General features: G+C 68.5%; 47 protein-coding genes and 3 tRNA genes (1 of these 50 running past the window's edge). 27 read left to right on the top strand and 23 right to left on the bottom strand.

Annotation, left to right across the window (positions count from 1 at the left end):
• A protein-coding gene (gene hrpB, locus VEB62_RS16400) for an ATP-dependent helicase HrpB (RefSeq protein WP_324802211.1) crosses the window boundary here: on the bottom strand, positions 1-2,229 show its 5' portion. The gene continues 195 nt to the left of window position 1, outside the view; 2,229 of the gene's 2,424 nt are visible here — the first part of the coding sequence; the start codon lies at positions 2,227-2,229; its stop codon lies off the left edge, out of view.
• 197 nt (positions 2,230-2,426) lie between these two features.
• Here hrpB and VEB62_RS16395 point away from each other — a divergent pair, with 197 nt between their 5' ends.
• The 3 genes from VEB62_RS16395 (at position 2,427) to VEB62_RS16385 (ending at position 5,756) form a co-directional block, all read left to right on the top strand.
• Entirely contained in the window at positions 2,427-4,121 is a 1,695-nt protein-coding gene (locus VEB62_RS16395) for an amino acid permease (protein ID WP_324802208.1), read from the top strand.
• Positions 4,122-4,301: 180 nt separating this feature from the next.
• On the top strand, positions 4,302-5,615 hold the full coding sequence (locus tag VEB62_RS16390; RefSeq protein WP_324802206.1) for an SPFH domain-containing protein: 1,314 nt from the start codon (positions 4,302-4,304) through the stop codon (positions 5,613-5,615).
• Between the two features lie 56 nt (positions 5,616-5,671).
• Positions 5,672-5,756, top strand: a tRNA-Leu gene (locus VEB62_RS16385).
• Positions 5,757-5,765: 9 nt separating this feature from the next.
• Here the strand turns inward: VEB62_RS16385 and VEB62_RS16380 are convergent.
• The gene (locus VEB62_RS16380; RefSeq protein WP_324802203.1) at positions 5,766-6,791 is read right to left on the bottom strand and encodes a hypothetical protein; all 1,026 of its coding nucleotides are present in this window, start codon (positions 6,789-6,791) and stop codon (positions 5,766-5,768) included.
• Between the two features lie 105 nt (positions 6,792-6,896).
• On the opposite strand from VEB62_RS16380, the gene VEB62_RS16375 reads away from it, so the two are divergent.
• Both VEB62_RS16375 and VEB62_RS16370 read left to right on the top strand, forming a co-directional pair.
• On the top strand, positions 6,897-7,973 hold the full coding sequence (locus VEB62_RS16375; protein ID WP_324802200.1) for a PA0069 family radical SAM protein: 1,077 nt from the start codon (positions 6,897-6,899) through the stop codon (positions 7,971-7,973).
• A gap of 69 nt (positions 7,974-8,042) precedes the next feature.
• Complete coding sequence (locus tag VEB62_RS16370) at positions 8,043-8,900, top strand: alpha/beta hydrolase family protein (RefSeq protein WP_324802197.1); 858 nt, start codon at positions 8,043-8,045, stop codon at positions 8,898-8,900.
• On the opposite strand, the gene VEB62_RS16365 is transcribed toward VEB62_RS16370, so the two are convergent.
• On the bottom strand, positions 8,897-10,141 hold the full coding sequence (locus VEB62_RS16365; protein WP_324802194.1) for a class I SAM-dependent RNA methyltransferase: 1,245 nt from the start codon (positions 10,139-10,141) through the stop codon (positions 8,897-8,899). The two genes, VEB62_RS16370 and VEB62_RS16365, sit on opposite strands and share 4 nt — an antisense overlap.
• Positions 10,142-10,299: 158 nt before the next feature.
• On the opposite strand from VEB62_RS16365, the gene VEB62_RS16360 reads away from it, so the two are divergent.
• On the top strand, positions 10,300-10,947 hold the full coding sequence (locus tag VEB62_RS16360; protein ID WP_324802191.1) for a glycine zipper 2TM domain-containing protein: 648 nt from the start codon (positions 10,300-10,302) through the stop codon (positions 10,945-10,947).
• Between the two features lie 139 nt (positions 10,948-11,086).
• On the opposite strand, the gene VEB62_RS16355 is transcribed toward VEB62_RS16360, so the two are convergent.
• From VEB62_RS16355 to VEB62_RS16335, 5 genes are all read right to left on the bottom strand, one after another.
• On the bottom strand, positions 11,087-11,824 hold the full coding sequence (locus tag VEB62_RS16355; RefSeq protein WP_324802188.1) for a TlyA family RNA methyltransferase: 738 nt from the start codon (positions 11,822-11,824) through the stop codon (positions 11,087-11,089).
• Positions 11,821-14,553 carry a valine--tRNA ligase gene (locus tag VEB62_RS16350; RefSeq protein ID WP_324802184.1) on the bottom strand — a complete coding sequence of 911 codons (2,733 nt, stop codon included), beginning with the start codon at positions 14,551-14,553 and terminating at the stop codon, positions 11,821-11,823. The genes VEB62_RS16355 and VEB62_RS16350 overlap by 4 nt, the downstream gene beginning before the upstream one ends.
• A gap of 87 nt (positions 14,554-14,640) precedes the next feature.
• Positions 14,641-15,279, bottom strand: coding sequence for a DUF2497 domain-containing protein (locus VEB62_RS16345; RefSeq protein WP_324802182.1), 639 nt, complete (start codon positions 15,277-15,279; stop codon positions 14,641-14,643).
• A 174-nt stretch (positions 15,280-15,453) separates the two neighbouring features.
• Entirely contained in the window at positions 15,454-16,938 is a 1,485-nt protein-coding gene (locus VEB62_RS16340) for a TolC family outer membrane protein (protein WP_324802180.1), read from the bottom strand.
• 124 nt (positions 16,939-17,062) lie between these two features.
• Positions 17,063-17,692, bottom strand: coding sequence for a protein-L-isoaspartate O-methyltransferase family protein (locus VEB62_RS16335; protein WP_324802178.1), 630 nt, complete (start codon positions 17,690-17,692; stop codon positions 17,063-17,065).
• Positions 17,693-17,843: 151 nt separating this feature from the next.
• Between VEB62_RS16335 and VEB62_RS16330 the strand changes: the two genes are divergently transcribed.
• Positions 17,844-17,917, top strand: a tRNA-Cys gene (locus tag VEB62_RS16330).
• Positions 17,918-18,146: 229 nt separating this feature from the next.
• Here VEB62_RS16330 and VEB62_RS16325 read toward each other — a convergent pair.
• A complete protein-coding gene (locus tag VEB62_RS16325; protein WP_324802175.1) occupies positions 18,147-18,944 on the bottom strand; it encodes a TrmH family RNA methyltransferase in 798 nt (265 codons plus the stop codon).
• 68 nt (positions 18,945-19,012) lie between these two features.
• Here VEB62_RS16325 and VEB62_RS16320 point away from each other — a divergent pair.
• A tRNA-Asn gene (locus VEB62_RS16320) sits at positions 19,013-19,087 on the top strand.
• 138 nt (positions 19,088-19,225) lie between these two features.
• On the opposite strand, the gene VEB62_RS16315 is transcribed toward VEB62_RS16320, so the two are convergent.
• The gene (locus VEB62_RS16315) at positions 19,226-19,975 is read right to left on the bottom strand and encodes a hypothetical protein (RefSeq protein WP_324802172.1); all 750 of its coding nucleotides are present in this window, start codon (positions 19,973-19,975) and stop codon (positions 19,226-19,228) included.
• Between the two features lie 82 nt (positions 19,976-20,057).
• On the opposite strand from VEB62_RS16315, the gene VEB62_RS16310 reads away from it, so the two are divergent.
• The 3 genes from VEB62_RS16310 (at position 20,058) to VEB62_RS16300 (ending at position 21,846) form a co-directional block, all read left to right on the top strand.
• Positions 20,058-20,660 carry an LOG family protein gene (locus VEB62_RS16310; RefSeq protein WP_324802169.1) on the top strand — a complete coding sequence of 201 codons (603 nt, stop codon included), beginning with the start codon at positions 20,058-20,060 and terminating at the stop codon, positions 20,658-20,660.
• A gap of 124 nt (positions 20,661-20,784) precedes the next feature.
• Positions 20,785-21,075: a DUF8200 family protein gene (locus VEB62_RS16305; protein WP_324802168.1), complete on the top strand. Its 291-nt coding sequence runs from the start codon at positions 20,785-20,787 to the stop codon at positions 21,073-21,075.
• A gap of 330 nt (positions 21,076-21,405) precedes the next feature.
• Positions 21,406-21,846, top strand: coding sequence for a hypothetical protein (locus VEB62_RS16300; RefSeq protein WP_324802166.1), 441 nt, complete (start codon positions 21,406-21,408; stop codon positions 21,844-21,846).
• A 101-nt stretch (positions 21,847-21,947) separates the two neighbouring features.
• Here the strand turns inward: VEB62_RS16300 and gltX are convergent, their stop codons facing one another.
• From gltX to VEB62_RS16285, 3 genes are all read right to left on the bottom strand, one after another.
• Positions 21,948-23,297: a glutamate--tRNA ligase gene (gene gltX / locus VEB62_RS16295; RefSeq protein WP_324802163.1), complete on the bottom strand. Its 1,350-nt coding sequence runs from the start codon at positions 23,295-23,297 to the stop codon at positions 21,948-21,950.
• Positions 23,298-23,367: 70 nt separating this feature from the next.
• Positions 23,368-23,796, bottom strand: a complete 429-nt coding sequence (dksA, locus tag VEB62_RS16290) for an RNA polymerase-binding protein DksA (protein WP_324802160.1) — start codon at positions 23,794-23,796, stop codon at positions 23,368-23,370.
• Between the two features lie 182 nt (positions 23,797-23,978).
• Entirely contained in the window at positions 23,979-24,404 is a 426-nt protein-coding gene (locus VEB62_RS16285; RefSeq protein ID WP_324802158.1) for a flagellar assembly protein FliX, read from the bottom strand.
• Between the two features lie 183 nt (positions 24,405-24,587).
• Between VEB62_RS16285 and VEB62_RS16280 the strand changes: the two genes are divergently transcribed.
• Genes VEB62_RS16280 through VEB62_RS16270 form a run of 3 tightly spaced genes read left to right on the top strand, consistent with a single transcriptional unit; the run spans position 24,588 to position 26,433 of the window.
• Entirely contained in the window at positions 24,588-25,694 is a 1,107-nt protein-coding gene (locus VEB62_RS16280; protein ID WP_324802155.1) for a flagellar basal body P-ring protein FlgI, read from the top strand.
• Between the two features lie 2 nt (positions 25,695-25,696).
• Entirely contained in the window at positions 25,697-25,993 is a 297-nt protein-coding gene (locus VEB62_RS16275; RefSeq protein WP_324802152.1) for a rod-binding protein, read from the top strand.
• Positions 25,990-26,433 (top strand): flagellar basal-body protein FlbY, encoded by a 444-nt coding sequence (locus VEB62_RS16270; RefSeq protein ID WP_324802149.1) that lies wholly within the window; start codon positions 25,990-25,992, stop codon positions 26,431-26,433. The genes VEB62_RS16275 and VEB62_RS16270 overlap by 4 nt, the downstream gene beginning before the upstream one ends.
• Here VEB62_RS16270 and VEB62_RS16265 read toward each other — a convergent pair.
• Positions 26,417-28,042, bottom strand: coding sequence for an ABC-F family ATP-binding cassette domain-containing protein (locus tag VEB62_RS16265; RefSeq protein WP_324802146.1), 1,626 nt, complete (start codon positions 28,040-28,042; stop codon positions 26,417-26,419). The two genes, VEB62_RS16270 and VEB62_RS16265, sit on opposite strands and share 17 nt — an antisense overlap.
• A 235-nt stretch (positions 28,043-28,277) precedes the next feature.
• Here VEB62_RS16265 and VEB62_RS16260 point away from each other — a divergent pair, with 235 nt between their 5' ends.
• Complete coding sequence (locus VEB62_RS16260) at positions 28,278-28,766, top strand: group III truncated hemoglobin (protein WP_324802143.1); 489 nt, start codon at positions 28,278-28,280, stop codon at positions 28,764-28,766.
• Positions 28,767-28,938: 172 nt separating this feature from the next.
• Positions 28,939-31,914, top strand: a complete 2,976-nt coding sequence (gene uvrA / locus VEB62_RS16255) for an excinuclease ABC subunit UvrA (RefSeq protein ID WP_324802140.1) — start codon at positions 28,939-28,941, stop codon at positions 31,912-31,914.
• Between the two features lie 34 nt (positions 31,915-31,948).
• Here the strand turns inward: uvrA and VEB62_RS16250 are convergent, their stop codons facing one another.
• Positions 31,949-32,896, bottom strand: a complete 948-nt coding sequence (locus VEB62_RS16250) for a hypothetical protein (protein WP_324802138.1) — start codon at positions 32,894-32,896, stop codon at positions 31,949-31,951.
• 66 nt (positions 32,897-32,962) lie between these two features.
• On the opposite strand from VEB62_RS16250, the gene trmFO reads away from it, so the two are divergent.
• Genes trmFO through VEB62_RS16235 form a run of 3 tightly spaced genes read left to right on the top strand, consistent with a single transcriptional unit; the run spans position 32,963 to position 35,699 of the window.
• Positions 32,963-34,363: a methylenetetrahydrofolate--tRNA-(uracil(54)-C(5))-methyltransferase (FADH(2)-oxidizing) TrmFO gene (gene trmFO / locus VEB62_RS16245; RefSeq protein WP_324802135.1), complete on the top strand. Its 1,401-nt coding sequence runs from the start codon at positions 32,963-32,965 to the stop codon at positions 34,361-34,363.
• Positions 34,360-34,830, top strand: a complete 471-nt coding sequence (locus tag VEB62_RS16240; RefSeq protein WP_324802132.1) for a GNAT family N-acetyltransferase — start codon at positions 34,360-34,362, stop codon at positions 34,828-34,830. Before trmFO ends, VEB62_RS16240 begins: the two co-directional genes overlap by 4 nt.
• Complete coding sequence (locus tag VEB62_RS16235) at positions 34,827-35,699, top strand: oxygenase MpaB family protein (RefSeq protein WP_324802130.1); 873 nt, start codon at positions 34,827-34,829, stop codon at positions 35,697-35,699. The genes VEB62_RS16240 and VEB62_RS16235 overlap by 4 nt, the downstream gene beginning before the upstream one ends.
• Here the strand turns inward: VEB62_RS16235 and VEB62_RS16230 are convergent.
• From VEB62_RS16230 to VEB62_RS16220, 3 genes are all read right to left on the bottom strand, one after another.
• Entirely contained in the window at positions 35,696-36,904 is a 1,209-nt protein-coding gene (locus VEB62_RS16230) for an acyl-CoA dehydrogenase family protein (protein ID WP_324802127.1), read from the bottom strand. The two genes, VEB62_RS16235 and VEB62_RS16230, sit on opposite strands and share 4 nt — an antisense overlap.
• Before the next feature lie 77 nt (positions 36,905-36,981).
• A complete protein-coding gene (locus VEB62_RS16225; protein WP_324802124.1) occupies positions 36,982-37,287 on the bottom strand; it encodes an SCP2 sterol-binding domain-containing protein in 306 nt (101 codons plus the stop codon).
• Between the two features lie 97 nt (positions 37,288-37,384).
• Positions 37,385-37,984: a hypothetical protein gene (locus tag VEB62_RS16220; RefSeq protein WP_324802121.1), complete on the bottom strand. Its 600-nt coding sequence runs from the start codon at positions 37,982-37,984 to the stop codon at positions 37,385-37,387.
• A 284-nt stretch (positions 37,985-38,268) separates the two neighbouring features.
• Here VEB62_RS16220 and VEB62_RS16215 point away from each other — a divergent pair, with 284 nt between their 5' ends.
• The 3 genes from VEB62_RS16215 (at position 38,269) to VEB62_RS16205 (ending at position 42,709) form a co-directional block, all read left to right on the top strand.
• Positions 38,269-40,371, top strand: coding sequence for a TonB-dependent receptor (locus tag VEB62_RS16215; RefSeq protein WP_324802118.1), 2,103 nt, complete (start codon positions 38,269-38,271; stop codon positions 40,369-40,371).
• 7 nt (positions 40,372-40,378) lie between these two features.
• Positions 40,379-41,446 (top strand): PepSY-associated TM helix domain-containing protein, encoded by a 1,068-nt coding sequence (locus tag VEB62_RS16210; protein ID WP_324802115.1) that lies wholly within the window; start codon positions 40,379-40,381, stop codon positions 41,444-41,446.
• A gap of 84 nt (positions 41,447-41,530) precedes the next feature.
• Positions 41,531-42,709, top strand: a complete 1,179-nt coding sequence (locus VEB62_RS16205; RefSeq protein WP_324802112.1) for a hypothetical protein — start codon at positions 41,531-41,533, stop codon at positions 42,707-42,709.
• A 42-nt stretch (positions 42,710-42,751) separates the two neighbouring features.
• Here VEB62_RS16205 and VEB62_RS16200 read toward each other — a convergent pair whose 3' ends face one another.
• From VEB62_RS16200 to VEB62_RS16190, 3 genes are all read right to left on the bottom strand, one after another.
• Entirely contained in the window at positions 42,752-44,005 is a 1,254-nt protein-coding gene (locus tag VEB62_RS16200) for an HWE histidine kinase domain-containing protein (protein WP_324802109.1), read from the bottom strand.
• A gap of 234 nt (positions 44,006-44,239) precedes the next feature.
• Entirely contained in the window at positions 44,240-45,634 is a 1,395-nt protein-coding gene (locus tag VEB62_RS16195) for a sensor histidine kinase (protein ID WP_324802106.1), read from the bottom strand.
• Positions 45,631-46,350: a response regulator gene (locus VEB62_RS16190; RefSeq protein WP_324802103.1), complete on the bottom strand. Its 720-nt coding sequence runs from the start codon at positions 46,348-46,350 to the stop codon at positions 45,631-45,633. Before VEB62_RS16190 ends, VEB62_RS16195 begins: the two co-directional genes overlap by 4 nt.
• A 285-nt stretch (positions 46,351-46,635) precedes the next feature.
• Here VEB62_RS16190 and VEB62_RS16185 point away from each other — a divergent pair, with 285 nt between their 5' ends.
• From VEB62_RS16185 to VEB62_RS16175, 3 genes are all read left to right on the top strand, one after another.
• A complete protein-coding gene (locus tag VEB62_RS16185; protein ID WP_324802100.1) occupies positions 46,636-47,379 on the top strand; it encodes a response regulator transcription factor in 744 nt (247 codons plus the stop codon).
• A 262-nt stretch (positions 47,380-47,641) separates the two neighbouring features.
• Positions 47,642-50,932, top strand: coding sequence for an autotransporter outer membrane beta-barrel domain-containing protein (locus tag VEB62_RS16180; protein WP_324802097.1), 3,291 nt, complete (start codon positions 47,642-47,644; stop codon positions 50,930-50,932).
• A 55-nt stretch (positions 50,933-50,987) separates the two neighbouring features.
• Positions 50,988-51,950 carry a hypothetical protein gene (locus VEB62_RS16175; protein WP_324802094.1) on the top strand — a complete coding sequence of 321 codons (963 nt, stop codon included), beginning with the start codon at positions 50,988-50,990 and terminating at the stop codon, positions 51,948-51,950.
• A gap of 110 nt (positions 51,951-52,060) precedes the next feature.
• On the opposite strand, the gene VEB62_RS16170 is transcribed toward VEB62_RS16175, so the two are convergent.
• Both VEB62_RS16170 and VEB62_RS16165 read right to left on the bottom strand, forming a co-directional pair.
• Positions 52,061-54,466, bottom strand: coding sequence for a beta-L-arabinofuranosidase domain-containing protein (locus tag VEB62_RS16170; RefSeq protein WP_324802091.1), 2,406 nt, complete (start codon positions 54,464-54,466; stop codon positions 52,061-52,063).
• The gene (locus tag VEB62_RS16165) at positions 54,463-55,563 is read right to left on the bottom strand and encodes a glycoside hydrolase family 62 protein (RefSeq protein WP_324802087.1); all 1,101 of its coding nucleotides are present in this window, start codon (positions 55,561-55,563) and stop codon (positions 54,463-54,465) included. The genes VEB62_RS16170 and VEB62_RS16165 overlap by 4 nt, the downstream gene beginning before the upstream one ends.
• A 112-nt stretch (positions 55,564-55,675) precedes the next feature.
• On the opposite strand from VEB62_RS16165, the gene araD1 reads away from it, so the two are divergent.
• Both araD1 and VEB62_RS16155 read left to right on the top strand, forming a co-directional pair.
• A complete protein-coding gene (gene araD1, locus VEB62_RS16160) occupies positions 55,676-56,668 on the top strand; it encodes an AraD1 family protein (RefSeq protein ID WP_324802083.1) in 993 nt (330 codons plus the stop codon).
• A 178-nt stretch (positions 56,669-56,846) separates the two neighbouring features.
• Positions 56,847-57,266: FadR/GntR family transcriptional regulator (locus tag VEB62_RS16155; RefSeq protein ID WP_324802081.1), on the top strand; the 420-nt coding region annotated here is incomplete at its 3' end.

The following is a 57,266-nucleotide window of genomic DNA, read 5'->3' as shown; positions in this document are numbered from 1 at the left end:
GCCGCCGCCCACGGTCGGGTGGGCGGTGACGCCGAACAGCTCCTGCACCCGGATGTCGACGCGCGGCCCGCCCGCCGCGGCGTAGTCGATCGCCGCGGAGCCGAGCGGCGTGTCGAGACGCGCCGGGGCCAGTTCGTCGAGGGCGCGCTGGCGGTCCCAGGGAATCAGCGCGCGCAGGCCCTGCTCCAGAGCGCCGTCGGGGATCGCCCCAATCGACTGGACGCCGTCCAGCAGCGGCCACAGCCAGGTCTCGCGCTGGCCCGCCAGTCCCGCGTCCGACACGTCGGGCCAGCCGTCGTCGAGCGTGTGCAGGAAGGTCAGCCGGGCGCGCAGGGCCGCGGCGCGGTCGCCCCAACGCAGCGCCTTCAGACCGTCGCGCTCGACCTCGGCCTTGAGGGCTGCGGTGATCTGGCCCCGGTCGGGCGTTCCGGCGATCTTCTCGTCGACCACGATCGCGCCGATGCGGCGGAGGCGGCGCAGGACCATGCGGCCAGAGGGCTCGCGGGTCAGTCGGTCCTCGGTCTCGATCCGGCCTTCGAGCGCGGCGGGATCGAGCGGCGCGGCGAGGCGGATGCGATCGCGGGCGTCCCCTCCCCCGAGTTCCGCCACGGCCAGCCACGGCTCGCGGGCCAGCGGCTCCGTCGGATCAAGGAAGGCGCCGCGCCCGGAGGCCAGCAACATCTCGCCCGGCTTGCCGCGGGCCCTGGCCACGCGTTCGGGGAAAGCTTCAGCCAGCAGGGCGCCGGGGTCGGCGTCGCCGCCCTGCCCGCCGCCGGCGCTTCTCGCCCAGCGGTCGGCCAGCTTCAGGGCGTCACGGGCGCGCTGCGACCGATCGCGCTCAAGCCCGCGCAGCCGCTCGCGCAGGTCGGGGTCGTTCCCGCCGAGACCCGGCTCGCCCAGCACCGCCGCAATACGCGCGCCAAGGGCGGCGTCGCCCGCGTCGCTGGCCACCGCGACCATGTGGGCCAGACGGGGCGGCAGCGGGATGCGGGTCAGCCGGCGGCCGTGATCGGTCAGACCGCCCGCCTCGTCGAGCGCATCGAGCCGGCCCAGCACCTTGCGCGCCTCGGCGAAGGCCCCGGCCGGGGGCTGGTCCAGCAGGGCGAGACCGTCCGTCGTCCGGGCGCCCCATCGCGCGAGATCGAGGGCGAAGGCGGTCAGGTCGGCCTCGAGGATTTCCGGCCGCTGGTGCGGGACGAGGCCTCGCGTCTGTTCCTCGTCCCAAAGCCGGTAGCAAACGCCCGGTTCCGTCCGCCCGGCCCGGCCGCGCCGCTGTTCGGCCGAGGAGCGGCTGACGCGGACGGTGGCCAGCCGCGTCAGACCGCTGGAGGGTTCGAACCGGGGCACCCGCGACAGGCCGCCGTCGATGACCACCCGCACGCCCTCGATGGTCAGGCTGGTCTCGGCCACCGAGGTGGCCAACACCACCTTGCGGCGGCCGGGCGCCGGCGGTTCGATGGCGCGGTCCTGCACCGCCTTGTCCAGCGCGCCGTACAGCGGGACTACGTCGACGGCCGGGTCGCGCAGCCGCTCCGTCAGCCGCTGGGCCGTGCGATGGATCTCGCCCTGCCCCGGCAGGAAGGCCAGAACCGAGCCGGTTTCCTCGCCCAGCGCCAGCATGACGGCCCGGGCCATGGCGTCCTCGAATCGTTCGACGGGGTTGCGGCCGAGGTGGCGGGTCGCGACCGGGAACATCCGGCCCTCGGCCTCGATCACGGGTGCGTCGTGCAGAAGCTTCGAGACCCCGGCGATGTCCAGCGTCGCCGACATGACCAGCAGCCGCAGGTCTTCGCGGAGCAAGGCCTGGCTTTCCCGGGCCAGGGCGAGACCGAGGTCGGCGTCGAGACTGCGCTCGTGGAATTCGTCGAACAGCACCGCGCCGACGCCGTCGAGGCCGGGGTCGTCGAGAATCATCCGGGTGAAGACGCCTTCTGTGATCACCTCGATCCGCGTCTTCGGCCCGATGCGGCTTTGCAGGCGGGTGCGGTAGCCGACCGTCTCGCCGGTTGTCTCGCCCAGAGTCGAGGCCATCCGCTCGGCCGCAGCCCGCGCGGCCAGCCGCCGCGGCTCGAGCACCAGAATCTTCCCGCCGGAGAGCCATGCCTGGTTCAGCAGCGCCATCGGCACGACCGTGGTCTTCCCCGCCCCCGGCGGCGCCGCGAGCACGACCGCGTTCGCCGCGGCCAACGCGGCTTTCAGCGGTTCGAGGACGGCGTGGATAGGCAGCATCGTGCGGCTCAGGTAGCGCGAAGCGCGATGGCCGCGCCGGAAAACCTGCGGTCTACCCGCAACTGTCCCGGTCACGAAAGCGCCGTCGACTGTTCATGAACCGGAAACCGCGTTGCCAGCGGGGACAAGCGCCGCTAGCGTCCGCGCCATTGAAGGCGGTCCGGGGAGGACTCGCCGTATTCAGGGGGCGAGACTCTATGTCCGCAGAAGGCCTCAGGCCCAGGGGGAACCGACTGTTCCTCAAGAAATCCGTAGCCCAGATCCAGAAGGAAGCGGCCAAGAGCGAGCTGAAGCGCTCGCTTGGCCCCATCAATCTGATGAGCCTGGGCATCGGCGCCATCATCGGCGCCGGCATCTTCGTGCTGACTGGCCAGGTGGCCGCCGACTACGCGGGGCCGGGCATCATGCTCAGCTTCATCGTCGCCGGCATTGCCTGCGGCCTGGCGGGCCTGTGCTACGCCGAGCTCGCCTCGACCATGCCGGTGTCCGGCTCGGCCTATACCTATGCCTATGGCACCCTGGGCGAAGTCTTCGCCTGGATCATGGGCTGGCTGCTGGTGCTGGAATACGGCATCGCCGCCTCGACCGTCGCGGTCGGCTGGGCCGGCTATGTGCTCGAGATCGCCAAGGACTTCACCTTCTCCGCCAACCTGTTCCCGGCCATCACCTATGCCGGCCAGGAAGGCGCCCAGTGGGCCACCCCGCTGATCGAGGCGGTGCGCGGCGACACCGGCACGACGCTGCAGCTGACGGGGACGTTCAACCTCGTCGCGGCCATCGGCATCGCCGCCGTCTGCTCGCTGCTGGTGCTGGGCGTCAGCGAATCCGCCAACGTCAACAATGTCATCGTGATCATCAAGATCGTGGTGCTGCTGACCTTCATCGGCGTCGGCATCGCCTATGTGAACCCGGACAACTGGGTGCCCTTCATTCCCGAGGCGGATCCGAACGAACCGGGCCGCTACGGCCTGGCCGGCGTGTTCCGCGGCGCGGCGATCATCTTCTTCGCCTACGTCGGCTTCGAGGCGGTCTCGACCGCCGCGGCCGAGGCCAAGAACCCCTCCAAGGACGTGCCAATCGGCATCCTCGGCGCGCTGTTCATCTGTACACTGATCTACATGGCCGTCGCGGCCGTGATGACCGGCGTCGTGCCCTTCGCCGAACTGTCCAGCCCCGCGCCGGTGGCCGTCGCCATCGACCGCATGGACCTGGCCTGGGCCGATATCGCCCTGCCCTTCGCGGTCGGCGGCGAGCTGAACCTGATCAACTTCATGATCAAGATCGGCGCCATCACCGGCCTGAGCTCGGTGATGCTGGTGCTGTGCTACGGCCAGACGCGCATTTTCTACACCATGGCCCGCGACGGCCTGCTGCCGAAGGTGTTCGCCAACATCCACCCGAAGTTCCGCACCCCCTGGCTCGGCACCATCCTGCTGGGCGCGGTGATCGCGGTCGCCGCCGCCTTCCTGCCGATCAGCCTGCTGGGTCAGCTGGTGTCGTTCGGCACGGCGCTGGCCTTCTCGATCGTCTGCCTGTCGGTCATCTATCTGCGGATCAAGCATCCGGAGCTGGAGCGGCCGTTCCGGGTGCCTGGCGGCATCTTCACCGCCGTGCTCGGCATCCTCGCCTGTCTGTTCCTCGCCTGGCAGAATTTCTCGCCGATGATCGAGCAGGCCTTCCCGACGCCGGAGCAACTGGCCAACGGGGTCGTGCCCGATCCGCTGACGCTGCAACTGCTGGGCGGCTACGCCCTGATCGGCGCCGTGGTCTACGCGGCCTACGGCTTCTGGCACTCGAAGCTGGCCAAAGGCATCGACATCACCGAGGACACCAAACTGTCCAGCCCGGCCGCGGCCCTGGGCGGCGACGTCGACAACATCAAGGAGGACTGATCTCCGGATCAGCCTCAAGGCCGATAAGAAGAAAGGCCCGGGAGTGATCCCGGGCTTTTTTGTCGGACGCGACGTGGAGATGCGTTCACCGAACGTCGAAATGCCATTGACTCTCGCTAACGTTGTTATCTAACTCGCGCACATCAGGGGGCGAGAATGAACAACTCAAGCAGGATTCTGGTGGCGCTGCTGGCGTCGGCGGCGTTGGCGGGGTGCGGAACATTACGAGGCGCGGGGAACGCGCTGAACGAGGATCCGCGTCAGGCCTACCGGAACCCGTTCTTCGATATTGCAAAGGCTACAGAGGCCAACACCCTGGCGCTCGGCTACGCCTTGGCGCTGGAAGGCGCACCGCGATGCACGCTCTCGCGTGACCCAAAGGGTACGATAGTCGGAACTCCAAAATGCGAGAGTATTCACGACCTTGGTCTGCCGGATCATGCGCTGGCAATTTACATGGACCGGAGCATCGCCCTCGTCGATGCGCATTGTGACGCCTACCTCGACTCCCTGGCGACCTTGGGCGATAGCAGTCGCTGGACACGCACCCAGTTCAATACCGTCACGAATTCGCTCGGCGTCCTGATGGCGCTGGCGGGAGAACCCGCGGAGAATCTGGGCTACCTGAACGCCGTGTCGGGCTTCTTCAATTCCTCGGCCGACAATCTCGAGAGCTTTGTCCTGGTCAGCCCGACACCCGGCAAGCTCACACCGCTCGTAAGAACGGCGCGCGAGCAGAAGCTGTCTACATTGCCAGCGACAAGACAGGCGGATAACCGCCTGATGTGGTCGTCTCATTCACGCTGGCTTCAGGAGTATGCGAGCCTGTGCACCCCACGCGGCATCCGTGGCCTCCTGGACGTGGCCATCGACAATACGGCTACCGGAGACAGTCCGCTCGAACTCGCCGACGCCGCCCGCAGGTTGGGGCCAGGACTGCGAGACGTGCTGTCCTCCATGGCCAGGAATCCTGATCTTCGAAACGGCTGGCCGAGCATGACCTCCGCTTCCGAAGTCGGCGCGCTCGCGTGGCTTATCCGGTCGGGGGCGGACCTGACCGAAGCGCAGGAGAAGTACATCAAGGACCGGATCAGCGAGAATCTCGTCACGGTGGTGACTGACGCCATGGCGGCGCCGGAGACGCGGGATCGCCTGCAAGGGCTGCTCGGCGGAGCCAACACGAGCGCCTATGACGAACTCATCCGGGGCGCACAGGTCACCGAGGCGGCGCAGAACGCAACTGAGCGCGCCGATACGGCTGAACGGGATGCCAAGGCCGCAGAAGATCGCGCGGCCAGATCGGAACAGGACGCGGAAAAGGCGCGAGTGGAAGCGGCTCAAAGACAAGCGATAGCTGAGCAGCTTCAGCGAGCCCTTGCCCAGGCAAACGAGAACATCGCCAGACTGGAGAGGGAAGTCGCCGAACGCGCCCGGGCGGCCCCGCCGGCCCCGGAGCCGGAACCGGAACCGGAACCGGAACCTGATCCCGGATGAGCACGGGGCGCGGGTTGCCCAAACCCGGAACGCGCCCTATGCCAGCCTCGACCTATGCGGATGTGGCGGAACTGGTAGACGCACTGGATTTAGGTTCCAGCGCCGCAAGGCGTGGAGGTTCGAGTCCTCTCATCCGCACCAGGGCCAGCGTCAGTCCAGCGTGACGCCCAGGCGCGCAGCCTCGGCGTTGTAGAGGGCGGTGGCGCGGTCCCACTGAACCTCGTTGGCGCGGCCGATCTCCTCAAGCAGCAGGATCAGGGATGCGGCGCCGCGGCACGAGCCGACTGAGTCGCCGGCGTCGCGCATGTCGGCGATCTGCATCGTCGTCTCCAGCAGCGGGGTCAGCCGGCCCATCTGTTCCTCAAGTCCCTGCATGATCACCTCGTCCTCAAGGAAGGACATGAGGAAGGCGTCGCGGTCCTGCTCGGTCCAGACGCCGCGGTCGATCAGCTCCTGCCCGTACCATTGCGTCAGGTGCTCGAAATACTCCTGCGAGGCGCGCATGGCGTTGGCGACATCGGCCCCGCCGCCCGCCTCGAAGGAATCATACCGGGCCTCAGCGCGGACCGGGTCGTCGCACTCGGCCGCGTCGACGCGGGCGGGCGCCGGCAGGTCGGGCCTCACCGGACGGTCGACGCGGGTGCGTCCGAAAGCCTCGTCGAAGGCCAGCTGACGCAGGGATTGGTCAGCGCAGCTGGCGATCACCGACACGCCGAGCTGCGACAGTTCCAGCTGGACCTTCGACTCCGGGTCCGAGACGGGTTCGGTGTAGAGGATGGTCTCGGCCTCCTCGTCCCAGGTGCGGCTGGCGAACAGGCCGGACTCCTCCACCGCGGCGTCGAGTTGATCGAGCAGCAGGGTCGCCCCGGCGCGACGCTCCTCGGCCGTGCCGGCGTCGTCGGGGTGATACCCCCACAGGTCGACGCCGAAGAGAGTCTTCGACCGCTGGGTCGCCAGCACCTCGGCGCTGCCGAACGGCCCCAACCCGGCCTCGAGCTGGCGCATCCGTCCGCCGTCGTAACGCTGGCCGATATCGAAGCCGAACGCGGAGGTCGGCGTGCAGCTCTTCGCGATCAGGGCGATGGTGGCCGGAGACGTGTCCGGAACCTGTGCAAGGGCTGGAGCCGGTCCCGCGGCGAGGGTCAGGGCGAGCCCCGTCGTCAGCAGCGTCTTCATGTGGTCATTCTCCCCCCTGCCGCCAGAGTTGCCCGCCCCCGGGCCGGCTGACAATACTCCAGATTTGTTCTTGCTTTGTTCTTCCCGTTCCGGCATCGTGCACTCATGGCTGAAGCGGCGAAGGGACGGGGGGCGCGGTCGAATGCGACCGGGCGGTTCGAACCGGAAACCGTCGAGGCCTTCGACGACGGCTGGACGGCGGACGATGTCGAGGCGGCGCCCCTGCGCACCACCCTGACGCCCGAGCACGCCCGGACGATCATCGCGAGGAACACCAGTCCGGACATCGGTTTCGACCGGTCCATCAACCCCTACAAGGGCTGTGAACATGGCTGCATCTACTGCTACGCCCGTCCGTCCCATGCCTGGATGGGCTTATCCCCGGGCCTGGATTTCGAGAGCCGGCTGTTCTTCAAGCCCGAGGCCGCGGGTCTGCTGGAGCAGGAGCTCTGCAGGCCCCGCTACGTCTGCAAGCGCATCCACATAGGCGGCAACACCGACCCTTATCAGCCGGTCGAGCGCGAGCTGAAGTCGACCCGGTCGATCCTCGAGGTGCTGCAGCGGTTCCGCCATCCGTTCAGCATCATCACCAAGTCGGTACTGATCGCCCGCGACGCCGACATCCTCGGGGCCATGGGCCGCGACGGGCTGGCCTCGGCCTTCGTGTCGATCACCACCCTGGACCGGGGGCTGGCCCGGGCCATGGAGCCGCGCGCATCGACGCCGGCGAAGCGGCTGGAGGCGATCAGCCGTCTGGCCGAGGCGGGCTGTCCGGTCGGCGTCGGCTTCGCGCCGGTGATTCCCGGCCTCAACGACCACGAGCTGGAGGCCGTGCTGGAGGCGTCGGCCAGGGCCGGCGCGACCTCGGCCATGTATGTGACCCTGCGCCTGCCGCTCGAGATCAAGGATCTGTTCCGCGAGTGGCTGGCCGACGCCCGGCCGGACCGCGCCGCCCGGGTCATGTCGCTGATTCGCCAGACCCGGGGCGGGCGCGACTACGACCCCGACTGGAACCAGCGGATGAAGGGAACCGGCCCGGTCGCCGAACTGATCGCCACGCGGTTCCGGGCGGGGGTCAAACGCTACGGGCTGGATGGGCCGCGTCACGTGCTGGACGAAAGCCGGTTCCGGGTTCCGCCGGACATGAAGAAGCAGATGGATTTGTTCGGCGACGCGGCCTGATCGGCGGATTCCGGGCTGGACAGGCGAACATCCGCCAGTCGAAATATCCAGGTGATCCGGAGGGGAAGGATGATCGGACGAGTCTTCAGACTGGCGGCGATGACCATGGCGGTCGGCGTGGCGGGGTGCGTGTCGGTCGACGTGCCGGAGGGGGCCTTCTTCTGGCCGGACGCGCGTCTGGCCCACGAGAACATCGTCCTTGAACCCGATCCTGCGCCGCCCGGGTCGGAAAACCTGCCGCTGACCTATGCCCACGGCGTTATCGGGGCCACGCGCGTCCGGTCCAGCGGCCCGGGCCGGCCGCTCATCCTGTACTGCGGCGGCAACATGTTCCGGCGGGAGGCGGCGGGCGGTTCGGCGGCGCGCAAACTGGCGTCCTTCGGCGACGTGCTGATGTTCGACTATCCGGGCTATGGCGACACGGAGGGTCCGACGGATTTCAGCAGCTTCCGCGCCGTCGGCGAGGCCGTGGTCAACGCCGCCCGGACGCAGGCCGACGCCGAGGGGCGGCCGTTGATCGCCTGGGGGCATTCGCTCGGCGGCGTCGTTTGCGCCGAGGCGGCCCGCCACGCCCGGGCCGACGTCCTGGTGCTGGAGACCACGACCCCCGGCGCCAAAGCCACGGTGGACCAGCAGGCCGGCCTGATGCGCCCGTTCGTCCGCGTCAACATGGCGCCGGCGCTGGCGGCCGTTGACCTGCCGGCCTCGCTGGACGGTTACGCCGGCCGGATCGTGGTGCTGGAAGCCGGCCGCGACGAGACCCTGCCGCCGGTTCTGAGCCAGAGGCTGACGCGGGAACTGCGGCATCGCGGCCATGTCGTCGAACGTCTGGTCTTTCCCGAGGCCGGCCACAACACCGTCGGGCGGCAGCCGGACTTCAACGAGCGGGTTTCAGCCGCCCTCGCAGCGGCCTTGGCCGGACGCTAGCGCCGGAATATCCCCACCAGTTCGACGTGGGCCGACCAGAGGAACTGGTCCACCGGCGTCACCGTCTCCAGCCGGAACCCTGCGTCGATCAGCACCCGGGCGTCGCGGGCGAAGGTCACCGGATTGCACGAGACGCCGACCACGGTGTGGGCCTTCGCGCCGCCGAGCTGGGCGGTCTGGTCGCGCGCGCCGGCGCGGGGCGGGTCGATGACGATCGCGTCGCAACCGCGTAGATCGTAGGGGGCCAGCGGCCGGCGGAACAGATCGCGCGCCTCGGCCGTGATCGGTTTCAGGCCCCGCGCCGTGCCCATTCCGGCCTTGAGCGCGGCGATGCCGGCGGCCGAGGCGTCGGCGGCCAGCACAGGCGCCACGGTCGCCAGGGGGAAGGTGAAGGTGCCCGCGCCGCAGAACAGATCGGCGATCTTCTTCGCGCCGCGCACCGCCTCGACCGCGCGCGAGACCATGGCCGCCTCAGCCTCGGGGACGGCCTGCAGGAAGCCGCCGGCCGGCAGGGGCACAGTGGCCGGTCCGAAGGCGACCTGCGGCTGGCGCGACATCACCAGGGTGTCGCCGGCGAGGCTGAGGCGCGCCAGGTCCGCCGCGCCGGCCGCCTCTATGGCGCGCATCTGGGCGTCGCGGGACAGGCCGCCGCTGCGCCGTTCGACACCGGTGACGTCGACGTCGAGCCCGGCCAGGGTCCAGGTGACGTGCAGGGTCGGGGCGGACTTCGGATGCTCGAGGAAGGCCTCGGCCACCCGGGTCAGCGCCGGAAGGGCCGCGACCAGTCTGGGGTCGGAGACCGGGCAGACGCGAACCTCGACCAGTCGCCAGCTCTTGCGGGCCTTGAAGCCGAGGACGACGCGCCCGTCCGGCGCCCGCCGCGCGTGCAGGGCGAGGCGGCGGCGCGTGCCCGGCGGCACGGCCACCGTGGCCTCGACCTCCGTCTCGATCCGTTCGCGGGCCAGCGCCAGCCGGACCTGTTCGCGCTTCCACGCGAGATAGGGGCCGCCGGCCCAGTGCTGCAGGGAACAGCCGCCGCAATCGCCGTAGTGCGGCGACACGGGCTCGATCCGGTCGGGGCTGGCGACGAGCAGTTCGATGGACTCGGCCCGCCCGTCGCGCACCTCGGCCCGTACGGTTTCCCCCGGCAGAGTCAGGGGCGCGAACACGGGGCCGGCGGGCGTCTCGGCGATGCCGTCACCCTGCCCGCCCACGCGCGCGATGGTCAGCGTTTCCGTCATCGCGCGCTTCTAGAGGTTCCGCGCCCGCCGCGAAACATGAACGAAGATGAACGGCGCGCTCAAAGGCCGTTCAGCTTCGTGGCGCTAACTATGACGGCAACAGACCGGAGCGCCATTCGTTTGGCCTCCGTCCTCCAACCGAAGCCAGGATCGATCTGATGTTCGCCCGTCTGACCGCCACCACCGCCGCCGTCGCCGTCGCCGCCGGCATGCTGGCGGCCGCCGCCCCGGCCTCCGCCCAGACCTACGCGGGCGCCCAGGCCTACGGATCTGCATCCTACGGCCAGCCGTACGGCTATGACGACCGCTATGGCTATGACCGCCGCGACGACTACTGCCGCAGGGGCCGCAGCGACCGCGGCGCGGCCGGCGCCGTGATCGGCGCCACCGTCGGCGCCGTGGCCGGTTCGCAGTTGGCGGCCCGCGGCCGCCGTACTGAAGGCAGCGTGCTCGGCGGGGTGCTGGGCGCCATGGTCGGCGCCGGCGTTGGAAGCAGCTCGGGCCGCGATTGCGATCGCCACTACAGCTCGGACTACCGTTACGACAACGACCGTTATGGCGGCGACCGCTACGGCTATCAGTCATACGGCCGCGACGACGACCGGTACCGCTACGACGACCGCTACGCCAGTGACGACCGCTACCGGTACGACCAGCCCGGCTACGACTACGACCGCAGCTACGGCGGCTACCAGTCGGGCTACGGCGCCGACCAGTACGGCTGCCGCACGGTCGAGACGACCACCCGCACCCGCGATGGCCGCCTGATCACCCGTTACGAGCAGTCCTGCCCGGACCGCTACTGACCGAATCGCGTCGCCGATTATTTTTCAGCCCCCCTGTCGATCGGCGATGTGACGGAGGCCCCCGGTGGAGAAATCCGCCGGGGGCCTTTCCTTTTTGGGCGCTGACGCTCGCCGCGCGGCGGCTCGCTGCCTGAGCGCGTCAAGGAGCCCGCTTCGCCCAGAGCAGGAATTCGAGGTTGCCATCGGCGCCGGTGATCGGGCTCTGCGTGGTCGCCTGCACCGGCCACCCCTTCCCTTCGAGCCAGAGGCTGACCGAGGCGACGGCGGCCCGATGCGCCGCCGGGTCCTTGACCACCCCCTTGCGATTGCCGCCCCCGGGGCGGTCCGCCTCGAACTGGGGCTTCACCAGGGTGACCAGATCGGCGCCGGGCGCGGCCAGCGAAAGCGCGGCCGGCAGCACCTTGGCCAGGCCAATGAAGCTGGCGTCGCACACGATCAGCTCTGGCGGCTCGGGGATCAGCGCCGGGGTCAGGTCGCGGGCGTCGGTGTGCTCGAGGTTGATCACCCGGGGATGGGCGGCGACGCGGGAGTGCAACTGACCCGAACCGACGTCCACCGCATAGACCCGCGCCGCACCGCGCTCGAGGCAGACCTCGGTGAAGCCGCCGGTCGAGGCGCCGACGTCGAGCACCGTCCGGCCCTCCACGGCCACCGGCCACACCGACAAGGCGTGCTCCAGCTTCAGGGCGCCGCGCCCAACCCAGCGGTGGGCGTCGGCGTATTCGAGGACGGCGTCCTCGGCCACCGGCTGCGAGGGCGCCTTGGCCGGCGCGCCGTCGACGGTGACCCCGCCGGCTTCGATCGCCGCCTTCGCCCTGGCCCGGCTCTCCGCCAAGCCGCGCGCGACCAGCAGCTGATCGAGCCGGGTTTTCGTCACCCCACCGCGTCCAGACGCGCCAGGGCGGCCTGAAGCCGGGCCTTGCCGGCCTCGGCCTCGGCCAGTTTCTCGCGCTGTTCGTCGACGACCTCGGGCGCGGCGCGGGCGACGAAGTTGGGATTGCCCAGCTTCCTGTTGACGTGCGCGGCGTCGTCCTCGAAGGCCGCGATCTCCTTCTCGAGGCGCGCGCGCTCCGCCGCCAGATCGATGATCCCGGCCAGCGACAGAGCGCCCGTCGCTCCGCCTGAAACGAAGGTCACGGCGCCGGTCGGCGCGGCCTCGGCCGACCCGACGTCGGACACGCGGGCCAGGGTGAGGATCAGATCACGGTGACCGGCGATGCGGTCCGCCGTGGCCGCGTCCGGCGCCACGAAGGCGAGCGGCGGCTTGGCGGACGGCGGCACGTTCATCTCGGCGCGCAGGGCCCGGATCTCGGTGACCAGTTCGACCAGCCAGCCGATCTCGGCCTCGGCGGCGGGATCGATGAAGGCGTCCGGCAGCTCAGGCCAGGCGGCGCCGATCAGGGTGGCCTCGGCCCGGGGCGCGCCCTCGGCGGCCAGTTGATCCCACAGCTCCTCGGTGATGAAGGGCATCACCGGGTGCATCAGCTTCAGGGTCTGATCGAGTGTCCAGGCGGTCATGGCGCGGGTCTCGGCCTTGGCCGCCGCGTCGGCGCCGGTGAACACCGGCTTGGCCAGCTCCAGATACCAGTCGCAGAACACGTTCCAGACGAAGCGGTAGAGGGCCGAGGCGGCGTCGTCGAAGCGACCGCCCTCGATGGCCGCGGACACCTGACGCTCGGCTTTCGTGAGCTCGCCGCGGATCCAGCGGTTGATGGTCTGCTTGACCGCGGCCGGATCGAAGCCGGCGACGCGGCGCGCCTCGTTCATCTGCGAGAAGCGCGCGGCGTTCCACAGCTTGGTGCCGAAGTTCCGATACCCTTCAATGCGTTGGCGCGAGAGTTTGATGTCGCGCGTGCCCGAGAGGATGGCCATGGTGAAGCGCAGCGGGTCGGCGCCGAGCTCGTCGATGATAGTCAGGGGATCGATGACGTTCCCCTTCGACTTGCTCATCTTCTGGCCCTTCTCGTCGCGGACCAGGCCGTTGATGATGACCCGCCGGAACGGAACCTCATCCATGAAGTGAAGTCCCATCATCATCATCCGGGCGACCCAGAAGAAGATGATGTCCGCCGCCGTCACCAGATCGCTGGTCGGATAGAAGCGTTCGAGGTCTTCGGTCTTCTCGGGCCAGCCCATGGTTGAGAACGGCCACAGAGCCGAGGAGAACCAGGTGTCGAGGACATCCTCGTCCTGGGCCAGCGGGGTCTCGGCGCCGTAATGGTGGCGCGCGGCGGCCCGGGCGTCGTCCTCGTTCTCCTCGACGAAGATGGTCCCGTCAGGCCCGTACCAGGCCGGGATGCGGTGGCCCCACCAGAGCTGGCGCGAGATGCACCACGGCTCGATGTTGCGCAGCCATTCGAAATAGATCTTCTCGTAGCTCTTCGGCTCAAAGGTGGTGTCCCCCAGCTCCACCGCCTTGATGGCCGGCTGGGCGAGTGTGTGGGCGTCGACGTACCACTGGTCCGTCAGCCACGGCTCGATGACCACGCCGGAGCGGTCGCCGTGCGGGATGACGTGGCGGGTCTTCTCGATCTCCTTGAGCCAGCCCTCCTCCTCCGCCCGGGCGACGATGGCCTTGCGGGCGGCGAAGCGGTCCACGCCCTCGTATTCGGCAGGGACGTCCGGCGTGTCGGCGGCTGTGATGCGGCCGAAGGCGTCCATGACGTTCAGCGCCGCCAGCCCGGCCCGCTTGCCGACCTGGAAGTCGTTGAAGTCGTGCGCCGGTGTGATCTTGACCGCGCCCGAGCCCTTGGTCGGGTCGGCGTAGTCGTCGGCGACGACCGGGATGCGGCGGCCGACGATGGGCAGGGTCACGAACTTGCCGACCAGCCCCGCATAGCGCGCGTCGTCCGGATGCACGGCCACGCCGGTGTCGCCGAGCATGGTTTCAGGCCGCGTCGTGGCCACCACGATGTAGTCGCGGGTTTCGTATTCCGTCGGCTGCCCGTCGCCGTCGTATGCGACCGGGTGTTCGTAGGTGACGCCGTCGGCCAGCGGATAGGCGAAATGCCAGTAGAAGCCGTCCATCTCGCGCTGCTCGACCTCGAGGTCGGAGATGGCGGTCTGGAACTGCGGATCCCAGTTGACCAGCCGCTCGTCGCGGTAGATCAGACCGTCCCTGTGCAGCTGGACGAAGACCTTGCGGACGGCGGCGTTCAGGCCCTCGTCGAGGGTGAAGCGCTCGCGGCTCCAGTCACAGGAGGCGCCAAGCCGGCGCAGCTGCTGGACGATCGTCCCGCCGCTCTCGGCCTTCCATTCCCAGACCTTGCCGACGAAGGCCTCGCGGCCCATCTCGCGCCGGCTCATGTTGCCGGCGGCGGCGAGCTGGCGCTCGACCACCATCTGGGTGGCGATGCCGGCGTGGTCGGTGCCGGGCAGCCACAGCACCGCCTTGCCCCTCATGCGGTGATATCGGGCCAGGATGTCCTGCAAGGTGTTGTTCAGCGCGTGGCCGATGTGCAGCGAGCCGGTGACGTTGGGCGGCGGGATGACGATCGAATAGGCCTCGGCGGCGCCATCGGTCTTCGGAGCGAACACGCCGCTCTCTTCCCACATCGCATAGAGACGCGGTTCGGCGGCTTTCGGGTCGAAGGTCTTGTCGAGCATGAGGTGGTCTTACACGAATGAGAAAGGGCGGCTCCGACTGGGGAGCCGCCCCGGAATGATCTAGCCTTGATCAGGTCGCAGGTGAAGCTAGCCGGCGTTACGGGCGATGCGTTCGACTTCCTTGCGTACCTGGGCCTCGACGATGCCCGGCAGATTGGCGTCGAGCCATTCCTTCAGCATCGGCCGCAGCAGCGCGCGGGCCAGTTCATCGAGCGTGGGGCCGGACGGGATGGAGGTTTCCATGGGTTCGGGCTTCTTCAGGGATGAGGCCAATCCGGCGAAGGCGGACGCGGCGCTGGCCGCGGCGCTGTCGCCGACGAGGGTGTCATAGCCGCTGGGCGCGGCATGGCTGGTCGTGTCCGACGGATGCTCCGGCTCGGGCGCGAAGAGCGATTCGCTGACCGCCTCGACCGGGAACGGGTCCAGATCGGGTTCAGCGGGCGAGATGTCGAGATCGCCGACCCGCTCGGCGGCCGGCGCCTCATAGGTGTCGGTCAGTTCCAGCACGTCCTCTTCGGACGCGGCGGGTTCCTGCATCGAAGGCGTCTCATCCATGAGCGCGGGTGACGCTTCGGCTTCGATGTACGGCTCGGGCTCGGGTTCAGGCGGCGGCGGCGCGGCGGCGGCCGTGGCCGTTTCGGCGGGCGCGTCGTCTTCGGAGATGATCCGGCGGATCGACGCCAGGATTTCCTCCATCGTCGGTTCCTGGGCGGTCTGGTCGGTCATGTCGAAACCCCGGGGCGCGGCGAACGCAAGTCAAAAATGGATGGCGGCGCGCGGGGACCGCGGCCCCTACCCGCCTGGCTGTCGTCGCATCTCAGCCCGCTGGAATCAACGGGCGTTTTTCGCGTCACAGGTTAAGCCGTCGCGCCGGAGTCGCCCGCCGGGCGATCCCGCCCGTCAGTCCCGCGGCGCGGTCTGGACGATCTCGGACTTCAGCTGCTGGTCGATCGGCGCGTCGGCGGCGTCATTGGCCGGCATGATCGGCGGCGCCACGATCCGGTCGACGGCTTCGATCAGGCCGTCCCACGGCAGGGCCCCGCGGTTGCGCACGCGGTCATAGTTGTCGGCCGGGTCATAGACGGTCAGCGTCGGGTCGAGATCGGCGCCCTCCAGCCGGCCCATGGCCGCCAGAAGATTGGCCTGGGCGACGTATTCGTTGCGGCGCGCGCTGGCCAGGGTGATCTCGGCGTTGCGCAGCTCCAGCTCCTGGTTCAGCACGTCAAGCGTGGTGCGCAGGCCCACCTGGGCTTCCTGCCGCACGCCCTCCGCGGCCACCGTGGCGGCGCGCACCGCCTCGGTTCCGGCCTCGAGGGCCGCCCTCGCCGACAACGCCTGGGCATAGGCGGAGCTGACGGATTGCAGGGTGCTGCGGCGCTCGCCCTCGACGTTGATCTGGGCGACGTTGGCGCGTTCCAGCGCCTGGGCGACGCGGGAGCCGTTGAGCCCACCGGTGAACAACGGCATCGATATCGTGGCGCCGGCGACCAGGCGGGTGTTGTCGGCGATATCCTCGAACTGGCCGATGTCGTTGGCCGACCCTCCATAGGAGGCTGTCAGCCGCGCCGAGGGCAGGTACTCGGCCTTGGCCGCGGCGACGCTGGCCTCGGCGGAATGCAGGCTGTAGCCGGCCGCGCGAATGCCGGGATTGTCGACCAGGGCCACGTCGAGCGCGGCGTCGAAGTCGGTCGGCACGCCCGGCAGCACCGGCATCGGGGCCAGGTCGCCCGGCGACTGGCCGACCACGGCGGCGTAAAAGGCCCGCGACACCGACAGCTGGGCCTGGGCGTTGGCCAGATCGGCCTCGGACTGGGCCAGGCGCGCCTCGGACTGGGCGACGTCGGTGCGGGTGATCTCTCCCACCTCGAACCGGGCGGACGCTTCCTCCAGCTGGCGCTGCAGCACGCCGAGGTTGGCCTGGCGAATGCGGAGAATCTCGGCGTCGCGGATCACATCAGCATAGGCCTGGATCACGGACGCCAGCACCGTCTGCTCGATATCGCGCAGGTTTTCGCGCCCGGCGAGGATGTCGGCCTCGGCGGCGGTGATGCCGTGGCCGATGCGGCCGCCGCTCCACAGCGTCTGCGACAGGCCGATGCTGGCCGAGGCGCTGTCGCTGTCGGGATCAGTGAAGGGGGCGTCGCTGTAGTCACGGACGTAGTTGCCGCTGACGGTGACATCCAGTTGGGGGCGGAGACCGGCCCGGGCCTGGACGATCGACTCGTCCAGCGCCCGCTGGTTGGCGCGCTGGGCCAGCAGCGACGGATTGGTCCGGTAGGCCAGGGCGATCGCTTCCTGCAGCGTTTCGGCCCAGACGGGCGCACCCATGCCGGCAGCGACGGCGATGAGGGCGACCGAGGCGAGCGCGCGCGAACGTTTCAGCATGATGGTTCCTGCCTGGCGCGGAGGGATGCGCGCCCCTTTGTATCCCATAGGCGTGATGCGGGACGGTTTTCTCCCGCGCCAGTTAAGATTTTTTCACGCGGCCCCAAAGGCGCCAGCGCCCTGGCTACAGGGCGAAGGCGGGCGCCGGCGCAAGCTCCGCAAGCACGGGCGGGGCCGCGTCGAACAGTTCACGCCGCGACAGACCGGACGCGCCTTTCACATACAGAACGGCCTTTCCGCCGGGACCTGCGCGTTCGACCACAGCCAGACGTCCGCCGACCTTGAGCGCGGCCAGCCACGCCTCCGGGCGAACCGGCACGGCCGCCTCGGATACGATGACGTCGTAACCGTCGCCGGCCGCCTGGGTGAAGGGCGCTACAACGCCGTCGACACCGGCCTCGGCCAGGGCGGGAGCCACGATCCCGAGCACTTCGGAATCGGCTTCCTGCGCCGTCACCTTCAGCGCCATCTGCGCGAGGACGGCGGCGGCGTAGGGCGCGGCGATGGCCAGGGCCGTTTCGCCGGCGCGGGGCTCCAGCGCCATCAGCAGCTTGGACAGGTCCCGGGGCAGCATCAGTCTGCGACCGTTGGCGATCTCGGGCTCGATCTCGGCATAGGCGGCGAAGGTGCGTTCGGCGGGAAGGAAACGCTCGCGCGGGACCGCGAGCAGCGCGGCCTGCAGGTCACGGTCCGTGACGTCGTTCACCCGGACCTGACTGTCCACCATGACCTTGCGCGCGGCGGCGAAATCCATCTGTCGTTCGTCCCGAAAAGGCAAAGCGCGGTAACGCGCCGGAAATCTCGCGCGCTTATAGGTCTGTGCGTTGCGGGCGACAATCCGATCTGATAGCGAACGCCCCTCGCGATGGTGAGGTCGTCCCCGGGGTTACTCAGGGGCGGTCCAGGGCCTGATGGCGGAGTGGTTACGCAGAGGACTGCAAATCCTTGCACCCGAGTTCGATTCTCGGTCAGGCCTCCATCGCGATTTTCGGACAATCAGACGGGCGCAGTCATCCAGCCGATGGCCGTGGCCGCGCTCACGGTCGCGGCGACGATCGTGACGGCGACGGCGACACGCGCGTTGCGGTTCACGAAGAACAGAATGCTGCCGAACATAACCAGCTCCAGGACCCCGACACAGCGCCATAACCAGCGGCGCTCATCAAGGCATACGAGGAGCTAATCGCGGATTGGTGAACACTTCTCGCCTATCGCGTGAAATGATGCAGGGCGATGGCCCCCGCAGTCGCCACATTGAGGGAATCGAAGCCGCCGGACATCGGAATGCCGACCGTCTCGCAGCGGTCGATCAGCTGAGTCGGCAGACCCGGCCCTTCCGCCCCGAGCAGGATGGCCGTCCGCCCGCCCCGCGGCGCGAGGTGCAGCGGAGAGGGCGAAGCGGGGGTCATGGCCAGGACGCGGAAACCCGCCGCCTTCAGACCGTCGATCGTCTCGCCCGCATCGAGCCCCGCCACCATCGGCGTGCGCAGGACGGCGCCGACCGAGACCCGGATGGCCTTGCGGTAGAAGGGATCGCAGCACAGATCGTCGAGCAGCACCGCACCGGCCCCGAAGGCGGCGGCGGTGCGGAATATGCCGCCCATGTTGTCGTGATTGCCGATCCCGCAGGCCAGCACCACGACGACGTCTTCGGGCAGTCCGGCCAGCACCCCGGCCAGCGGACGCCGCGTGGGCTTCTCGCCCAGGGCCAGGATGCCCCGGTGAAGATGAAAGCCGGCGACGCCGTCCAGCACCGGTTGCGGGGCCGAATACACCGGCGTCTCCGGCGGCAGGGCCGCGAGCGCGTCCGACAGCGCCGTGAGCCGCTTTTCGGCGATCAGGACCGCGACCGGACGGCACAGCGACGCCGGCGAGGCGAGCACCCGCAGCACCACCTCGCCCTCGGCCACGAACAGGCCCTGACGGCCAGTCAGGTCCCGTTCGCGGATATCGCGGAAGGCGGCGACGCGGGCGTCCGTCGGATCGTCGATGGGGATTACGGCCAATCGGATATTTCCCGTTGCGTGAGGCTGACTCGCGCTGCTATAGCGCCCGCCTTCCCGAGAGGAAGTGTTCCGCGGTAGCTCAGTGGTAGAGCAGCCGACTGTTAATCGGCTGGTCGTAGGTTCGAATCCTACCCGCGGAGCCACTCTCCCGATCCCCACGATCGACAAGAAAAAAGCCCGACGCGAGCGCCGGGCTGAAGTGGTTCGGTGATGGTGGGTGTCCTCGAACAAGGAAGACGCCCCCTCGTTCAGCTGAATTGGTAAACGGAACGTAAACCATCTCAGGGGCCCGCCGGGTCGGGCAGCCAGGTCGACTGGCGAGCGCCGCCCGGCCCCGTCCAGCCGATGCGCCACCCCGATCCGGTTTGTTCAACCGTGAGCTCCCGCGACGGCGCAGCCTCGCCCGGCCAGATGAAATCGCGCCCCGTGACCCGGACCTGGTCCGGACCGCCGTGGGGGGCCAGCATGACGCTCCAGCGGCCTTGGGCGTCGGGCGCGACCTGCACGGTTTCGCCGCCGCTCAGCACCTCGATCCGGGCCGTGCCCGGGCCGGCGCGGCCGGAGGCCAGCCGCATGCGACCGTCGCTGTCGATCGCCCCGAGCGCCGGGGCGGCGTCCAGCCGGCGGGTCGGACCGCCCGGGCGAAGCACGACGATCGGCCCCTGCCCGGCCGCCAGGATCAACAGGCGGTCCGGCGACGGCGCGGTGTCCTGGCCGACCTGGGTTTCCGGCCGGAGCAAGAGGTGTTCGGCCGGCGCGGCCACGCGAATCTCGAAGCGGCCCTGCGGGTCGGCCGACGCCGCGAAGGCCGCGCCCTCGTCGCTGCGCAGCACCACCCGCGCTTGCGGCTCAGCGACGCCGGACACCACAAGAGCGGAGCCGGCCCGCTCCACGCGTTCGATGACGGGAGGGCGGGTCCAGTCCCCCGCCGCCTCGGCGCCGGCCTTGTCCTGTGCGGGCGGCGCCGGAGAACAGGCCGCCGCGCCGCCCGCGAGCACGGCCGCGACCATGGACAATATCGCCCGTTTCATACTGCCTCTCCGCCCGTTAGGAGTGTCGACCCAGATAGCGCGGCGGGACGCCGGCTGTCTTTCACTGTCTTCACGAGGCTCCATGTCGTCGCCCGCCACCATTCAGCCGTTCGACGGCAAGTCGGTCTGTCTGTTCTGCGGTTCGTCCGAGACCGTCCATCCGAACTATCTGGCGGCGGCGCGGGCGTTCGGCGAGCAGACGGCCAGGGCGGGCTGGCGGCTGGTCTACGGCGGCGGGGGCGTGGGCCTGATGGGAGCATCCGCGCGCGCGGCGCACGCCGCCGGCGGGCGGGTGCTGGGGGTGATGCCGGGCTTCCTGCGCAGCCGCGAGCGGCTGTTCGACGAGGTCGAAACCCTCGTGGTGCCGTCGATGCACGAGCGCAAGACCATCATGTACGACCAGTCGGACGCCTTCGTGGTCGCGCCCGGCGGCGTCGGCACGCTGGAAGAAGCGATCGAAATCCTCTCCTGGAAGCGGCTGGATCTGCATGCCAAGCCGGTCATCTTTCTGAATATCAACGGCTTCTGGGACGCGCTGCTGGCGGTCATGGACCACAGCATCGAGGAGGGCATGACGCCAGCCTCCTTCAAGCAGGCGTGGGTCGTCTGCAACACGGTGGAGGCGGCGATCGAGGTCCTTGGCGCCTCTGACGAAATGCCTCACTTGCAACATGATCAGCGATAAGTAATCACTGGTCAGTCAGTGTTCGTGCGTCTCTTTTGAAAACGCATCTTGACAGTTGCGTATGAAAACGGACACTGGCGTCGCCGGGCGGATCCACGCCCCTGCCATCTTCGGAGACCTTCCCATGCGTGCTCTGCTTATCGCCGCGGCCATGCTCGTCGCCGCCCCGGCCGTCGCCCAGGCCCCCGTCTCGAGCGCCGTGCTCGCCGACGCGTCGAAGGCTCCCGCCGCCCGCACCATCATCGACGGCGCCGCCTGGCGCTGCGAAGGCGCGACCTGCACCGCCAACGGCGGCGCCAACCAGCCCGCCCCGCGCGCCTGCCGCCGGGTCGTGGCCCGCTTCGGCCCCGTGACCGCCTTCAGCTACAAGGGCGTCGATCTGACCTCCGAGCAACTGGCCGCCTGCAACGCCTGATCGGGGCGCGGTCGCTGACGCCAAAAGGGCCGCCTCCGTCCGGGAGCGGCCTTTTTGATGTCCGGCAAGGTCCGGCCCAGCGCCGCGGCGCGTCGGGCATCGTCGCGATTCCGCGCGAGTCGGAGACGTCACTCCGTCCTCCATCCGCCCCAATGTCCTAGACCCGCCGGATGCGGCGGTTCCACCGCTGGGCGTGACACCGCCTCACGGCGACCACGGCCTCCGCCAGCGCCGCCTGACGAACCGGATTCGCTGAACCGGATTCGCTCTCGTGTTTCCCGGACGCTTCGCGTAGCCTTGTTCTCTCATCTGGAGCGGAGGGCGGCTGTCATGAAGTACGGGATCATTGCTGGAGCGGTGGTGTTGGCGGGTGTCGCCGGCTGGGCGGCCGCGCAGACCAGCGGGAGGCCGCAGCCGGCCCCAGCGCCCCGGGTCGCGATCGATCAGGTGGCGGTGCTCGCGGCGCGTGTCCAGGAACTGCAGACCCGGGTGCAGACGCTGGAAAACGCCAACGAGATTCAGGGCGGCACGATCCTTGAGCTCATGCTTTTTCGCAACACGACCAACGGCGCGATCGCGGCGATGACCCAGAAGCAGGCCGAGGCCAAGCAGCGCTTCGACACCCACACCCACGGCTATGAGTATCCGAACCTCGTGTGGAACAATAGCAGCTTTGTCACCGAGTCACATGTCAGCGGCGACGAGAAGGACCTCGCGAGCTACATTTCGGTGTGGGTCCCGCGTCAGGAGACGACAAGCGCGCCGAAATAGGCTGCGGTCGGACGCGGGGACAAAGGGGCCCTGCGGCCAACGAGCGAGCCCTGATCCACGAGCCGCCCCTCCCGCGATCGGGAGGGGCGGACAAGGACGTCTCAGGCGGTCTCGCCCCGCAGCCGCCTCTCGATCCGCTCACGACCGATCATGGGCACCAGCGTAGCCATGTCCGGACCGCGCTCCTGGCCGGTCAGGATGTGGCGCAGCGGCATGAACAGGGCCTTGCCCCTGGCGCCCGTGGCCTCCTTGACGGCGTTGGTCCAGACCGACCACGCGTCGGGGCCGATCTCGGCTGGCAGCACGGCGAGGGCGGCGGCGGCGAAGGCGGGGTCCTCGATCATCGGCGTGACCGGACCGCTGATCATCCGTTCCAGATCAACTACATCCGCAAACTTCTGAAGGTTCGGACGCAGGGCGTTCCAGACACCCTCGCCCATGTCCGAGCCCAGCGCCGCCAGCCTCGACTGGGCCGTCGCATAGTCCATAGTGTGCAGGGCCTGGGCGTTCAGCCGGTCGAGATCGGCGGTGTCGTAGCGGGCCGGCGAGCGGCCCATCTTCGAGAACGAGAAGGTCGCGCCCAGGGCCTCGATGGAGGGGGCGACCTCGAGCGGATCGGAGGTGCCGATGCGGCCGAGGTGGCTGGTGATGGCGATCGGCTCATAGCCGTGGTCGCGCATCTCGGCGATCGACAGGGAGCCCAGACGCTTGGACAGGGCGTGGCCGTCGGCGCCGACCAGCAGAGGCATGTGGGCGAAGGCCGGAACCGGTCCGCCGAGTGCTTCGAAGATCTCGATCTGGGCGCCGGTGTTGGTGACGTGGTCCTCGCCGCGGATCACATGGGTGATGGCCATGTCGATGTCGTCGACCACCGACGGCAGGGTGTAGAGGAACAGGCCGTCCTCACGCACGAGGACCGGGTCCGACATCGAGGCCGTGTCGACCTCGGCGCGGCCGCGCGACAGGTCCTCCCAGGCGACGCGCTTGCCGTCGAGCTTGAAGCGCCAGTGCGGGCGGCGGCCCTCGGCCTCGTAGGCCGCCTTCTCGGCATCGGTCAGATCCAGCGCGGCGCGGTCGTAGATCGGCGGCAGACCGCGCGACAGCTGCACCTTGCGCCGCCGGTCGAGCTCCTCCGAGGTTTCGTAGCAGGCGTAGAGCCGGCCCGAGGCCTTCAGGCGGGCGGCGGCCTCCTCGTACCGGTCGAACCGCTTCGACTGGTTGTAGCGCTCGTCCCAGACCAGACCGAGCCAGGTCAGGTCGTCCTCGATGCCCTGTTCGAACTCGGCCGTGGATCGGGCAAGGTCGGTGTCGTCAATGCGCAGGACGAAGGCGCCGCCCTGCCCCCCGATCCGCGCGTTCCGTGCGAACATCCAGTTCACCAGCGCGGTGCGCACATTGCCTACGTGCAGCTTACCCGTCGGCGACGGGGCGAAACGAACCTTGACGGACATGGGGTGACCTTGAAACGCGAGGCGCGGTAGGTCGCCCTACCGGGCGGTCAAGTCAAGGCGCGGCGGCGGCTCAGTCGTCGCGGTGGACCCGCTCGCGGCGCTCGTGCCGCTCCTGGGCCTCGACCGAGAGGGTCGCGGTCGGGCGGGCTTCCAGCCGGCCGAGGCTGATCGGCTCGCCGGTCTCCTCGCAGTAGCCGTAGGAGCCGTCCTCGATACGGCGCAGCGCCTCGTCGATCTTGGAGATCAGCTTGCGCTGGCGGTCCCGGGTCCGCAACTCCAGCGCGCGGTCGGATTCCGATGACGCCCGGTCGACGAGATCCGGATGATTTTCCGTCTCCGCCTTCAGGTTGACCACCGTGCCCTTGGACTCGCGAAGGATTTCGTCCTTCCAGGCCAGGAGTTTGGCCTTGAAGTAGGCCAGCTGCCGTTCATTCATGAACGGCTCGTCCTCGGACGGCCGATAGTCGTTCGGCTCGATCACAGACGCCAATGCGTTCATCGCACTCACGCTTTCAACAGCGCCCCCCTGTGGCGCAGTGCATGCCTATAGGGACGCCGGAGAGTCGCGGCAACAACGCTCGCGCGAGCGTGACCAGCGATTGCCCCGGTCGACGACCGAGCGTGACATTTCTTCATCACTCCGTGCTCGCCGCGCCCGCTTTCGCGAAAGATTTCGCCGATTTATGCTGCATTGCGGCGAAGATCAGCCTTGGCCAGCTCAACCGCGGCCCTGAGGTCGATCTGGGCGAGCAGGCTGTTCAGGGCCGGATCGGCGTCGATCGGACGCTCCTCGCGCAGGCCGCGGCCGAGGCGCTCCAGCGTCCCCTCCCCGGCTTCCCCCGCCAGCAAGGCCAGCTTCAGTTCGTCCAGCCGGTCCAGCAGGCCGCCGCCGCGACGCAGGGCGCGACGCCGACGCTCGGTGGCGTCCTCGACTCCCTGCAGGGCCATAAGGGCCGAGACGCCCGCCACGCCCGACACCGAGGCGGCGGCCGCCGGGGCGCCGGCGGGCGCCCCGGCCCCCGGCGAGGGGACAGAGAAGCCCCCCGATGCTTTCGCGGGGCGGGCTCCCTGGGAGGTAGACGGACCGGATGGGCCGGTGACCTTCATGGATTGCGACTCCAGGACATGCCGGACCATCGTCGGCGCAGCGTGACCGTTTGGTTAACGGCCCGGCAGTTTCTGCCGCATCGATCCAGCCGGGTCGGCGGTCTTGGATTGAATTCACTGAACTTTCTGGTTGGCACGGCGCTGGCATCGCAGCGGGCACAACAGTTCGCGGACACCGTACCGATGCAGAAACTGCTCGCCTCCCTCCTGACCGCCGCCGCCGTGGCCGGCCTCGCGGCCCCCGCGATGGCGCAGTCCCGGATCAAGGACATCGCCGCCGTCGAGGGCGTGCGCACCAACCAGTTGGTCGGCTACGGACTGGTCGTCGGGCTGAACGGCACCGGCGACAGCCTGCGCAACTGCCCGTTCACCCGCCAGTCGCTGGAGGGGATGACCGAGCGGCTGGGCGTCAACATCCGCGGCTCCAACGCCAATTCCAAGAACATGGCGGCGATCATGGTGACGGCCGAGTTGCCGCCGTTCTCCACGCCCGGGTCGCGCATCGACGTCAGCGTCTCGTCGATGTGCGACGCCAAGAGCCTGCTGGGCGGCACCCTGCTGGTGACCAGCCTGCAGGGCGCCGACGGCGAGGTCTATGCGGTGGCGCAGGGCTCGATCCAGACCGGCGCGGTGTCGGCGTCGGGCGCCTCGGGCTCATCGGTGACGCGCGGCGTGCCCACGGCCGGCCGGATCGCCTCGGGAGCCACGGTCGAGCGCGAGACGGGCTTCCAGCTGGCCAATATGAACGAGGTGCGGCTGACGCTGCGCAACCCGGACTTCACCACGGCCCAGCGGGTCGCCGCCGCCATCAACCAGGTCTATCCGAACGCGGCCCTCGCCGAGAACGGCACCGTCATCGCCCTGCGCTCGCCGGGCCAGATGGGCATGGCCGGCTTCATCAGCCGGGTCGAGAACCTGCCGGTGCAGGTCGACGCGCCGGCCAAGGTGATCATCGACGAGGTCAACGGCGTCATCGTCATGGGCGAGGCGGTGCGGGTCTCAACCGTGGCCATCGCCCAAGGCAATCTGACCGTCTCGGTGCAGGAAACGCCGATGGTCAGCCAGCCGGAACCGTTCAGCCGCGGCGGCGAGACGGTGGTCGTGCCCCAGTCGGACGTGTCGGTCGAGGAAGACCTGGGCCGCCAGATGCGAATCATCGGCGGCGGGGCGTCCCTGTCCGACCTGGTCAACGGCCTGAACGCCCTGGGCGTCAGCCCGCGAGACATGATCAGCATCCTGCAGGCCATCAAGGCGGCGGGCGCGCTGCAGGCCGACATCGAGGTGATGTGAGGATGAGCGACCTGGCCGTTCCCCCCGTCCTGCCCCAGTCGGTTCCGTCCGCGCCCGCGGCGACCGCCCGGATGCGCGAGACGGCCGAGGCGTTCGAGGCCTCCTTCCTGGCGCAGATGCTGAAACCGATGTTCGAAGGCCTGTCGACCGAGGCCCCATTCGGCGGCGGCGAGGCCGAGGGCACGTGGCGCGGCTTCATGATCGAGGCCATGGCCAAACAGACGGTCAAGGCCGGCGGCATAGGCCTGGCCGACCAGGTCGTCGCCCAGATGCTGAAGATGCAGGAGCAAGCGCAGTGACCGGTACCGCCACCCTCAACGCCACCGCCCGTGTCCGGCAGCTGATCGACCTGACCGACCGGCTCACCGCCAGTCTGGGCGCGGAAGCCAGGGCGTTCGAGGCGCATCGGCCGCAGGACGCCGCCGCCACCCTGGCGGGCACCCAGGACCTCGCCAACGCCTACCGGCGCGAGTCGGCGCAGGTGAAGGCCAACCCCGGCGTGCTGGCGGCGGCGCCGGCGAGCGAACGCACCGCCCTGATCCGGGCCACCGAGGCGTTCGAGGCCATCCTGACCCGCCACTCGCGGGCTATAGAGGCGGCGCGGATCATCTCCGAAGGGCTGGTCCAGACCATCGCCGCCGAGGTCGCGGCCCAGCGCGGCAGCCCGTCGGCCTATGGTTCCAGCGGGCGCGCCAACGCGGGCGACGGCCGGGCCGTGGCGTTCAATCGCACGGCCTGAGTTCGATCGTTCGCTCCACACCGATCGCCTGCAGGAAATCCGGATCATGGCTGACCACGACGATGGCGCCGTCATAGGCCCGGAGCGCCACCTCGACCGCGGCGATCGAGTCGAGGTCCAGATGGTTGGTCGGCTCGTCGAGGATCAGCAGCTGCGGCGGTCGGGCCCCCGTCATGACGCAGGCCAGCGCCGCCCTCAGCCGCTCGCCGCCTGACAGCGTTCCGACTACCCGCTGCGCCGCCGTATTGCGGAACAGGAAACGGGCCAGCGCCGCGTGCGCCTCGTTGGGCGTCGCCCCGGGGTTGAGGCGGCGGTACGCCTCGATCAGGGTCTCGTCCGGCCGGAGCAGGGCCGTTTCCTGATCGAGCAGCGCAGCCGCGACGGGACGCTCGACCCGACCGGCGGCCGGCTCGAGGCCGCCTGACATCAGCCGCAGCAGGGTGGTCTTGCCGGCGCCGTTGGGACCGGTGACCGCCACCCGCTCCGGTCCGGTCAGCGACAGCGAGACCGGGCCCACGACGCGCCGCCCGCCCGGCGCGTCCCAGACGGCCCCGTCGAGCGCCAGAACGGTCTTCCCGGCGGCCAGCCCCGTGGACGGCATCGGAATGCTCATCGCCCGGACCCGCTCGACCCGCTCGCGCGCCGCGTTGAGCCCGGCCTCGGCTTCCGCCACCCGCCGCTGGGCCAGCAGGGTTTCGCGGGCGCCCGAGTTCTCGGCCCGCTCGGCCATCGCGCCGAGCAGGATCTTCGGCTCCGACTTCTTCGCCGCGAAGGCCCGCCCCGCCCTGTCGCGTCTCGCCTTCTTCTCAAGGGCTTTCCGGCTCTCGCGCCTGGCCCGGCCGGCGCTCTGTTCGGCCAGGTCGAGATCGCGCTCGGCTGCCGCCCGCTCGGCCGCCTTGCGCTCGGCATAGAGGTCATAGTCGCCCCCGTAGACCGCCGCGCCCATGCCCGACAGCTCGACGATCCGGTCCATGCGCCGCAGCAGGGCCCGGTCGTGGCTGACCACCACGGCCCCGCCCGTCCAGCGGGCGAGCAGGTCGGCGATGGCGGCGCGGCCGTCGGCATCGAGATGGTTGGTCGGCTCGTCAAGCACCAGCAGGTCGGGCTGCTCCAGCAGCAGGGCCGCCAGCCGGACGCGGGTCTGCTCGCCGCCGCTGAGACTGGCGGCCGGGCGATCGGGATCGAGACCGGGCAAGCCGACCTCCGCCAACGCGGTTTCAATCCGGCCCTCCAGCGTCCAGTCGGCGGCTGCGAGGTCGTCGGCCCCGCCCTCGCCCGCAAGCACCCGCCGCACCACGGCCATGGCGGGGGTGACGCCCAGCAGGTCGGAGACGGCTTCATCCGCCCCGGGCTCGCGCCGCTGCTCCAGCCAGCCGACCTTCCCTGCGCGCGAGACGGAACCCTCAACGGGCATGGCGACGCCGGCCACGAGGCGCGCCAGCGTGGTCTTGCCGACGCCGTTACGGCCGACGAGGCCCGTGCGTTCGCGCCCGAAGGCGAGGCTCAGGTCAGAAAATAGGGTGCGGCCGTCAGGCGTCCGGACCGCGACGCGATCGAGCGTCACGAATGCGGATGGGGACGGGCTTGGGACGAGGCTGGGTGAGGACATGGACCAACGCGAGCAGCGAGGCGGAAAGGGCGAAACCAATTCCCAGTGCGCTGATCATGTTCGTCGGGCCTCCGGTAAACCTACTCCAGGAGCGCAGGATGGGTGGGAAGCCCGGGCTTCGCAAGTTATTTCGAGGACAGGAATCGCTGACGAAGCCGTTACCGGTGGAGCCCCGGTACGTGCTGCGACCCCGCGGCGGCTGGTTTCAACGGCCCTGGCGCACTAGATGGCGGGCATGAACCACCCCGCCGATCCACAGGACGCCGCCGGTCGCCGCGCGGCCATGGTCGAACAGATTCAGGCCGAAACCGGGATCGACGAAGTGCTGATCGCCCACCTCGTCGACGGCTTCTACGACCGCGTGCGCGCCGATCCCCTGATCGGTCCGGTGTTCAACGACCGCATCAAGGACTGGGGCCCGCACCTCGAGCAGATGCGGCTGTTCTGGTCGTCGGTGGCGCTGATGAGCGGCGTCTATCACGGGCGGCCGATGCCGAAGCATCTGCCCCTGCCGGTCGACGCGCGCCATTTCGACCGCTGGCTGGAGTTGTTCGAGGGAGCGGCGCGCGACCTGTGCCCGCCCGCCGCCGCCGACCATTTCATCGAACGCGCCCGCCGCATCGCCGAGAGCCTGGAACTGGGCGTCGCGGGGGCCAACGGCGTGCGGCCGGGCAAGGGGGAGCGCTATCTACGGCCGGCGGAGGCGTGGACGCCGGCGGACTGAACGCGGCGGCCAGGCGGCCTGCTGCCAGAAACTGGCAGCAGACTGGCGTAACGGGCCTTCTGTTCCTACAATGTTCTTGCTGAATCCCGCGAACCAATCCCCATATAGCGCTGTCGCGCCGGACCCTCCCCGGCCCCTCCGCGTTCCCCGGACTCCCAAGCCTTCAGGCCTCATGACCGAAAAGCACAACTTCATCCGCGTGCGCGGCGCGCGCGAACACAATCTCAAGGGCGTCGATCTCGACATCCCGCGCGAGCAGCTGGTGGTGATGACCGGCCTGTCGGGCTCGGGCAAGTCGTCGCTGGCGTTCGACACCATCTACGCAGAGGGCCAGCGCCGCTACGTGGAGAGCCTGTCGGCCTATGCGCGCCAGTTCCTGGAGCTGATGGGCAAGCCGGACGTGGACCTGATCGAGGGCCTGTCGCCGGCCATCTCGATCGAGCAGAAGACGACCTCGAAGAACCCGCGTTCGACCGTGGGCACGGTGACCGAGATTCACGACTACATGCGCCTGCTGTGGGCTCGGGTGGGCGTGCCCTATTCGCCGGCGACGGGGTTGCCGATCGAGAGCCAGACCATCTCGATGATGGTCGACAAGCTGAACGCCCTGCCTGAGGGCGAACGGCTGCTGCTGCTGGCTCCGGTCGTGCGCGGCCGCAAGGGCGAGTACCGCAAGGAGATCGCCGAATGGCAACGCTCGGGCTTCCAGCGCCTGAAGATCGACGGCCAGTTCTACGCCATCGAGGACGCGCCGACGCTCGACAAGAAGTTCAAGCACGACATCGACATCGTCGTGGACCGGATCGTCACCAAGCCGGGGCTGGAGAGCCGCTACGCCGACAGCCTGCAGACCGCGCTGGGCCTCGCCGACGGCATCGCCGTGGCGGAATGGGCCAATGCACCGGAAGGCGAGGCTCCGCGCCGGCTGACCTTTTCCGAGAAATTCGCCTGCCCGGTCTCCGGCTTCACCATCAGCGAGATCGAGCCGCGGCTGTTCTCGTTCAATAATCCCTTCGGGGCCTGCCCGACCTGTGACGGCCTCGGGGTCAAGCTGGCGTTCGACGCCGATCTGGTCATCCCGGACCGCGACAAGACCCTGCACAAGGGCGCGGTCGCGCCGTGGTCGCGCGGCCCGTCCCCGCTCTACACCCAGACCCTGCAGTCGCTCAGCCGCCACTACGGCTTCTCGATGGACAAGCCGTGGCGCGAACTGCCGGAGCAGGCGCAGCAGGTGATCCTGCACGGCACCGGCGCCGAGAAGATCAAGTTCCGCTACGACGACAACGCCCGCACCTACGAGGTGTCCAAGGCGTTCGAGGGCGTGCTGCCGAACCTCGAACGCCGCTGGCGGGAGACCGACTCGTCCTGGGTGCGCGAGGAGCTGGGCCGATTCCAGTCCGAGACGCCCTGCGAGGCCTGCGGCGGCAAGCGGCTGAAGCCCGAGGCGCTGGCGGTCAAGGTCGCCGGCACGGATATCGCCGAGGTGTCATGGCTGTCGATCAAGCACGCCCACGAATGGTTCACCGCGCTGGCGGACAAGCTGACTGACAAGCAGATGGAGATCGGCCGCCGCATCCTGAAGGAGATCACCGACCGGCTGCGCTTCCTTAACAACGTCGGACTCGACTATCTCAGCCTGTCGCGTGCATCAGGCACCCTGTCGGGCGGCGAAAGCCAGCGCATCCGGCTGGCGTCGCAGATCGGCTCGGGCCTGACCGGCGTGCTGTACGTGCTCGACGAACCGTCCATCGGCCTCCATCAACGCGACAACTCCCGCCTGCTGGAAAGCCTGCGCGGCCTGCGCGACCTCGGCAACTCCGTGCTGGTGGTCGAGCACGACGAGGAGGCCATCCTGACGGCCGACTACGTCATCGACATGGGCCCCGCCGCCGGCATCCACGGCGGCGAGGTCTGCGCCCAGGGAACGCCGGCCGACGTCATGGCCAATCCGAACTCGCTGACCGGCAAATACCTGACCGGCGAGCGAGAGATCGAGTTGCCGCCGGAAGGGCGGCGCCCCGTCGACCGCAAGCGGATGCTGAAGATCAGCGGCGCCACCGGCAACAATCTGAAGAATGTCACGGGCGAGATCCCCGGCGGGCTGTTCACCTGCGTCACCGGCGTGTCCGGCGGCGGCAAGTCTACCTTCACGATCGAGACCCTGTACAAGGCCGCCGCGCGCCGGCTGCACAACGCGTCCGACGCCCCGGCGCCCTTCGACCGCATCGAGGGGCTGGAGCTGTTCGACAAGGTCATCGACATCGACCAGAGCCCGATCGGCCGCACCCCCCGCTCGAACCCCGCCACCTACACCGGCGCCTTCGGCCCGATTCGCGACTGGTACGCCGGCCTGCCGGAGTCCAAGGCGCGCGGCTACGGCCCCGGCCGCTTCAGCTTCAACGTCAAGGGTGGGCGCTGCGAGGCCTGTCAGGGCGACGGCCTTATCAAGATCGAGATGCATTTCCTGCCCGACGTCTACGTCACCTGCGACGTCTGCAAGGGCCGGCGCTACAACCGCGAGACGCTGGAAATCGTCTTCAAGGGCAAGAGCATATCTGACGTTCTGGACATGACGGTTGAGGAAGCCGCCAGCTTCTTCAAGGCCGTGCCGTCGATCCGCGACAAAATGCTGACCCTGAACCGGGTCGGGCTCGGTTACGTCAAGGTCGGGCAATCGGCGACGACGCTGTCGGGCGGTGAGGCGCAGCGGGTCAAGCTGTCCAAGGAGCTGTCGAAACGGGCGACCGGCAAGACCCTGTACATCCTCGACGAGCCGACGACCGGCCTGCATTTCGAGGATACCCGCAAGCTGCTGGAGGTGCTGCAGGAGCTGGTCGACAACGGCAACACCATCGTGGTGATCGAGCACAATCTCGACGTCATCAAGGTGGCCGACTGGCTGATCGATTTCGGACCCGAGGGCGGCGACGGCGGCGGCGAGATCGTCGCGGTCGGCACCCCCGAGCAGGTCGCGTCCAACCCGAAGAGCTGGACCGGCAAATACCTCAAGGAGGTGCTGGACCGGCACGAGGTCCGCCGCAAGGCGCGGGTGGCGAGCCTGTCCAGCCGGGCGGCGGCGGAGGACAAGCCCGCGCGGGCGAAGAAGCGCGCCGAGGCCATCGCTTCGGAGACGGCCTCCACCCCGTGATCATCGGCCTCGCGGGGCGAGAACCGCGACGCCGTCAGCCGACGTTGGCGTCCGCCCCTCCACCGGCGATCTCGCGGTAGGCGACCGCCGGGGGCGCCAGGAAGATCGCATAGGTCAGGGCCGAGAACAGCGAGCTGATCACGAGATTGGCGATAATTCCCGCGGTGAAGAAGGCCGCTACCGAGGAATAATCCGGCTGCATCGACTCGACCATCTCCAGGAACGTCGAGCCGCCGCCGCCGCCGACGGCCATTATGACCGCCATGCTGATTGCGCCGCCCAGCAGGGATACCAGGATGCCCAGAATGCCGGCCACGATGTAACAGCCCAGCAGCGACCAGAAATGCCCTTTGGTCGCTCGCCACGATTCGAAGATGCGAATGCGACCCTCGCTGAAGGTCATCGGCCCCGCGAAGGAAAACCGGGTCCAGAACGCCAGGCTGACGAAGATCATGCCGATATACATCACCACGATCAGAACGCCGACGAGAAGGACGGCGCCGATGCCGCCATCCCCGCTCGCGCCGGCCACGGCTCCGATCACTGCGCCAATGATCCCGATTACGATCACGCAAGCGATGCTCACCACCAGACTGAGAAGGCCCAGCACCAGCAGCACCACCGCCATGCGCAGTTCGGTAGCGCCCAGCCGCAGATAGCCGAACGCCGACTCGGCGGGTCTCAGCACCGTCCGGTACACAGCCGAGGTGAAGATCGAGAACACCAGCAGGGCGACCGGGATGATGAACGCATAGAGCAGTCCGATCTGCCCGATCATGGCCATGGCTTCGGCCGGATCGTTGTTCGGCGTCCGGCTCATGGCCATGAACTCATTCATGGTTCCGCCGAACAGGGCGACCATGCCGACCGCGGCCAGCAAGCTGATCAGCAGCGACGCCGCCGCCCAGATCAGCATGGCCTTCGGCTTCTCGCGCGCGATGCGGAAGCCCTCAAGCGCCGCGTCCATTGCCTGAAACGCCATAAATCCCTCCCCCGGTTGAACGCCCCAGCCTAGCCCAGCCCGCGCCCCCCGGCTAGAAGCCAGCCCATGACCTCCTCCCCCTCCCCTGTTCACGTGATCGGCGGCGGCCTCGCCGGTTCCGAGGCCGCCTGGCAGGTCGCCAGCGCCGGCGTGCCCGTGATCCTGCACGAGATGCGCGGCGTTCCGGGCGTCAAGACCGACGCCCATCACACCGACGGCCTGGCCGAGCTTGTCTGCTCCAACTCGTTCCGCTCGGACGACTGGGAATACAACGCAGTCGGCCTGCTGCACGCCGAGATGCGCGCGCTGGACTCGGTGTTCATGGCCTGCGGCGACGCCAATCAGGTGCCCGCGGGCGGGGCGCTGGCCGTGGACCGCGAGGGCTTCTCGCAAGCCGTGACCGCGAAGCTCGAGGCCCATCCGCTGGTCACCATCGTGCGCGAGGAGATCGCCGGCCTGCCGCCGGAGGACTGGGACAATGTCATCGTCGCCACAGGCCCCCTGACATCCCCGGCCCTCGCCGACGCCATCCTGAGGACCACGGGCGAGGAGAGCCTGAGCTTCTTCGACGCCATCGCGCCTATCGTCCACGCCGAGTCGATCGACTTCGACATCGCCTGGCGGCAGTCGCGCTACGACAAGGAAGGGCCGGGCGGGGACGCGGCCGCCTACGTCAACTGCCCCATGGACAAAGCCCAGTACGAGGCCTTCATCGACGCCCTGCTGGCCGGGCCGAAGGCGGAGTTCAAGGAGTGGGAGAACGTCCCCTATTTCGACGGCTGCCTGCCCATCGAGGTCATGGCCGAGCGCGGCCGCGAGACCTTGCGCCACGGCCCGATGAAGCCCGTCGGCCTGACCAATCCGCGCGACCCGCAGGTCAAGGCGTACGCCATCGTCCAGCTGCGACAGGACAATGCGCTGGGGACGCTGTTCAACATGGTCGGCTTCCAGACCAAGCTGAAACACGGCGCCCAGGCCGAGATCTTCCGCATGATCCCGGGCCTGCAGGACGCCCAGTTCGCCCGGCTGGGCGGCCTGCACCGCAACACCTTCCTCAACTCGCCGAAGCTGCTGGACCGGCAGCTGCGCCTGAAGGCGATGCCGCGGCTGCGTTTCGCCGGGCAGGTGACGGGGGTCGAGGGTTATGTCGAGAGCGCCGCCATGGGCCTGCTGACCGGCCGCCTGGCGGCGGCCGAACGCCTCGGTCGTTCGCTCGAGGCCCCGCCCGCCTGCACCGCCATGGGCGCCCTGGTCGAGCACATCACCGGCGGCCATCTGGAGGGCCCCGGCGGCATCTCCAAATTCCAGCCGATGAACATCAACTACGGCCTGCTGCCGCCGCTGGAGGCGCCGAAGGTCGACGCCGAGGGCAGGCGGATCAACCCGAAGGACCGCGGGCGGGCGAAGAAGCGGCTGATGAGCGAACGGGCTATGGAAGCCCTGAAAGGCTGGCGCGACGCCGAATGACATTCGAGATCAGAACTGATGACCTCGGCCACCCGTCCACGCGGGCGCTGCTGGCCCTGCATCTGCGAGGGATGCAGGCGAATTCCCCCTCGGACGCGGTGTTCGCCCTGGATCTGTCGGGCCTGCAACAGCCGGATATCACCGTCTGGACGGCCTGGCGCGACGAGCACGCGGTCGGCGTCGCCGCTCTTCGCCGCCTTGGGGACGACCAGGCGGAGCTCAAGTCGATGCGGACACATCCCGATTGGCTGCGTCAGGGTGTGGCCGCGGGCCTGCTGGAGCACGTGATCGCCGAGGCACGCGCCAGCGGGATACGACGGCTGAGTCTCGAAACCGGTAGCGGCCCCGCCTTCGAGCCGGCGCTCGCCCTCTACCGGCGACGCGGCTTCGCCAACGGCGAGGCGTTCGGCAGCTACGAGGCGAGCCCGTTCAACCAGTTCCTGCATCTCGACCTCACGCCGGAATGATTCGCAGCCACACCAAGGCAATGATCCGCCGCCGGATCACCGAGGTCTTCAACGACGCCTCGAAGGGCGAGCGGCCTGTGCTGCGCCGCGCCGATGCCCTGTTCCCGCCGGACTCGGTGGCGTGGAAGGTCAACGGCGACGTGACCACCATGATGATCGGGGGCGTCTCGGGCCTTCTGCTGCAGATGCTGCATCCGGCGGTGCTGGCCGGGGTGTGGGATCATTCGGACTTCCGGGCCGATATGCATGGGCGGCTGCGGCGGACGGCCAAGTTCATCGCCGTGACCACCTACGACCATGCCGACGCGGGCCGGGCGGCTATCGACAAGGTCAACCGCATCCACGGCAAGCTCGGCGGCGTCCTGCCAGACGGCACGCCCTATCGGGTCACCGATCCGGAGTTGCTGGCCTGGGTGCATGTGACCGAGACGATCAGCTTCCTCGACGCCTGGATCCGCTATGCCGAGCCGGACATGCCGCGGGCGGAGCAGGACGCCTATTTCCACGAGATGGCGCGGATCGGCGAGGCGCTGGGCGCCGATCCCCTGCCCCGCAGCCGTGCGGAGGCCGAGGCGCTGATCCAGTCGTTCCGCCCAAGGCTGCGCGCCGACGTCCGAACGCACGAGGTGGCGGCCATGGTCATGCGCCAGACCATCGGCGCACCGACCGTCGATCTCGCCGCCGGGCTGATCATGCAGGCCGGGATGGACCTGCTGCCCGACTGGGCTCGCGCCATGCACGCCCAGCCGCGGCGGCTGCCCCGGACGCTGGTGCGAACCGGCGCCCTGTCGACGGCCCGATTCCTGCGCTGGGCCTTCGAAGGCTCGCCCAACCGGCGGGTGCATCCGAAGGACGTGACCGCCTTCTAGCCGCCCCGACCGCCGTGCTTCGCATACTCCAGCCGCGCCACGGTGCGGTTATGGACTTCGTCGGGGCCGTCGGCGATGCGCAGGGTCCGGACCATGGCGTACATCTCGGCCAGCGGCGTGTCGGATGATACGCCCGCTCCGCCGAAGGCCTGGATGGCGTCGTCGATGACCTGAAGCGCCATGCGCGGGGCCGCGACCTTGATCTGGGCGATCTCGGACTTGGCGTTTTTGGCTCCGGCCTCGTCCATCAGCCAGGCGGCCTTGAGCACGAGCAGGCGGCACATCTCGATATTGGTGCGAGCCTCGCCGACGCGCTGTTCCCAGACCGAATGCTCGGCCAGCGCCTTGCGAAAGGCGGTGCGCGACAGCAGGCGCTGGACCATCAGCTCCAGGGCGCGCTCGGCCACGCCGATCACGCGCATGCAGTGGTGGATGCGGCCCGGCCCGAGGCGGCCCTGGGCGATCTCGAAGCCCCGGCCCTCGCCGGCGATCAGGTTTTCGACCGGGACGCGGACGTTCTCCAGCACCACTTCGGCGTGACCGATCGGGCGCTCGTCATAGCCGAAGACCGAAAGCATGCGCTCGACCCGGAAGCCGGGGGTATCGACCGGGACGATGATCTGGCTCTGCTGGGCGTGGGTGGCGGCGTCGGGGTCGGTCTTGCCCATGACGATGGTCACCGCGACGTTGGGGTGGGCCATGTTGGTCGACCACCATTTACGGCCGTTGATCACATAGTGGTCGCCATCGCGCACGATGCGGGTCTGGATGTTGGTGGCGTCCGACGAGGCGACTTCGGGCTCGGTCATCAGGAAGGCCGAACGGATCTCGCCGGCCATGAGCGGCTTGAGCCAGCGCGCCTGCTGGTCGGCGTTTCCGTACATATGGAGCACCTCCATATTGCCGGTGTCGGGGGCGTTGCAGTTGAACACCTCGGCCGACCACAGATGGCGGCCCATCAGCTCGGCCAACGGGGCGTATTCGAGGTTGGTCAGGCCGGCGCCGTGGTCGCCGGGCAGGAACATGTTCCACAGGCCGGCTTCGCGCGCCCGGGCCTTCATCTCCTCCATGGCGGGCGGCTGGCGGGTATGGTCCGCGCGGACCTGGGCCCGGTACTCTTCCTCGCGTGGCAGGACGTGGTCGTCGAGGAAGCGCCGCACCCGCTCCTGCCAGTGCAGGGCCCTCTCGCTGTGCCGGAATTCCATGGTCGTGCTCCGATGCGAAAACGGCGCGGCCCCGTTGGAGCCGCGCCGCTGAAAAGATCAGTTCGCCGTCATGCGCCTCAGCGCTTCAGCAGCGGGGCCAGTTTCTGGGCGATCATCATGTCGCCGGCGATCTTCAGCTTGCCTTGCATGAAGGCCATCATCGGATCGAGCTGGCCGTTCGACAGGGCCATGAAGTCATCCCAGCCGATTGAGACCGTGGCGTCGGCGGGCTTGTCCTCGTTGGTCACGGTGTTCGGGACCGAGGCGCCGTCGATGAAGATCTTGCCGGTGTCGCCGAGGTCGATCTTCACGGTCTTGCCCAGACCGGAGTTGTCGCCCACGGCGCCGCGGATGTGTTCGGTGACTTGGGCCAGGTCGGCCATGGTGCGTCTCCTGAAAGGGTTGAGCCTTCGACCTAGACCGCGCGGGCGCGCGTGCCAAGATCACGCAGGGGAAGGCAGACGGTCGCGCCGGACGACTTTACTGGACGAACCCGACCGGGGCCGGATCGCGGACGTCATAGTCGCCATAGGGATCCGGCGGCTCATCCCGTCCGAGTCGGCGTTCGATCTCGCGACGTTCCCAGGCGCGGCCGTCCGCCTCGGCCTGTTCAAGGCGACGCTGCTCCGGACCTTGCGCCTCGGGCTGCCGCTCCATCGCCTCGAGGCGCGCGCGGCGGGCCTCCCGTTCGGCCCGGTAGTCGCGACCGGGGGCGTCGAAGCCGAACCAGCGGCCCTCGTCCTCCGGCGCCGCGGCCGCCGGTTCAGGCGCGGGCCGTCGGGGGAAAAGCGAGTCGGCGAAGGCGCGCCACGGCGGGGTTGGGGACACGGGCGGCGGCGGCTCGGCCCAATCGTCCCAGTCCGTCTGGTAGGCCCACTCGTCCAGCGCCGCCGGCGGTGGGGCCGGCACGCCCTGGAAACCGTTGACCAGTTCGCCGACATCGATCAGCGCGCCGGGCCGTATCTCTGTATCAGACGGCTGGACCAGTTCGATCTTCAGCGGGCCGTCCGGCCCGACCGGCTCGGGTCCGGGCAATTCCATGGAGCGGAGGCCGATCAGGCCGATCGCCACGACGGTCACCGCCGACAGGGCGTGGAGTCGGCCGGCATGCCCGCGCGATCGTCGGGCGGGCGGGCGAGGCGGTTCAGGAGGGGTGTTGGCATGCAGGTACATGGGAACCTGGGGAGGAATTGTCCCCTGTCGAAATCCCCACTGTCCCCTGTAAAAGTCCCCAGCGCCCATCCGGTTCACCTGAGCCGTGAGCAGGGCCGCAATTGCGAGTGCGATTGACTTGCAATTGATCACGTGCTGGAAGGCGCTCCCCTCGTCTTTTCCGTGGTTTCATCGTGTCCCAACGCCTGCTTGTGTCCGTCTCCGCCGCCAGCCTCCTGATCGCCCTTCCGGCCATCGCGCAGGAGGCCGAGCCCGCGGTGCTGGACGAGGTCGTCGTCACCGCCTCCCGGATCGAGGCGCCACGCTCGGCCCTGGCCGCCACGATCGAGGTTCTCGACGCCCGGGCCATCGAGCAGCAGACCGCCCTCGCCGCCTCCGCGGTGGACATTGTCTCGGCCCTGGTGCCGTCCTTCTCGCCGACCCGGCAGAAGCTGTCGGGCTTCGGCGAGACCCTGCGGGGCCGCTCGGCGCTGTATCTGGTCGACGGGGTGCCGCAGTCGACGCCGCTGCGTGACGACAGCCGCGACGGCTACACCATCGATCCCTTCTTCATCGACCGGGTCGAGGTCATCTTCGGCTCCAACGCCATCCAGGGCATCGGCGCCACCGGGGGTGTGGTCAACTACGTCACGGCCCGCAAGCCGTCCGAGGCCGAGGGCCTGACGGGGCGAATGATGGCCCAGGTCACAACCGATGACGAGATCAGGGGCGACGGCGTCGGCTACAAGCTGGCCGGCATCGGCGGGCAGGATTTCGGCGCGTTCGACCTGACCCTCGGTGCGGCGTTCGAGACCCGCGGCGCCTACTACGACGCCGAAAGCCGCCGCATCGGTTTCGACGGCGCCCAGGGCGAGGTGCAGGACTCCCAGGCACTGTCGTTCTTCGGCCGCGCCGGCTGGGACCTGGGCGACGACCGGCGGCTGGAGGGCTGGATCAATCGCTTCCATCTCGAGGGTGACGGGGACTATGTCACCGTGGCCGGAAACCGGGCCACCGGCTTGCCGACCGGCGCCGTACGCGGCGCCCCCGAGGGCCATCAACCCTCCAACGAGGTGACGTCCGCGGCCCTGAGCTACACCGACCGCGCCCTGTTCGGCGGCGTGTTCCGGGCGCAGCTGTTCGCACACGACTATGCGGGCGTGTTCGGCGGGGGCCGTTTCCCCACCTTCCAGGATCCGGCCATCGCACCGATGGGAACCCTGTTCGACCAATCGGCGAACAACTCGGAGAAGCTGGGTTTCAAAATCGACTGGCAGGGCGACGTTCCCGGGATGACGGGGCTGAAGGCCCTGATCGGCGTCGACGGCCTGCGCGACCAGACCTATCAGGAGCTGGTGCTGACCGGGCGCAACTGGGTGCCGGAAACCGCCTATGAGAGCCTGTCGCCCTTCCTGCAGCTGAACCAGTCGCTGCTCGCCGACCGCCTGACCCTGTCCGCCGGGGTGCGTCATGAATCGGCGAAGCTGAAGGTCGACGACTTCGAAACCCTCTACTTCTATGGCCGGCAGGCCGTCGCGGGCGGGGAACCGGGCTTCGAGGAGACGCTGTTCAACATCGGCGCGACCTATGAAGTGACGCCTGGACTGCTGGTCTACGGCTCGTTCGCCCAAGGCTTCACCATGGCCGACGTCGGCCGCGTGCTCCGCGGCATCAACCTTCCGAACCAGGACGTCGATACCTTCCTCGATCTTGAGCCGGTCGTGTCCGATAACGCCGAAGTGGGCGTCGAATACCGGGGCGAGCGGATCGAGCTGTCCGCCGCCGTATTCCGCTCGGAGGCCGAACGCGGCTCGCTCCTCGTGAGCAGCGGCGGCGTGTTCGAGGTTCAGCGCCGCGCCACGCGCATCGATGGACTGGAACTGAAGGGCCAATGGCGCGCGACCGACGCCTTCACCATCGGCGGCAGCTATGCGGCCCTCGACGGCCGCAGCGCCAGCGTCGAGAACGGCCCCCTCAACCGCGACCTGGACGGCGCCAACATCTCACCCGATCGCGTGCTGCTGTGGGGCGAATACGAGGCGGGCCCGGTCGCCCTGCGGCTGCAGGCCCAGACCTTCCTCGAACGCGAGTTCGAGGGCGATCCCGACCCCCGGAACGCGTTCGAGGGCTATACGGTCCTGGACGCTCTTGCCCGATACAAGGCCGGGTTCGGCACAGTGTCGCTGGGGGTGCAGAACCTGCTGGACGAGCAGTACATCTCATACTTCTCGGACACCCAGGGGCCTGCCGACAACGATCGCTACTTCGCCGGGCGCGGTCGCACCGCGACCCTGACGCTGACCCGGAGTTTCTAGGCCGGTGATGGGCGCGATCCGCACGGTGCACGCCTGGGCCGGGGCCGCACTGGCGGTGCTGGCCATCGTGTTCGGCCTGACCGGGTCGCTGCTGGTGTTCGAGGACGACTGGATCCGCGCCAGCGTGCCGGCGGCGCGGGCGCCTGTCGACCTCGACACCGCCCGCCTCGGCGCGGCGCTGGAGGCGATCGAGGCGGCCGAGCCACGGGTGAAGACCGTCGTCCTGCCCGCCGGCGTCGTCGGCGCCCACCGCCTGTACCTGCCCGACGAGGGCTTCGCCTACGCCGATGCGGGCGGGGCCGTAGTCGAACGCTGGCGCGGCGCCGCTCGGGCCGAGACCTTCGTCTTCGACCTGCATCACGAACTGCTGGCGGGCCATGCGGGCAAGCTGGTCGCGGGCGGCGCGGGACTCGCTCTCGTGCTGATGGTGCTGACCGGGATGATCGTCTGGATTCCCGCCTGGCGCGCCACGGGCTGGCGGATGTGGCCCCGCAGCGGCGCCCGGCGCGAACTGATCGGCAGTCATCGCAACCTCGGCCTGATCTTCACCCTGCCCCTGCTGCTGTTCTCGCTCACCGGCGCCGCCATCGTCTTTCACGGGACGACCCAGGCCCTGCTCAATGGCGGCCCGCCTCCGACGCCGCCCGCGCCCGCCGTGAGCCAGGGTGACATCGACTGGACCGCGGCCCTGACCGCCGCCCGCGCCCGCTTCCCCGACGCCGCTCCCCGCATGGTCAGCTGGCCAGCCGCCCCCGGCAAGCCGGCGACGCTGCGGATGCGTCAGCCGGGCGAATGGCACCCGAACGGCCGCACCACCGTGACCATCGATCCCGCCACGAGCGAGGTCGTTGCGGCGATGGACGCCAACCGGCTCGGAGACGGGCTTCGGGTCTACAACGCCCTCTATCCGGTGCACGCCGCGTCGGTCGGCGGCTGGCTGTACGAGTTGGTGACGGTGCTGAGCGGCCTGGCCATGGCGGGGCTCGGCGGCGTGGGCCTGTGGGCCTTCCTCGGTCACCGGTTCGGCCGAACAGGCCTGGCCGCGCGTCGGCGGCCGCTCCCCCAAACTCTTTAGAAGATTGAAGCACCTTTAGGCGTACCGAAGGTTGAGGAGCGGCGTCGGTTGCCGCGGAAATCCTCCTCGGCATCGAGTTAAAGGATGACGGCAACAGCCTGTTTGCGGGTGTCCCTGGACGCCAACCGGACCGACATCCCGCTCGAGTCCCTGGGACCCCTTGTCGCCAAATACACCAACGCCTTCCTGGAAGTGCGCTGGTGCTGGCCGCGCACCTTCGACCTCCTCACCCATTACTGCTTCCGGTTGACGGATCCCCGCACCGGCGAACTCGACACCATTGAGCTCGCCCGCCTGTCGGATGAATTGGAAACGCGCCTGTTCGGCACGGCCTCGGCCGAGGCTCTGACCCTCCTGCTGTTCCAAGGCTCGGAAGAGGCCATGCGGGAGTTCTCCGCCCTGTCCGCCGACGCCGTCGCCGAGCTCATGTCCAGTGGTCGAAGCATGCCGGGCGGTGGCCGGCTGAGCCGGATCGCCCCGGACGGCAGTCTCAGCCCGATACCGCCCGAAATGGTCCACAGGGCCCCGTTCAGGGCTGAGGCGCCGCCGCCCCGGGAGGCGGTCCAGGGCATCTACTTCCCAAGCCGCCAGTTGTTCGTCGGCGACGTCCTCAGCAGCACCCCGACCGAGTCGGAAGTTCATATCAGCGTGGCCGACGGGCGGGAGCATCAGCCGCGCGACGCGGTGGAGTTCGACAACGCCTGCCTGCTCGTCGCCTTGCGACTCATCAACAAGGGCGGCCTCAAGGCCCCGCTCTACCTGCCCGTCTCCTTCACCAAGCTGATGCGACCGACCATGCGCGCCGGCTATGCGGAATTGCTCCACGTCCTGCCGCAGTCCGCACGCCCAAGCCTCGCCGCCGCCGTCTACGACGTTCCGCGGGTAATGTCCTACCAGGCGCTGTTGACCCTCCAGCACGTGCTCGGCGAGCATTTCTCGGCCATCGACCTGCAGACGGCCGACCCCGGGTTCGAGGTTCTCCAGTTCAGCACCCAGGCGGTCCGGAGCGTGACCCTCGTCCTCCCCGACGCCCGGCAGGACGCCCGCCTGGCCGCCCTTCGCCGGTTCGGCGCCCGCTCGACCGAGTTCAGGCGCCGTCAGATCTGGACCGGCGTCACCAACATCCGCACCCGGAAAGAACGGAACCTGGCGCTGGAGCTCCGCGTGCCGTTCATCACCGGACCCGCTGTCTGCCGGCTTCAGACGCACCCTCTCGGCGGCACCCCCTGGGCTTTCGAGAACCTCCCGGCCCGCAGCGCCTGAGATTCGCTTCGCCCCCGCCCCCAGCGTAAACCCGCGCCGCCTCTACTTGGTCACCAGCGCCTCAACCGGCACATCCAGCGTGTAGGCAAATCCGCTCGATGTGTAGTTGAGGTCCACCCGACCTTTCAATTGTTGGCCCAGCGCAGTGATCATGCGTGTTCCGAATCCCTTGCGCGTCGGTTCGGTCACGGGAGGTCCGCCCGACTCGACCCATTCCAGACGCATGCGCCCGCCATCCACGCGCCAGGAAAGATGGACCCGCCCGCCGGAAAGGGATAACGCCCCGAACTTCGTCGTATTGGTGCAAAGCTCGTTCAGGGTCATCGCGAAAGCGATGACCGAACTGGATGTAATCCGGATGTCCTCGCCGGAAATGACGAAGCGGCCATCACCCTGGTCGAACGGTTCGATCGCACTTCGAACGGTGCTGTCGATCGTGGCGTTTTCCCAACTCGACCGGGTCAGCAGGTCATGCGCGCGCGCCAGGGCCGCGAAGCGCCCGTCGATCGCGGACCGGGCATGGGCCATGCTCGTCGCCGTGCGCAGACTTTGATCGGTGATCGCCCCCACGGTCGCCAGCATGTTCTTGATCCTGTGGTGTAATTCCGCATGGATCAGGTTCTGTAGTTTGTCGGCGGCGTCGCGTTCCTCAGCTTCGATGCCCGACTGGATGAGCAAGGCCTTGGCGTCGATGCCGGCCTGCTCCAGCGCCAGTTTGAGACTGTCGTTCTCTGTCGTGAGAGCATCCTGGAACGGCTGGTTCTCATCGATAATGAGCTGCTGCTTCTCCGTATCGAGCACGGTCTTCAACAGCAGCGCCTTGGCGTGCACCCCTGCCTGCTGGAGCTGGTAGCGCAGTTCCCTGTTCTCTTTGGTCAGAGAGCCATTCTCGGCGGAAAGGGAGGGCGTCACTTTCAGGGCGCCCGTGCCGACCATGTCCCGGAGTTCGAGGACCATCTGCTCGATTTCGAGCGGCTTGGAGAAGAACTTGCTGTCTTCCGGTTTGTCGCCTTCCGTGACCGCGATCTGGCCAGAAACGAGGATGATTTTGATATGCGGCCAGCGAGCGTGCGTGACATGCGCAAGTTTCAGCCCATCCATGCTTCCCGGCATCTGAATATCGGTAAAAAGACAGGATATGTCATCGCGTGTTTCAAGGATCGCGATGGCTTCATCGGCGCTGATCGCCTCAATCGACTTGAACCCGGCATCCTGCACGATGTCTACCGCTCGCATCCGCAGCATCAATTCGTCTTCTACAACCAAGACTATTGACGACGATACATCTGCTTTCATTCAGCATTCCTGCGGTGACCGCTATCGCCGAAACACAGCGGTCACCCGCCAATTCCAGCGGGTCTGCGCACTCAGACTGTCAAACCAACCTCACTAGACCAACTTGATCCAAACGCCTACTTTTCCAAGCCGATCTATCTTCTCGACCAGCCGATCGAACCGGTTCAGGCGGCCTCGCCCTCCTGTGGTCGGCCGTGTCGAGTCCTGCAGTCGCCGACAACGCTCGCGGCGATCCTACACATCCGGGGCGAGCGGAAGAACGATCTCGGCCAGGAGTCCATTCGGCGACGGAGTCAGCAGAATATCGCCGCCGAGACCCCGCACAACCGAACGCGCGGTCGTCAAGCCGAGGCCGACTCCCGGGATGTCCGCGTCGAACTGCGCCAGGCGGTAGAAAGGGGCGAAGACCCGCTCCAGCTGATCCGGTGGTATGCCCGGGCCGGAGTCCTGAATAGCCACCACGGCGTCCTCCCCGCGCCTGAACACGCGCAGATGTCCCCGCTCGCCATATTTGACGGCGTTATCGAGCAGGTTGTCGAGCACGTTGCGCAACCTGACAGGGCTGGCCTCGACCAGGAGCAGTTCCATGGGCTCGTCCATGACGACCTGCCGCCCCAGGGCCGCGGCGTCGTCGACCGCGGCCGAAACCAGGGAGGCGAGGTCCAGACGCTCGCGGGGGGCCGCATGGTCGAGGTCATGGATGAAGCCCAGCACCAGGTCGATCATCGCCTCCATGTGCTGAACGTCCCACAGGATGTCGCTTCGGACGGGTTCCGGCACGCCTTCGATCTTGAACCGGATGCGCGTCAGGGGCGTCCGCAGGTCGTGCGATATGGCGCCCATCATGCCCACGCGATCGGCGACGTAGCGCACCAGCCGGGTCTGCATGTCGTTGAACGCCCGCGCGGCGATGCCGATTTCGGCCGGGCCTTCCCTGACGGGGGCGGGAACGGCGGCGGTCGGGTCCCGTCCCAGCTTCTCTGCGGCGACCGCGAAGCTGCGAACAGGCCGGGTGATCTTGTCGGCAAACCACCATGCCACGGGTCCCATCACCGCCATTCCGGCCAGAACCCAGATCAGCAGTCGCTTGATCCACTCGTGGGTCGGCGGGGACTCGACCACCCGCCAGACGCCATCTGGCTGCCGCCAGGCGGCGACAAACTCCAGCAGGCGGACGGCACGGCGCCGTTCCGGATGCAGATCTCCCGCGAAGCGAATCCGCCGATCCGTCAGCGAACCCCGCCCGACCGGGGGGGGCGGGTACCCGGCCAGACGGACCATCGCGAGGCCGCGCGGTCGCGGGCGGACGCCAAGACGGACATCAGACTCGTCTGCGCCCAGGCGCTCGGCGAGGGCGGCGCCCAGGACGCGGTCCACGCGACTCGCGTCCCCGACGTCCTCGGGCGGATTGCGCATCTCACGGACCCTGAGACGTCTGTCCGCGGGAACGCCGGTCGACCGACCGGCAAGGGCCTCGGCAATGTCATCCAGTCGGTAGGGCTGAAATCGCGGCGGCGGAAGGATCAGAACGACCACGACCGTCAAGGCCTGGGCGACCAGGATTGCTGCAAGCGTGAGCGCCAGAACCTGGATCTTGAGGGGCAGATCAAGTGTCCGCAGCGATCTCATCGGCGTCTGATTTCGCCCGCGATCGAGTAGCCGCTGCCCCGTTCCGTGGCGATGATGTGCGCTCCGCCATGCATCGCGAGCTTCTTGCGAAGTCGGCTCACCTGCAGGTCCAGGCTGCGGCTCTGCGCCGGGGTTGATTGGCCCAAGTCCTGCACGAGATCGGCCAGGCTTTCCCGGGTGACAATCTCACCGTTCCGCGAAAGCAGCAGCCCGAGAACGGCGGATTCGCCGGCGGTAAGGATCACGCTCGCTCCGGAGGGAGCCTTCAACCGCCTCAGGACCGGGTCGTAGATAAAGCCGGCGACATAGAAACTGTCGGCCCGGCCCGCTCCCGCGACCTCGGCGTCGTCGCATCGCCTGAGCACCGCGCGCACCCGCGCCAGCAGTTCTCGCGGGCTGAACGGCTTTGGCAGAAAGTCGTCGGCGCCGAGTTCGAGGCCAAGAATCCGGTCGATCTCACCCCCCGCCGCGCTGGCCATGATCACCGGCGGTCCGTTCGCGTCGTTGAGGCGCCGACAGATGGAAAGGCCGTCCTCCCCGGGCAGCATCACGTCGAGAATGATAAGTCCCGGACGCTGCTGGCGGATCAGGTCATCCATCGCATTCGCATTGCTGGCGACGCGAACGGTGTAGCCGTGGGCGGTGAGGTAGGCCGAAATGGTCTGCTGAAGGCCGACGTCATCGTCCACGAGCAACAAGGTCTGCGGTCCATTCATCCCGAACCCCCGTATCGTCTTCGACGAACCGGGTGGTGCAGCGTCCCGGTGACCGAACCATGACGTCCGATGTAACCGTGGCGAAACGATGTGAGCGCTCCGTGACGATGATGGCGGGATTGGCGTCGGAGCAGATACCCCTCGTCATGCGTTCCGACGGGACGCGGAAGGATGTGATCGGGACGGAAACATCGTCTCGTCAGGGATGCACGCTCCCTGTTGCGTCGCCAACCCGATACCGTCGCGCCCTCAAACCGTCGAGCTGGTCCGCTAGTCGGTGCACTCATGGGAACAACCGGCCGGGCGCCGCATACCCGACTGTCCTGGCCCCCACGGGCGGCCTTTGCGCCGCCCGGCGTCGTGGTCCTCGCTTGCCAGCCCGGGCGCCGGGAGAGCCTGGTTCAGGCGATCACCGAGGGAGGGTTTCGACCCTACCAGGCGAGCTCGATCAGCGAGGTCCTGTCCCTGTGGCAGAGGCAGGATGCCGGCGTCGCCATCATCGACTGCGACGACTGGCCCGGGGCGCTGCCGACTTGCGCGGCGCTGCACCAGCGCACGAAGCTGCGGATAGTCCTGGTCAACGCGGCGCAATCTGCGGTCTATCGTATCCACGGGTTCGAGACCGGCGCTGACCGCATTCTCTCGTCCCCCCTGTGCCGCCGGGAACTCGTCGCGCTCTTGCGCGCCCTGGTTCGTCGGCTCGGCCTGCGCGACGACACCGCCCGGACCATCGCGGTGAGAGGATGGCGCATCCGGTCCGAGCGGCACGAGTTGCTGTCCCCCGAAGGGACGTCCGTGGCGCTTACCCACGGCGAATTCAAGCTGGTCTGGGCCCTGGCGACGCACGCGGGACGCTATCTCAGCCGCGCATCCCTGCTGGAGATCCTGCAGTTGGATTCGTCGGGGCCGGACAGTCGGAAGATCGACCTCATGGTCTGGCGAATCCGGCGCAAGCTGGAGCCTTGCCAGGGCGGCTGGAGACTCATCGAGAGTCGGCGCGGCGTCGGCTACCGACTCGGCGGACCCTGAGACCCCTTTTCCCACGCCCGCGTTGCAATGTTTCAGACCAACGACATTGCGCGGAAGCTCGCGTCGGCTCCGACACAACCGCTCCCAACAACCGCCACCTGCGCCTGTTGAACCTGCGGATCACGTCATCGTCCGGGGCGACCGCTTCATGCATTTCAAGTACGCCGCGGCCGCAGCCGCCGCACCGTTGATCCTCGCTTCGGCGGCTCACGCCCAGGTCGCGATCTCGAACACGCGAACATCCCCTGTCGTCACCTCAACCGTGAACGGAGGCGCCGCCGCCGACGTCACCGTGACCGAGGACGGCTCGATCGAGCTGTCGAGCGGGACCGCGATCACCATCGACTCGAACAACTCCGTCGTCCTGGAGGAAGGTTCGACCAACCTGATGGAAGAAGCCGCGGACGGCGCGACGGGCGTCGAGCTGGAATCGGGCCATACGGGCGACCTGACGATTGGCGGGGCCATATCGATCACTGACAGCATCGATGAGTATGAGGACGAGGACGAGGACGGCGATCTTGACGGACCCTTCGCCGACGGCCGGGACCGTTACGGCGTGCATCTGGACGGCGACGGCGCGTGGACCGGCGACCTGATCGTCGAGGGCACCGGGAGTATCTATGTCGAAGGCGAGGACTCGTACGGTATCGCGCTCGACGGCGATCTCCTGGGATCGCTGAATGTGTTCGGTTCCGTCTCTGTCGTCGGCGACGGTAGCACCGGCGTCAGCATCACCGGAGACGTGACCGGCGACGTGGTCTTGAGCGGCGGCTCCATATCCGCGACCGGAGAAGACTCGGTCGGCGTGTCGGTCGAGGGCGTCGTGGACGGAACCCTGAAGATCCAGTCGAGCATCACGAGCAGCGCCTACCGCTACGCCTATCAGCCGACATCGCTGTCAGACCTGGACGAGGACGAGGCCGCCGACATCGACCTGGCGGACGATACGCTGTTTCTGGAGGACCTGGATCCGGACGACATGCTCCTCGCCGGATCCGCACTGCAGGTGTCGAATGACGTCACGGGAGGCATCCTCCTCGACTCCATCGACTCCTACCAACTCGGCGAGGACGGCGACGACGACGACGACGGCGTAACCAATGGCGACGAGGATTTCGACGGCGACGGCGTCATCAATTCGGAAGACGACGACCGGGACGGCGACGGCATTCTCGATGAGGATGAGGCGACCGCCTCGCTGACGACCTACGGCTCGGCGCCGGCCCTGGCCATCGGCGCGCCGACGGAGGATGTGACCATCGGAGTCGTGGGATCGGATGACCCCTACGGCCTGGTCAACGAGGGCACGATCTCGGCGATGGGCATTTATGACGGCGTTTCCGCGACGGCGGTCCTGATCGGCGGCGGAACCGGATCGACCGTAATCAGCGGAGGAATCCGGAACCAGGGCTCGATATCGGCCTCCGCGGTCGAGGGCGACGCCGTGGGACTCTGGCTGGCGTCCGGCGCCTCTACCGACACCCTTGTCAATGACGGCTCGATCACTGCGAACTCGACAACAGAAGGCGAGGATGCGGCGATCGCGCTACTGGTCGACTCCGACGCCTCGCTGACTTCGATCTCCAATAGCGGGAACCTGTCGGCGCGGATCTATGGCGAGGACGCCGACGCGGTCGCCATTCGGGACGAAAGCGGAGCGGTCGGAAGCCTGACCAACACGGGGGCGATCCTGGCGGGCATCTACGCCACGGATGACGATGACGACGACGAAACCGATGACGAGACCGTCACTGGAGACGCTCTCGCCATAGATTTCTCGGCCAACACCACCGGAGTCGTCATCGAGCAATTCGGCGAGTCGGACAGTTCGTGGGCGGACTCTGACGGGGACGAGATCTATGACGATGAGGACGACGACGATGACGACGACGGCATCCCCGACCTCGAGGACGATGACGACAACGACGACGACAACGACGGCGTCTACGACAACGACGAACCCTACATCGTCGGCGACGTCCTCCTGGGATCGGGCGCGGACTCCATCGACCTGCAGAACGGCCTGATCGCCGGGGATGTCGAGTTCGGCGAGGGCCGGGACGCGTTCACTATCGGCGGCGGAGCCACTTATGTCGGCGCCCTGTCGGACATCGACGGCCTGCTCGACATCGCGGTCGAGGACGGAACTCTTGACGCGCGGCAGGCCGCGTCGATCAACGTCAGTTCATTGTCGGTCGCCGCGGACGGGGAACTGGTCGTCAGCATCGACCCGGCGGCCGGGACGGTGGGCGGCTTCAACGTGTCCGGCGCGGCGACATTCGCTGACGGCGCGACCCTGAGCCTGCACCTCCGTTCCCTGGTGGACGATGCCGGCGAGCGCGTCACTCTCGTGACGGCCGGCAGTCTTCAGTACGGCGACGTCCTCGGCTCGGGCCTGACGGGCAGTTCGCCCTATATGGTGGTCGCCGAGTTCGGAACCGACCAGGCCGCGGGCTCGGTCTATGTCGACCTGCGCAAGCGCACGACAACGGAGATGGCCTTGTCCGGCGTGGAAACCGCTGCCTACGACGCCTTCTACGACGCGCTCAGCCGTGACGAGGACGTCATGGACGCTTTCCTCGACCAAGCGACCCGCGAGGACTTCATCAACCTCTACGAACAGACCTTGCCGGATCATTCGGGGGGCACGCTGGCGACGCTGGCTGCCGGGATCGACCTGGTCAACCGGGCCCTGTCCGAACGCAACGACTCCGCCGCGCCGGGCGAAGTCAGCGGCTGGGTCCAGGAGATCAACTTCTACCAGGACAAGGACAAGACGGACACCTACGGGTATCGCGCCGAGGGGATCGGCGTCGCCGGGGGCGTCGAACGGATGACCGGCGCCGGGGCCTTCGGCGTGTCGGCGGCCCTGGCCACGGCGGACATCACGGATCCGGAATCGGAGGCCGAGGAGGTCCTGTCCGCCACCCTGCTGGAGATGGGCCTGTACTGGCGCGCCCAGGGCAGGGGCTGGACGACATGGGCGCGCGCGGCCGCCGGTTACGCCCGATTTGCGAGCGTGCGCACCCTGGTCGGCGGGGACATCCATCTATCCAATGAGGCGGAGTGGGACGGCTATTCCCTGACCGGCGCCGCGGGCTTGTCCTACGAACACAGTTTCGGCCGGCTCAGCCTGCGCCCGATGGCGTACGTGGACTGGTTCAGCCTGAGCGAATCCTCGCGGCGCGAATCCGGCGGCGGCGACGCCTTCGACCTCGAGGTCGACGGCCGTGACGGGAGCGTCGCCAGCGCCACGGCGGCCTTGAGGATCGCCTACGCCTTCAGGGAGGATCGCTCCCTCCGTCCCGAGTTGAAGCTGGGCTGGCGGGAGGTGTTCCACGCGGACTACGGGGAAACGGTTGCGCGCTACCTCAGCGGAGGAACGGACTTCATCCTGACGGGAGAGCCGGAGATCGGAGGCGGGCCGTTCCTCGGTCTGGGCTTCACCATCGGCAACGATCTCGGCCGTCTCTCGATCGGCGGCGACGCCCAGATCCTGGACGACGATGTTCGCTACAGCTTCGCCCTGCGCGCGACCGCGGCTTTCTGATCTTGCGCACCGGGTTCGACCGCCGGCTACGGCTTTCACTGAGGCGTCCCGCCCCATGATCCGGAAGCAGACACCGGCGACATCCACGCCCTACCTCACCTGGTTCGCCCGATCGCTGGACCGGTACGGCGCCGAGGGGGCCCGCGGAGAATCGCGGGCCGTTCTCGGTTACGCCACCGGCTATGGAGCCGCGGCGCTCGAGCCCTTCATCCGCTCGCTGCGATCACACTACAACGGCCCCGCGGTTCTCGTGGTCGACGACCGGCAGGACGTGCGCCGGCTGCTCGCCGCCTTCGGCGTCTCGGCGGCGGACGCCCTTCCCTCCACGGGATGGAGTCCCCACCCCGTTGTCGCCCGCTTCGCCGCCTATGACCGCTGGCTGAGAGCCCGGCCGTGGGTCAGCCACGCGCTGCTGACCGATGTCCGCGACGTCGTGTTCCAGGGGGACCCATTCGCCGGAGCCGCGGCTAGGGTCGAGGTCTACGCCGAGGGTCGCGGTCGCCTCGCCGACCATCCCTTCACGATGAAGCATTTACGCGCGCTGGCCGGCATGGCTGTCGCGGAGACGATCTCGGACCGGCCAAGCCTCTGCGTGGGCACCATCGTCGGCCCGGCCGCGGACCTGTCGCGCCTGTGCCGCGTCCTTCTGGCCCTGGCCGCCATACCGCGCTCGGAAGTCGGCGCCTCCTTCGGGGCGGATCAGGCCGCATTCAATCTCGCGGTGCACCTCGGACTGGTCGACGTGGATATCCGGCCGAACTATGGACGGGTCGCGACCATCGGCGCTGGCGACGGCGGGGCGTTCGAACCCGGCGAGGCCGGCGCCATCCTCAATCCAGACGGCAGCGCCAGTCCCATTGTGCATCAGTACGATCGACACGCGCATCTCTCGGAACTGGTTCGACAGCGCTGGAGCAGGTCCGGCCATTCCGCCTTCGCCGCCCGCCGCAAATCGCCCGCGGATCGGTGGAAGGGTCTGCTGGCGTCACTCCGACGACGGATACCCGAGCTGCGTTGATCGCTGATCAGCGAGCGGGTGGATCTGTTCCGCAGCCGGGGGCAGCATCGCCGGAAAGAAGGAAGACCTGTTCGGGCGTCCATGTCCACGCACCAGCAGTTCATCGCCCGTCACTGTCGCGCCTGCGACAACGCCGCCTGATCCCGGGGAGGCGATCGTCCGATGTCTCCTGATAATGCGCCCGCGAAACCGGGAGAACGGAGCACGGCGACCTCATAGACGACGAGATCGCCCCCGGAGCTTTCGAGACGCACTGTTGACGAACCGGAGCGGCTGGGGAGGTCCAGTTCGCGCCACTGGAAACCGTCCGCAGTCTCCGGCCCCCAGACCACCTCGCCGATGAAGTCGCCATCCACAAGGACACGGCAACGCTGCCCCGCGTCGCCTCCCCAGTAGGTGAGACGCAATCTGGCTGGTCCGGCCTCGCGTGACAGGCGGGCCTCGACGAAGCCACCCTCCCTGATGCGGCGGCCGCTCCTGCCGTTGATCTGGAGGATCTCGGAGTCCCTCGCTGCGACCTTGTGATCGACCTCCGGCTGCTGTTCGCCGAAGAAGACGGTGTCAACGGTGCGTCTCGCCAGATCGACGCGACGCGCCTCCCGTTCCAGCCAGGCGGGGCCTTCCGCCGCCCATCGGGCGGGGGTGAAGACCGGCGTGTAGACGCCGGTGCGGCGGTCATGCTGGGAGAAGAACGGGGCAAATCGCGCGTCCGCCCCCTGGACCGATCGGGCGGAGAAGACGTGGGGGCGGCCGACTTCCGGCCTCAGGAAGCCGGCAGGAGTCCCCTGCCCCACGAGCACCGGCGCGAACGATTCGAACGGCTGGTCCGCGGGCCCGAGATCGGCGGCGAGCACCAGGGGGCCGCTCACGAACGCGCCGAGACCCGGGTCATCGGGGGTCGGCTCGAACCTCAGAGGCATGTCCAGCCCAAGCTCGATCCGGTCGCCGGCGGCCCATGGCCTCCGAAGCCTTGCGTAGCCACGCTCGTTGTCGACGGCGACTGGTCGTCCGTTGAGCGAAAGCCCGGGGGCCGCCGCCCAGCCGGGCAGCCGCAGGGCCAGTTCAACCGGCGCCGACGGCGCCTTGAGGACCGTCAGGCGAACAAGGCCATCGGCCGGATAGGCGGTGTCGAGGTCCAGCTGCAGCCCCCAGTCCGGAAGCGCGAGCGTCGATGGAATGAAGAGGTTGACGTGCAGGGTGCGCCCCGCGCGCCAATAGATGGAATCCGCATGTTTGGCGTGGCTCTCCATGCCGGACCCGACACAGCACCAGAAGCTGTCCTCCGGCGTCGAAAAGCTGCGGCGCGCTCCGGTCGACAGGGGCATGAAATAGGCGAAGCGACCGTCGCCCGGCCGCTGATGGGCCATGATGTGATTGAGTTGGGCGCGTTCGTAGTAGTCGAACAGCGCCGCGTCCGGCTCCCAGCCGTAAAGGTGGCGGGTCAGCTTGAGCATATTGTAGGTGTTGCACGCCTCGCAGGTCGTTTCGGACACATGGCGGGCGATCTCGCCGGGCCGCCTGAAATGCTCCCCTTCGGAGTTGCCGCCTATGACATAGCTGTGCCGTTCCACCACGGTTTTATGGAAGAAGCGCGCCGTCCTGGCTTCGGCCTCGTCACCCGTCAGTTCATGAAGTCTGGCCAGGCCGATCACCTTCGGGATCTGGGTGTTCGCATGTAGTCCGGCCAGTTCGTCGCGACCCCCGGCCAGCGGGTCCAGAACGGCGCGGTGACGCAGCCGGCGGGCGACATCCAGCCAGCGCTGATCGCCGGTGAGCGCATAGGTCCCGGCGAAGGCGTCGTTGAGGCCGCCATGTTCGGCGATCAGAACCTGCTGAATCTGCTCGTCCGTCAGGCCGTCGAGGATGCCGGCGAGATAGCCCGCCATGCGCGTCGCCGCCTCGAGAGCGCCGGGGACATCGGCGCGTGCATGGGCGTCAAGCAGGCCGGCATGCACCTTGTGCCAGGTGTAAAGCGGCACCCAGCCGCCGTTCAGGGCGAAGGGGCTGACATCGATATCGCCCTGCCTCAGCCGCTCGTACACCTGCTTGCCGTCGACGGCGTCCGTCTGCCCCCACAGCGTCGCCCCGCCGATATAGCCGTCGCCGTGAGCGGCCTGGACCTGTCCGAGTTCGGCGACGGTGTAGCGGAGGCGCGCCATCAACGTCGCGTCGCCGGTATTCTCCACCAGCAGGGCGCAGGCGGTCAGATAGTGCCCAAGCGTATGGCCGGCGATGCTCTGGCTCTCCCATCCGCCGTACTTCGCCGCCCTGGGTTCGAGCCCGGCGGCCTTGCGGAAATTGTGCAACAGCCGGTCAGGTGACAGCGACGCCAGCCAGGCGCGATTGGCCGCCTGGGCCTCCGCGAAAATCGAGGGCTTGAGCGCGACGAAGCGCGACGACACAGGGGCGGCCCGGTCCCGGGACCTCGCCAGGGCGGGGCCCGGCGAGAACGCGGCGCCCAGGGCGGCGCTGGCCGCCGAGCAGAGGAACAGCCGGCGGTCGAACCCGGTCGTCATCTGGCGGCGCCCGCCTGCGAGTCGCACATCGCGCCGATCGGGTTGGGGGTGTTCGCCGTCAGCAGCCCCAGCCGATAGGGCAGTTCGATGTAGTTCGTGCCCGGCGCATGGGGTTCGAGTCCCTGGTACAGGAACTGCAGCGGCGCGCAGGGGTCGATGGTCAGGGTCTGATCGAAGCCCTTGCGCACCAGTTCGCCGTGAGACACGCCCTCCGACCAGGCGGGTCCGTCGAACGTCACATTATGCGCGCCGGCGAAGGGGCGGAGATTGGTGTCGGCCAGAGGCCGCCATTCGCCGTCAAGGCGGTCACTGACCCAGGAGCGGAAGTAGCGCCCTTGGGGACCGATCGCCTCGATGACCGTCAGATACGCATCCGTCCCGTCGATCCGGTAGTGCATGCTGCCTTCGAAAATGTCGTCCCGCGGGCCCGACATGACGACCGACGTGCCGGAAAACCCGTTGGGGAACTGGTCGAGGGGCGTCTGCGACCGGAAAAGGTTGCCGCCGTCGTCCGTGTTGAACAGGTGGCACGCCGCGTCGTCGCAGATGACCCAGAAGTCCAGCCAGGCCTCCTGGCCGGTCGCGGCCTTGATGGCGTCCGGCGTTCTGGCGAAGAACGGCCGGGGCTCGCTCCAGGATAGCGGGTCCTCGATGTTCGCCGTGGTCGAGTAATAGGGCGGCCCACCCTGGTAGATCAGGTACCAGAGCTTCTGCGGCTCGAAATAGAAGACCTGCGGGGCCGCCCGGTAGCCGGGACCAATGCCGGAGCGGTCGAGGGTCGTCACCGGGGCGCGCGCCGCCTCCGGCCAATCGGAGAAGCTCGTGTGGGCGATATGCCAGCCATCGCGGGCGGCCGTGGTCATGAAGACGTGGTATTTGCCGTTGAAGCGGACGACCGACGGGTCCTTCAACGCCAGCCAGGGGGCGCCCTCTCCCGGCGAGATCAGCTGCGCCGACGATCGCCACGAGAACTGCGGCTCGGGCGCGTTTGGCGCGGCCGTGGGCGAGCCCGTTGACACGCACCCGGCCGCCATGAGGCAAAGCGTCATCGTCATCGCCCGTCCGCCGGACGCCCTCACGTTGGCTTTCCGCGTCATTCGTTTGTCTCCCGCCACGCTTGATCCGCCTTTCATGGATGATAGCGGCCTCTCGCGGAACTGGAAGCAATATGTCAGAGTAATATTCCCCCGTCCGAGTTGGAGTTCCGAGATGCCTCTTCGCCTGGTCCAGTATCGCCTGGAGGCCGGCGGTCGCGCCGTGGCGGCGATGACCGATGTTGGCCCGGCGCGACAACTGGTCGGCGTCGACAGCGTCTATACCCTTGCCGTGGAAGCGCTGGGCGCCGGCAGGTCGCTGGCCGACCTGGCCGAAACCCGGGCCACGGGCGAGGTCGTCGATCTCGAGATCGCCGAATCGGAGGGGCGGCTGCTGCCGCCGATCGAGCACCCCGACCCCGCTCATTTGAAGATGACCGGCACCGGCCTGACCCATCTCGGCTCGGCGGAAGGACGGGACAAGATGCACAAGGCCGCGGCGGCCGGGGCCGAGACCGATTCCATGCGCATGTTTCGAATGGGGCTTGAAGGCGGCAAGCCCGGGGCGGATCAGATCGGCGCCCAGCCCGAGTGGTTCTACAAGGGCGACGGATCAAACCTGACGGCCGCGGGCCGTCCATTGGTCTCGCCCGCCTTCGCCCTCGACGGCGGCGAGGAGCCCGAGATCGCCGGCATCTACATCATCGACGACGCCGGTGCGCCCCGGCGGCTCGGCTTTGCGCTCGCCAACGAGTTCTCGGATCACGTCACCGAACGGGGCAACTACCTCTGGCTGGCCCATTCCAAACTCCGCGCCGCCTCGGTCGGTCCCGAACTGCGGCTCGGGGCTCTGCCGGAGGACGTGCGGGGCGTCAGCCGCATCGTGCGGGATGGGGCCACGCTCTGGGAGAAGCCGTTCCTGTCCGGCGAGGCCAACATGTCCCACAGCCTGGCCAACCTCGAGCATCATCATTTCAAATACGGCCTGTTCCGCCGGCCAGGCGATGTGCACATCCACTTCTACGGGACGGCGACGCTGTCGTTCGCGGACGGCGTCCGTACGCAGCCGGGCGATCGGTTCGAGATCGAGGCGGAACCGTTCCGCATGGCCCTGCGCAACACCCTCGCGGTCGCCGCGCCGACGGACGTGCGCGTGACGGATCTGTAGCGACAGTGGCGTCCCCGCGAGCTGTCGATGACGCTCGCCCCTGGCGCACGAACGGCCTATGGGATGCATCCACCTGCCACCGCTGGACAGAACCGGCGACGGTCCGCTTTACTATGATAGATCGGGGCTGACTGCCGGCCCCGTTTCGCCGCCCTGGGCGACGCAGGAACAACTTTCCATGGCCGAGTCGCCAGACGCCGACGAGAATGAAGCGCTCCCGGCCCGGCCCGATGTTCGCCGCAGCGCCCGGGAGCCCGGACGCCGGCTGCACGGGGCGATCGCGAACATGCTGGGCTCGGCCATTCTCGCCGGCGAGCATGCGCCGGGCGACACCCTGTCGGGCGAGGTCGCCTTCTCCGAAGCCCTCGATGTGTCGCGCAACGCCTACCGCGAGGCGATCCAGGTCCTGGCGGCCAAGGGTCTGGTGGAAAGCCGGCCCAAGACCGGCACCAAGGTCCTGCCGAGGCATCGCTGGAATCTGCTCGACCCGGTGGTTCTGGGCTGGGCGTTTTCGGGCCAGCCGGACCTGCGCCTGATCCGCAGCCTGTTCGAGCTGCGCGCGGTGATCGAACCCGCCGCCGCCCGCATGGCGGCCGAG

Origin of the sequence: Brevundimonas sp., from assembly GCF_035626975.1 — a bacterium.
GTDB lineage: Bacteria > Pseudomonadota > Alphaproteobacteria > Caulobacterales > Caulobacteraceae > Brevundimonas.
The sequence above is the reverse complement of the archived record's forward strand: the minus strand, read 5'-3'. Positions and strand labels throughout refer to the sequence as shown.

Coding starts and splice junctions, on each gene's coding strand:
- VEB62_RS16395 (WP_324802208.1), top strand. CDS start 2,427: ATGTCCGCAGAAGGCCTCAGGCCCAGGGGGAACCGACTGTTCCTCAAG.
- VEB62_RS16380 (WP_324802203.1), bottom strand. CDS start 6,791: ATGAAGACGCTGCTGACGACGGGGCTCGCCCTGACCCTCGCCGCGGGA.
- VEB62_RS16375 (WP_324802200.1), top strand. CDS start 6,897: ATGGCTGAAGCGGCGAAGGGACGGGGGGCGCGGTCGAATGCGACCGGG.
- VEB62_RS16370 (WP_324802197.1), top strand. CDS start 8,043: ATGATCGGACGAGTCTTCAGACTGGCGGCGATGACCATGGCGGTCGGC.
- VEB62_RS16365 (WP_324802194.1), bottom strand. CDS start 10,141: ATGACGGAAACGCTGACCATCGCGCGCGTGGGCGGGCAGGGTGACGGC.
- VEB62_RS16360 (WP_324802191.1), top strand. CDS start 10,300: ATGTTCGCCCGTCTGACCGCCACCACCGCCGCCGTCGCCGTCGCCGCC.
- VEB62_RS16350 (WP_324802184.1), bottom strand. CDS start 14,553: ATGCTCGACAAGACCTTCGACCCGAAAGCCGCCGAACCGCGTCTCTAT.
- VEB62_RS16345 (WP_324802182.1), bottom strand. CDS start 15,279: ATGACCGACCAGACCGCCCAGGAACCGACGATGGAGGAAATCCTGGCG.
- VEB62_RS16340 (WP_324802180.1), bottom strand. CDS start 16,938: ATGCTGAAACGTTCGCGCGCGCTCGCCTCGGTCGCCCTCATCGCCGTC.
- VEB62_RS16335 (WP_324802178.1), bottom strand. CDS start 17,692: ATGGATTTCGCCGCCGCGCGCAAGGTCATGGTGGACAGTCAGGTCCGG.
- VEB62_RS16315 (WP_324802172.1), bottom strand. CDS start 19,975: ATGAAACGGGCGATATTGTCCATGGTCGCGGCCGTGCTCGCGGGCGGC.
- VEB62_RS16310 (WP_324802169.1), top strand. CDS start 20,058: ATGTCGTCGCCCGCCACCATTCAGCCGTTCGACGGCAAGTCGGTCTGT.
- VEB62_RS16305 (WP_324802168.1), top strand. CDS start 20,785: ATGCGTGCTCTGCTTATCGCCGCGGCCATGCTCGTCGCCGCCCCGGCC.
- VEB62_RS16300 (WP_324802166.1), top strand. CDS start 21,406: ATGAAGTACGGGATCATTGCTGGAGCGGTGGTGTTGGCGGGTGTCGCC.
- gltX (WP_324802163.1), bottom strand. CDS start 23,297: ATGTCCGTCAAGGTTCGTTTCGCCCCGTCGCCGACGGGTAAGCTGCAC.
- dksA (WP_324802160.1), bottom strand. CDS start 23,796: ATGAACGCATTGGCGTCTGTGATCGAGCCGAACGACTATCGGCCGTCC.
- VEB62_RS16285 (WP_324802158.1), bottom strand. CDS start 24,404: ATGAAGGTCACCGGCCCATCCGGTCCGTCTACCTCCCAGGGAGCCCGC.
- VEB62_RS16280 (WP_324802155.1), top strand. CDS start 24,588: ATGCAGAAACTGCTCGCCTCCCTCCTGACCGCCGCCGCCGTGGCCGGC.
- VEB62_RS16275 (WP_324802152.1), top strand. CDS start 25,697: ATGAGCGACCTGGCCGTTCCCCCCGTCCTGCCCCAGTCGGTTCCGTCC.
- VEB62_RS16265 (WP_324802146.1), bottom strand. CDS start 28,042: ATGTCCTCACCCAGCCTCGTCCCAAGCCCGTCCCCATCCGCATTCGTG.
- VEB62_RS16260 (WP_324802143.1), top strand. CDS start 28,278: ATGAACCACCCCGCCGATCCACAGGACGCCGCCGGTCGCCGCGCGGCC.
- uvrA (WP_324802140.1), top strand. CDS start 28,939: ATGACCGAAAAGCACAACTTCATCCGCGTGCGCGGCGCGCGCGAACAC.
- VEB62_RS16250 (WP_324802138.1), bottom strand. CDS start 32,896: ATGGCGTTTCAGGCAATGGACGCGGCGCTTGAGGGCTTCCGCATCGCG.
- trmFO (WP_324802135.1), top strand. CDS start 32,963: ATGACCTCCTCCCCCTCCCCTGTTCACGTGATCGGCGGCGGCCTCGCC.
- VEB62_RS16240 (WP_324802132.1), top strand. CDS start 34,360: ATGACATTCGAGATCAGAACTGATGACCTCGGCCACCCGTCCACGCGG.
- VEB62_RS16235 (WP_324802130.1), top strand. CDS start 34,827: ATGATTCGCAGCCACACCAAGGCAATGATCCGCCGCCGGATCACCGAG.
- VEB62_RS16230 (WP_324802127.1), bottom strand. CDS start 36,904: ATGGAATTCCGGCACAGCGAGAGGGCCCTGCACTGGCAGGAGCGGGTG.
- VEB62_RS16225 (WP_324802124.1), bottom strand. CDS start 37,287: ATGGCCGACCTGGCCCAAGTCACCGAACACATCCGCGGCGCCGTGGGC.
- VEB62_RS16210 (WP_324802115.1), top strand. CDS start 40,379: ATGGGCGCGATCCGCACGGTGCACGCCTGGGCCGGGGCCGCACTGGCG.
- VEB62_RS16205 (WP_324802112.1), top strand. CDS start 41,531: ATGACGGCAACAGCCTGTTTGCGGGTGTCCCTGGACGCCAACCGGACC.
- VEB62_RS16200 (WP_324802109.1), bottom strand. CDS start 44,005: ATGAAAGCAGATGTATCGTCGTCAATAGTCTTGGTTGTAGAAGACGAA.
- VEB62_RS16195 (WP_324802106.1), bottom strand. CDS start 45,634: ATGAGATCGCTGCGGACACTTGATCTGCCCCTCAAGATCCAGGTTCTG.
- VEB62_RS16190 (WP_324802103.1), bottom strand. CDS start 46,350: ATGAATGGACCGCAGACCTTGTTGCTCGTGGACGATGACGTCGGCCTT.
- VEB62_RS16185 (WP_324802100.1), top strand. CDS start 46,636: ATGGGAACAACCGGCCGGGCGCCGCATACCCGACTGTCCTGGCCCCCA.
- VEB62_RS16175 (WP_324802094.1), top strand. CDS start 50,988: ATGATCCGGAAGCAGACACCGGCGACATCCACGCCCTACCTCACCTGG.
- VEB62_RS16170 (WP_324802091.1), bottom strand. CDS start 54,466: ATGACGACCGGGTTCGACCGCCGGCTGTTCCTCTGCTCGGCGGCCAGC.
- VEB62_RS16165 (WP_324802087.1), bottom strand. CDS start 55,563: ATGACGCGGAAAGCCAACGTGAGGGCGTCCGGCGGACGGGCGATGACG.
- araD1 (WP_324802083.1), top strand. CDS start 55,676: ATGCCTCTTCGCCTGGTCCAGTATCGCCTGGAGGCCGGCGGTCGCGCC.